Origin of the sequence: Saccharothrix sp. CCNWYY140, from assembly GCF_037401995.1 — a bacterium.
GTDB lineage: Bacteria > Actinomycetota > Actinomycetes > Mycobacteriales > Pseudonocardiaceae > Actinosynnema.
Map to the genome: position 1 here is coordinate 1 of NZ_JBBEGC010000040.1, position 55,565 is coordinate 55,565.

Annotated in this window: 55 protein-coding genes and 1 tRNA gene; 24 read left to right on the forward strand and 32 right to left on the reverse strand. The window is 71.5% G+C overall.

The window, feature by feature from the left end; all coding sequences use genetic code 11:
- Nucleotides 1–245: 245 nt before the first annotated feature.
- Together WBN91_RS19255 and WBN91_RS19260 are read right to left on the reverse strand one after the other, a co-directional pair.
- Nucleotides 246–1,736 (reverse strand): CoA-acylating methylmalonate-semialdehyde dehydrogenase, encoded by a 1,491-nt coding sequence (locus WBN91_RS19255; RefSeq protein WP_337725276.1) that lies wholly within the window; start codon nucleotides 1,734–1,736, stop codon nucleotides 246–248.
- Nucleotides 1,733–2,734, reverse strand: coding sequence for a LacI family DNA-binding transcriptional regulator (locus tag WBN91_RS19260; RefSeq protein WP_337725275.1), 1,002 nt, complete (start codon nucleotides 2,732–2,734; stop codon nucleotides 1,733–1,735). Before WBN91_RS19260 ends, WBN91_RS19255 begins: the two co-directional genes overlap by 4 nt.
- A 129-nt stretch (nucleotides 2,735–2,863) precedes the next feature.
- On the opposite strand from WBN91_RS19260, the gene WBN91_RS19265 reads away from it, so the two are divergent.
- The 9 genes from WBN91_RS19265 to iolD are packed head-to-tail and all read left to right on the forward strand — an operon-like array spanning nucleotide 2,864 to nucleotide 12,147.
- A complete protein-coding gene (locus tag WBN91_RS19265; RefSeq protein ID WP_337725274.1) occupies nucleotides 2,864–3,865 on the forward strand; it encodes a Gfo/Idh/MocA family protein in 1,002 nt (333 codons plus the stop codon).
- Nucleotides 3,862–4,722, forward strand: coding sequence for a TIM barrel protein (locus tag WBN91_RS19270; protein ID WP_337725273.1), 861 nt, complete (start codon nucleotides 3,862–3,864; stop codon nucleotides 4,720–4,722). The genes WBN91_RS19265 and WBN91_RS19270 overlap by 4 nt, the downstream gene beginning before the upstream one ends.
- A gap of 22 nt (nucleotides 4,723–4,744) precedes the next feature.
- Entirely contained in the window at nucleotides 4,745–5,755 is a 1,011-nt protein-coding gene (locus WBN91_RS19275; RefSeq protein ID WP_337725272.1) for a sugar ABC transporter substrate-binding protein, read from the forward strand.
- 13 nt (nucleotides 5,756–5,768) lie between these two features.
- Nucleotides 5,769–6,815 (forward strand): ABC transporter permease, encoded by a 1,047-nt coding sequence (locus WBN91_RS19280; protein WP_337725271.1) that lies wholly within the window; start codon nucleotides 5,769–5,771, stop codon nucleotides 6,813–6,815.
- Complete coding sequence (locus WBN91_RS19285) at nucleotides 6,812–7,591, forward strand: ATP-binding cassette domain-containing protein (protein WP_337725270.1); 780 nt, start codon at nucleotides 6,812–6,814, stop codon at nucleotides 7,589–7,591. The genes WBN91_RS19280 and WBN91_RS19285 overlap by 4 nt, the downstream gene beginning before the upstream one ends.
- Entirely contained in the window at nucleotides 7,588–8,517 is a 930-nt protein-coding gene (iolC, locus tag WBN91_RS19290; RefSeq protein WP_337725269.1) for a 5-dehydro-2-deoxygluconokinase, read from the forward strand. The genes WBN91_RS19285 and iolC overlap by 4 nt, the downstream gene beginning before the upstream one ends.
- On the forward strand, nucleotides 8,514–9,416 hold the full coding sequence (locus WBN91_RS19295) for a Cgl0159 family (beta/alpha)8-fold protein (protein WP_337725268.1): 903 nt from the start codon (nucleotides 8,514–8,516) through the stop codon (nucleotides 9,414–9,416). Before iolC ends, WBN91_RS19295 begins: the two co-directional genes overlap by 4 nt.
- The gene (gene iolB, locus WBN91_RS19300; protein WP_337725267.1) at nucleotides 9,413–10,294 is read left to right on the forward strand and encodes a 5-deoxy-glucuronate isomerase; all 882 of its coding nucleotides are present in this window, start codon (nucleotides 9,413–9,415) and stop codon (nucleotides 10,292–10,294) included. The genes WBN91_RS19295 and iolB overlap by 4 nt, the downstream gene beginning before the upstream one ends.
- Nucleotides 10,291–12,147 (forward strand): 3D-(3,5/4)-trihydroxycyclohexane-1,2-dione acylhydrolase (decyclizing), encoded by a 1,857-nt coding sequence (gene iolD / locus WBN91_RS19305; protein WP_337725266.1) that lies wholly within the window; start codon nucleotides 10,291–10,293, stop codon nucleotides 12,145–12,147. Before iolB ends, iolD begins: the two co-directional genes overlap by 4 nt.
- 4 nt (nucleotides 12,148–12,151) lie before the next feature.
- Here iolD and WBN91_RS19310 read toward each other — a convergent pair whose 3' ends face one another.
- The gene (locus tag WBN91_RS19310; RefSeq protein WP_337725265.1) at nucleotides 12,152–12,976 is read right to left on the reverse strand and encodes a hypothetical protein; all 825 of its coding nucleotides are present in this window, start codon (nucleotides 12,974–12,976) and stop codon (nucleotides 12,152–12,154) included.
- A 102-nt stretch (nucleotides 12,977–13,078) separates the two neighbouring features.
- Entirely contained in the window at nucleotides 13,079–13,765 is a 687-nt protein-coding gene (locus tag WBN91_RS19315; protein WP_337725264.1) for a Crp/Fnr family transcriptional regulator, read from the reverse strand.
- 350 nt (nucleotides 13,766–14,115) lie between these two features.
- Between WBN91_RS19315 and WBN91_RS19320 the strand changes: the two genes are divergently transcribed.
- Nucleotides 14,116–15,180, forward strand: a complete 1,065-nt coding sequence (locus WBN91_RS19320; RefSeq protein WP_337725263.1) for an NADH:flavin oxidoreductase/NADH oxidase — start codon at nucleotides 14,116–14,118, stop codon at nucleotides 15,178–15,180.
- Between the two features lie 66 nt (nucleotides 15,181–15,246).
- On the opposite strand, the gene WBN91_RS19325 is transcribed toward WBN91_RS19320, so the two are convergent.
- A complete protein-coding gene (locus WBN91_RS19325) occupies nucleotides 15,247–15,438 on the reverse strand; it encodes a DUF3073 domain-containing protein (RefSeq protein WP_309109738.1) in 192 nt (63 codons plus the stop codon).
- A 162-nt stretch (nucleotides 15,439–15,600) separates the two neighbouring features.
- On the opposite strand from WBN91_RS19325, the gene WBN91_RS19330 reads away from it, so the two are divergent.
- Complete coding sequence (locus WBN91_RS19330; protein WP_337725262.1) at nucleotides 15,601–16,482, forward strand: hypothetical protein; 882 nt, start codon at nucleotides 15,601–15,603, stop codon at nucleotides 16,480–16,482.
- On the opposite strand, the gene WBN91_RS19335 is transcribed toward WBN91_RS19330, so the two are convergent.
- The 5 genes from WBN91_RS19335 to WBN91_RS19355 are packed head-to-tail and all read right to left on the reverse strand — an operon-like array spanning nucleotide 16,425 to nucleotide 20,722.
- The gene (locus WBN91_RS19335; protein ID WP_337725261.1) at nucleotides 16,425–17,612 is read right to left on the reverse strand and encodes an MFS transporter; all 1,188 of its coding nucleotides are present in this window, start codon (nucleotides 17,610–17,612) and stop codon (nucleotides 16,425–16,427) included. The two genes, WBN91_RS19330 and WBN91_RS19335, sit on opposite strands and share 58 nt — an antisense overlap.
- Nucleotides 17,613–17,669: 57 nt before the next feature.
- Entirely contained in the window at nucleotides 17,670–18,251 is a 582-nt protein-coding gene (locus tag WBN91_RS19340; protein WP_337725260.1) for an RsiG family protein, read from the reverse strand.
- 60 nt (nucleotides 18,252–18,311) lie between these two features.
- Nucleotides 18,312–19,157 carry a 3-keto-5-aminohexanoate cleavage protein gene (locus WBN91_RS19345; protein ID WP_337725259.1) on the reverse strand — a complete coding sequence of 282 codons (846 nt, stop codon included), beginning with the start codon at nucleotides 19,155–19,157 and terminating at the stop codon, nucleotides 18,312–18,314.
- Nucleotides 19,158–19,196: 39 nt separating this feature from the next.
- Nucleotides 19,197–20,288 (reverse strand): CAF17-like 4Fe-4S cluster assembly/insertion protein YgfZ, encoded by a 1,092-nt coding sequence (ygfZ, locus tag WBN91_RS19350; protein WP_337725258.1) that lies wholly within the window; start codon nucleotides 20,286–20,288, stop codon nucleotides 19,197–19,199.
- A complete protein-coding gene (locus tag WBN91_RS19355; RefSeq protein ID WP_443217752.1) occupies nucleotides 20,285–20,722 on the reverse strand; it encodes a Fur family transcriptional regulator in 438 nt (145 codons plus the stop codon). The genes ygfZ and WBN91_RS19355 overlap by 4 nt, the downstream gene beginning before the upstream one ends.
- 34 nt (nucleotides 20,723–20,756) lie before the next feature.
- Here WBN91_RS19355 and WBN91_RS19360 point away from each other — a divergent pair, with 34 nt between their 5' ends.
- Nucleotides 20,757–21,599 carry an aminodeoxychorismate lyase gene (locus WBN91_RS19360; protein WP_337725257.1) on the forward strand — a complete coding sequence of 281 codons (843 nt, stop codon included), beginning with the start codon at nucleotides 20,757–20,759 and terminating at the stop codon, nucleotides 21,597–21,599.
- Here the strand turns inward: WBN91_RS19360 and WBN91_RS19365 are convergent.
- A complete protein-coding gene (locus WBN91_RS19365) occupies nucleotides 21,596–22,762 on the reverse strand; it encodes an MFS transporter (protein ID WP_337725256.1) in 1,167 nt (388 codons plus the stop codon). The genes WBN91_RS19360 and WBN91_RS19365 overlap by 4 nt on opposite strands.
- A gap of 70 nt (nucleotides 22,763–22,832) precedes the next feature.
- Between WBN91_RS19365 and WBN91_RS19370 the strand changes: the two genes are divergently transcribed.
- Nucleotides 22,833–23,795 carry an ArsR/SmtB family transcription factor gene (locus WBN91_RS19370; protein ID WP_337725255.1) on the forward strand — a complete coding sequence of 321 codons (963 nt, stop codon included), beginning with the start codon at nucleotides 22,833–22,835 and terminating at the stop codon, nucleotides 23,793–23,795.
- A 41-nt stretch (nucleotides 23,796–23,836) separates the two neighbouring features.
- On the opposite strand, the gene WBN91_RS19375 is transcribed toward WBN91_RS19370, so the two are convergent.
- From WBN91_RS19375 to WBN91_RS19420, 11 genes are all read right to left on the reverse strand, one after another.
- Entirely contained in the window at nucleotides 23,837–26,392 is a 2,556-nt protein-coding gene (locus WBN91_RS19375; protein ID WP_337725254.1) for a glycosyl hydrolase family 18 protein, read from the reverse strand.
- 109 nt (nucleotides 26,393–26,501) lie between these two features.
- Nucleotides 26,502–27,464, reverse strand: coding sequence for a biotin-dependent carboxyltransferase family protein (locus WBN91_RS19380; RefSeq protein ID WP_337725253.1), 963 nt, complete (start codon nucleotides 27,462–27,464; stop codon nucleotides 26,502–26,504).
- Nucleotides 27,461–28,066 carry a 5-oxoprolinase subunit PxpB gene (gene pxpB, locus WBN91_RS19385; RefSeq protein ID WP_337725252.1) on the reverse strand — a complete coding sequence of 202 codons (606 nt, stop codon included), beginning with the start codon at nucleotides 28,064–28,066 and terminating at the stop codon, nucleotides 27,461–27,463. Before pxpB ends, WBN91_RS19380 begins: the two co-directional genes overlap by 4 nt.
- A gap of 48 nt (nucleotides 28,067–28,114) precedes the next feature.
- On the reverse strand, nucleotides 28,115–28,750 hold the full coding sequence (locus WBN91_RS19390) for an FABP family protein (RefSeq protein WP_443217753.1): 636 nt from the start codon (nucleotides 28,748–28,750) through the stop codon (nucleotides 28,115–28,117).
- 460 nt (nucleotides 28,751–29,210) lie between these two features.
- A complete protein-coding gene (locus tag WBN91_RS19395) occupies nucleotides 29,211–29,510 on the reverse strand; it encodes a DUF1416 domain-containing protein (protein ID WP_337725251.1) in 300 nt (99 codons plus the stop codon).
- A gap of 3 nt (nucleotides 29,511–29,513) precedes the next feature.
- Nucleotides 29,514–30,359, reverse strand: a complete 846-nt coding sequence (locus WBN91_RS19400) for a sulfurtransferase (RefSeq protein WP_337725250.1) — start codon at nucleotides 30,357–30,359, stop codon at nucleotides 29,514–29,516.
- A gap of 26 nt (nucleotides 30,360–30,385) precedes the next feature.
- Nucleotides 30,386–30,823, reverse strand: a complete 438-nt coding sequence (locus WBN91_RS19405) for a DUF4395 domain-containing protein (protein ID WP_337725249.1) — start codon at nucleotides 30,821–30,823, stop codon at nucleotides 30,386–30,388.
- A gap of 105 nt (nucleotides 30,824–30,928) precedes the next feature.
- Nucleotides 30,929–31,006 (reverse strand): putative leader peptide, encoded by a 78-nt coding sequence (locus tag WBN91_RS39190; protein ID WP_358256176.1) that lies wholly within the window; start codon nucleotides 31,004–31,006, stop codon nucleotides 30,929–30,931.
- Between the two features lie 66 nt (nucleotides 31,007–31,072).
- Nucleotides 31,073–31,501 (reverse strand): TlpA family protein disulfide reductase, encoded by a 429-nt coding sequence (locus WBN91_RS19410; protein ID WP_337725248.1) that lies wholly within the window; start codon nucleotides 31,499–31,501, stop codon nucleotides 31,073–31,075.
- A complete protein-coding gene (locus WBN91_RS19415) occupies nucleotides 31,498–32,304 on the reverse strand; it encodes an LmeA family phospholipid-binding protein (RefSeq protein WP_337725247.1) in 807 nt (268 codons plus the stop codon). The genes WBN91_RS19410 and WBN91_RS19415 overlap by 4 nt, the downstream gene beginning before the upstream one ends.
- Nucleotides 32,305–32,314: 10 nt before the next feature.
- Entirely contained in the window at nucleotides 32,315–33,007 is a 693-nt protein-coding gene (locus WBN91_RS19420; RefSeq protein WP_337725246.1) for an alpha/beta hydrolase family protein, read from the reverse strand.
- A 204-nt stretch (nucleotides 33,008–33,211) separates the two neighbouring features.
- Between WBN91_RS19420 and WBN91_RS19425 the strand changes: the two genes are divergently transcribed.
- The 10 genes from WBN91_RS19425 to WBN91_RS19470 all read left to right on the forward strand — a co-directional run bounded on the left by WBN91_RS19425 (nucleotide 33,212) and on the right by WBN91_RS19470 (nucleotide 42,622).
- Nucleotides 33,212–33,964, forward strand: a complete 753-nt coding sequence (locus WBN91_RS19425) for a response regulator transcription factor (protein WP_337725245.1) — start codon at nucleotides 33,212–33,214, stop codon at nucleotides 33,962–33,964.
- Between the two features lie 176 nt (nucleotides 33,965–34,140).
- Entirely contained in the window at nucleotides 34,141–35,022 is an 882-nt protein-coding gene (gene mshD, locus WBN91_RS19430) for a mycothiol synthase (RefSeq protein WP_337725244.1), read from the forward strand.
- 194 nt (nucleotides 35,023–35,216) lie between these two features.
- Entirely contained in the window at nucleotides 35,217–36,338 is a 1,122-nt protein-coding gene (pstS, locus tag WBN91_RS19435; RefSeq protein ID WP_337725243.1) for a phosphate ABC transporter substrate-binding protein PstS, read from the forward strand.
- A gap of 34 nt (nucleotides 36,339–36,372) precedes the next feature.
- A complete protein-coding gene (gene pstC, locus WBN91_RS19440) occupies nucleotides 36,373–37,431 on the forward strand; it encodes a phosphate ABC transporter permease subunit PstC (RefSeq protein ID WP_337725242.1) in 1,059 nt (352 codons plus the stop codon).
- Nucleotides 37,428–38,342: a phosphate ABC transporter permease PstA gene (gene pstA / locus WBN91_RS19445; RefSeq protein ID WP_337725241.1), complete on the forward strand. Its 915-nt coding sequence runs from the start codon at nucleotides 37,428–37,430 to the stop codon at nucleotides 38,340–38,342. Before pstC ends, pstA begins: the two co-directional genes overlap by 4 nt.
- 10 nt (nucleotides 38,343–38,352) lie before the next feature.
- Entirely contained in the window at nucleotides 38,353–39,129 is a 777-nt protein-coding gene (gene pstB / locus WBN91_RS19450) for a phosphate ABC transporter ATP-binding protein PstB (protein ID WP_121224466.1), read from the forward strand.
- A gap of 244 nt (nucleotides 39,130–39,373) precedes the next feature.
- Nucleotides 39,374–39,742 (forward strand): hypothetical protein, encoded by a 369-nt coding sequence (locus WBN91_RS19455; protein ID WP_337725240.1) that lies wholly within the window; start codon nucleotides 39,374–39,376, stop codon nucleotides 39,740–39,742.
- A 13-nt stretch (nucleotides 39,743–39,755) separates the two neighbouring features.
- Entirely contained in the window at nucleotides 39,756–40,307 is a 552-nt protein-coding gene (locus WBN91_RS19460) for a DUF3558 family protein (protein ID WP_337725239.1), read from the forward strand.
- A 15-nt stretch (nucleotides 40,308–40,322) separates the two neighbouring features.
- A complete protein-coding gene (locus tag WBN91_RS19465; protein WP_337725238.1) occupies nucleotides 40,323–41,828 on the forward strand; it encodes a hypothetical protein in 1,506 nt (501 codons plus the stop codon).
- Nucleotides 41,825–42,622 carry an ESX secretion-associated protein EspG gene (locus tag WBN91_RS19470; protein WP_337725237.1) on the forward strand — a complete coding sequence of 266 codons (798 nt, stop codon included), beginning with the start codon at nucleotides 41,825–41,827 and terminating at the stop codon, nucleotides 42,620–42,622. Before WBN91_RS19465 ends, WBN91_RS19470 begins: the two co-directional genes overlap by 4 nt.
- Nucleotides 42,623–42,683: 61 nt before the next feature.
- Here WBN91_RS19470 and phoU read toward each other — a convergent pair whose 3' ends face one another.
- The 8 genes from phoU to WBN91_RS19510 form a co-directional block, all read right to left on the reverse strand.
- On the reverse strand, nucleotides 42,684–43,349 hold the full coding sequence (gene phoU, locus WBN91_RS19475; protein ID WP_337725236.1) for a phosphate signaling complex protein PhoU: 666 nt from the start codon (nucleotides 43,347–43,349) through the stop codon (nucleotides 42,684–42,686).
- An 81-nt stretch (nucleotides 43,350–43,430) separates the two neighbouring features.
- On the reverse strand, nucleotides 43,431–45,170 hold the full coding sequence (locus tag WBN91_RS19480; RefSeq protein WP_337725235.1) for an LCP family protein: 1,740 nt from the start codon (nucleotides 45,168–45,170) through the stop codon (nucleotides 43,431–43,433).
- The gene (locus WBN91_RS19485; RefSeq protein ID WP_337725234.1) at nucleotides 45,167–45,595 is read right to left on the reverse strand and encodes a hypothetical protein; all 429 of its coding nucleotides are present in this window, start codon (nucleotides 45,593–45,595) and stop codon (nucleotides 45,167–45,169) included. The genes WBN91_RS19480 and WBN91_RS19485 overlap by 4 nt, the downstream gene beginning before the upstream one ends.
- 2,284 nt (nucleotides 45,596–47,879) lie before the next feature.
- On the reverse strand, nucleotides 47,880–48,737 hold the full coding sequence (locus WBN91_RS19490) for a GGDEF domain-containing protein (RefSeq protein WP_337725233.1): 858 nt from the start codon (nucleotides 48,735–48,737) through the stop codon (nucleotides 47,880–47,882).
- A gap of 160 nt (nucleotides 48,738–48,897) precedes the next feature.
- The gene (locus WBN91_RS19495; RefSeq protein ID WP_337725232.1) at nucleotides 48,898–49,356 is read right to left on the reverse strand and encodes a hypothetical protein; all 459 of its coding nucleotides are present in this window, start codon (nucleotides 49,354–49,356) and stop codon (nucleotides 48,898–48,900) included.
- Nucleotides 49,349–50,491 carry a tRNA dihydrouridine synthase DusB gene (dusB, locus tag WBN91_RS19500; protein WP_337725231.1) on the reverse strand — a complete coding sequence of 381 codons (1,143 nt, stop codon included), beginning with the start codon at nucleotides 50,489–50,491 and terminating at the stop codon, nucleotides 49,349–49,351. The genes WBN91_RS19495 and dusB overlap by 8 nt, the downstream gene beginning before the upstream one ends.
- A 556-nt stretch (nucleotides 50,492–51,047) precedes the next feature.
- Nucleotides 51,048–51,539: an O-acetyl-ADP-ribose deacetylase gene (locus WBN91_RS19505; RefSeq protein ID WP_337725230.1), complete on the reverse strand. Its 492-nt coding sequence runs from the start codon at nucleotides 51,537–51,539 to the stop codon at nucleotides 51,048–51,050.
- 57 nt (nucleotides 51,540–51,596) lie between these two features.
- Nucleotides 51,597–52,073 (reverse strand): GNAT family N-acetyltransferase, encoded by a 477-nt coding sequence (locus tag WBN91_RS19510; protein WP_337725229.1) that lies wholly within the window; start codon nucleotides 52,071–52,073, stop codon nucleotides 51,597–51,599.
- Between the two features lie 194 nt (nucleotides 52,074–52,267).
- Here WBN91_RS19510 and WBN91_RS19515 point away from each other — a divergent pair, with 194 nt between their 5' ends.
- Entirely contained in the window at nucleotides 52,268–53,767 is a 1,500-nt protein-coding gene (locus WBN91_RS19515) for an alkaline phosphatase family protein (protein ID WP_337725228.1), read from the forward strand.
- On the opposite strand, the gene lysA is transcribed toward WBN91_RS19515, so the two are convergent.
- Both lysA and WBN91_RS19525 read right to left on the reverse strand, forming a co-directional pair.
- Nucleotides 53,764–55,005 carry a diaminopimelate decarboxylase gene (gene lysA / locus WBN91_RS19520; protein WP_443217754.1) on the reverse strand — a complete coding sequence of 414 codons (1,242 nt, stop codon included), beginning with the start codon at nucleotides 55,003–55,005 and terminating at the stop codon, nucleotides 53,764–53,766. The genes WBN91_RS19515 and lysA overlap by 4 nt on opposite strands.
- 418 nt (nucleotides 55,006–55,423) lie before the next feature.
- Nucleotides 55,424–55,499 (reverse strand) — tRNA-Lys (locus tag WBN91_RS19525).
- Nucleotides 55,500–55,565: the final 66 nt, after the last annotated feature.

Sequence of the window (55,565 nt, forward strand, 5' to 3'; positions counted from 1 at the left end):
CCCAGGCCGGACGGGGAAAGAAACCGAGGCCCTTCCCGTGGTCGCTGCCGCTTGGCTTGCGCCTTCGGCGGAACCGCGCTTCGCGCGAAAGCACGCGGCCGGTTGGGGCGGGGGTTGAGTGGGCTTGCGGGCGGCGGTGGGAGGCGGACTGGAGGTTCGGGATGTCCGGCGGTGGGCTGGAGAAGGTTGGGGGATGTCCAGCGGCGGAGTGAGCTGTCGGTGGCGGGATCGTTGCCGGGTGAGGGTCAGCCGTGGGTGGGGAAGCCCAGGTCTACGCCGTGTTGGCGGGGCCACCGGGCGGTGATGGCTTTTGCCCGGGTGTAGAAGCGGATGCCCTCCGCCCCATGCACATGCGTGTCGCCGAACAGCGAGTCCTTCCACCCTCCGAACGAGAAGTACGCCATCGGCACCGGAATCGGCACGTTGATGCCGACCATCCCCACCTGCACTCGACGCTGGTACTCCCGCGCCGCCAGTCCATCCCCCGTGTAAATCGCAGTGCCGTTGCCGTACGGGTTGCTGTTGACCAACTCCACCGCATCCTCAAACGTCGGCACCCGCACCACCCCCAACACCGGACCAAAGATCTCGTCCCGATACACCGACATCTCCGGTGTCACGTGGTCGAACAACGTTGGTGCCAGCCAGAAGCCACCCTCATGCCCCTCCGGCGCGTAACCCCGGCCGTCCACCACCAGCGAAGCACTCTCCGCGACACCAGCGTCCACATAGGACTGAACTCGATCCCTGTGGGCCCCAGTCACCAAAGGACCCATCTGCGCACGAGGATCGGTACCAGGCAGAGTGACCAGGGAACGGGTGCGTTCGGCGATCTTCTCCACCAACTCGTCACCAACGTCACCCACCGCCACCACCACGGAGATCGCCATGCACCGCTCGCCGGCACTTCCATAACCCGCCGACACAGCAGCATCCGCCGCGACATCCAAGTCCGCGTCGGGCAGTACGACCATGTGGTTCTTGGCACCACCCAACGCCTGCACGCGCTTGCCGGCAGCAGTGCCCCGCGCGTAGACGTGCCGGGCGATGGGTGTGGACCCGACGAACGACACGGCTGACACATCAGGGTGGTCCAGCAGGGCGTTCACCGCGACCGCGTCGCCCTGCAACACGGTGAGCACCCCATCAGGCAGCCCGGCCTCCTGGAACAACTCAGCCAAACGGACGGACGCGGACGGGTCGCGTTCGGACGGCTTGAGCACGAAGGCGTTGCCGGCGGCGATGGCCACGGGGAACATCCACATTGGCACCATGACCGGGAAGTTGAACGGCGTGATCCCCGCGACCACGCCCAACGGCTGGCGCAGCGAGTACGCGTCCACCCCGCGTGACACCTGCTCGGCGTGTTCGCCCTTGAGCAGGTGGGGGATGCCGCACGCGAACTCGACGACCTCCAAACCGCGCTGCACCTCGCCGGCCGCGTCGGACAGGACCTTGCCGTGTTCGGCGGTGATCAGGGCGGCGAGTTCGTCGCGGTGGTCGTCCACCAACTGCCTGAACTTGAACAGCACCCGACTGCGCGTGGACAGCGAGGACTCGCCCCACGCCACCGACGCCTTGAGCGCCGATTCCACGGCGGTGTCCACGTCGGGCTGGTCTGCCAGCACGACCCGACGGGCTACCGAACCGGTGGCCGGGTCGAACACGTCCGAGGTGCGGGTGGCGGTGCCGGTGGTGCGGGTGCCGTCGATCCAGTGGGGGATGGTGGTGCTCAACGGGGTCCTCCCGGGGCAGCGGTGGTGTTGCGGACGACCAGGGACGGGTGCAGCAGGTGCCGGACGGGGTCGGTGCGCTCCCCGCGCACGCGTTGCAGCAGCGCCTCGGCGGCCAGGCGGCCGAACTCGTTGCGCGGCTGGTCGATCGTGGTCAGGGAGACGTGGCGGAGGGCGGCCAGCGAGGTGTTGTCGTAGCCCACTACCGACACGTCCTGAGGCACGCGGAACCCGGCTTCCTCCAGTGCCGAGATCGCGCCCACGGCGTTGAAGTCGTTGCAGCACACCAAAGCCGTGGGAACCTCGCCGTCGCGCAACAGCTCTTGCACGGCCTTCGCGCCGGCGGCGTCGGTGTACTCGCTGGCGACCACGCGCGGCGGTAGGCCGTGTGCCTCCATCGCGGCGAGGTAACCGCGACGGCGGGGTGCGGACTGGGTGCCCTCGCCGCCGTCGAGGTGGGCGATCCTGGTGTGCCCCAACGACACCAGGTGGTCGACGGCCAGTGCGATGCCGCGTTCGCCGTCGTCGTTGATGGTGTCCACGGTGGACAAACGCGAGGATCGGGCGACCAGGACCACGGCGGTCTGGTCGGCCGCCGACTTGATCGCCGCCGACGGCACCACCGGGGACAGCAGCGCGAGACCGGCGGGCCGGAAGGACAGCAGGCTGTGCACCGCGCGCCGCTCGCGGGCGGGACTGCGGCCACCGGTGTTGATGATCAGGTCGAAGCCCTGCTCGCTCGCCACCGCGTCGAGGCCGTCCACGACCTCGGCGAAGAACGCGTTGTGCAGGTCGGACACCATCACGCCGAGCACGTGGGACGTGCGGCTGGCCAGCGAGCGGGCCATCGCGTGCGGCGAGTACCCGAGTTCCTCGGCTGCCTTGAGGACCGCGTTGCGCCGCTGGTCGCTCACCTTGGGTGACCCCCGCATCACCAGTGAGACCAGCGCGCGGGACACCCCGGCGCGGGCGGCGACGTCCTCCATCGTGGGCCGGACCACGGGCACCTCCCTCGCGAGTTGCGAAACTCGCCCTTGACTTCGGTGTGACGGAGGCTACAGCATTGGAGCGCTCCAACCAATAGAGCGCTCTAACGCCAAGCCCCTCCTACCAGGACGGAGACCCTCCGGATGCGGATCGGAGTTGCCGGAGTCGGCCGGATCGGCACCATGCACGCCACCAACCTGGCCGGGCTCGAACAGGTGGACGAGGTGCTGCTGTACGACCCCGTGCCGGGCCGCGCGGCCCAGGCGTCGGCCGGCCTGCCGGGCACGAAGAGCGTGGACGACCTGACCGACCTGCTCACGGCGTGTGACGGCGTGCTGCTCGCGACGCCCACCACGACCCACCCGGCGCTGCTGCGCGAGGCGGTCGCGGCGGGCGTGCCGACGCTGTGCGAGAAGCCCATCGCCGCCGACCTGGACGAGATGACCGCGCTGGTCGCGGACGTGGAGAAGTCCGGTGTCGAGGTGCTCGTCGGCTTCCAGCGCCGGTTCGACCCGGCCGTGGCCGAGCTGCACCGCCGGCTGCGCGCGGGCGAGGTGGGCGACGTCTACCTGGTGCGGGCCATCGGCAACGACGCCGACCCGCCCGACTTCTCCTACCTGCCGCACTCCGGCGGAATCTTCCGCGACCTGCTGATCCACGACCTGGACGCGGTGCCGTGGCTGGTCGGGCAGCCCGTGGTGGAGGTGTACGCGTCCGGGTCGGTGCTGGTCCACCAGGCCTTCGCCGACGCCGACGACGTGGACAACGCCGTCGTGCTGCTGAAGTTCGCGGGCGGCGCGCACGCCACCCTGGCCGGCGGCCGGCACGACCCGCTGGGCTACGACCACCGCATCGAGGTGCTGGGCAGCAAGGACTCCCTGGCCGTCGGCCTCGACCCGCGCACGCCCCTGACCTCGCTGGAACCCGACGGCCCGCGCGCGCACGACGCCTACCCCGGCTTCCCGGAGCGCTTCCACCGCGCCTACCTCAACGAGATGGCGGTGTTCGTCGACGTGGTGGCGGGCAGGGTGGCGAACCCGTCGCCGGCGCGGGAGAGTCTGATCAGCCTCCAGCTCGCCGAGGCCTGCGAGCGGTCGCGGCGGTCTGGTGCCCCGGTCCGCATCGACGCGGAGGTGACGGCATGAAGATCGCCGGTGCGCCCATCTCGTGGGGCGTGTGCGAGGTACCGGGGTGGGGCCGCGTCCTGGACCCGACCCAGGTGTTGGGCGAGATGGCGTCCCTGGGGCTGAAGGCCACCGAACTCGGACCGCCGGACTACCTGCCGTCCGACCCGGAAGAGTTGAAGGGGCTCCTGGACCACCACGGACTCCAGCTCGTCGGCGGGTTCCTCGCCGTCACTCTGCACACCGACGTGCAGGCCACGGTGGGCGAAGCTGACCGGGTCGCCCGGCTGCTGGCCGCCGCCGGTGCGGACGTGCTGGTGCTGGCCGCCGCCACCGGCCTCGACGGCTACGACGAGCGCCCCGACCTGACCGACGACGAGTGGCGGACCCTGATCGACACCGCCGCCCGCATCCGCGACACCGCCGCCGGTCACGGTCTGCGCACCGTGCTGCACCCGCACGTGGGCACGCACGTCGAGCGCACCGCCGAGGTCGAGCGGTTCCTCGCGGACTCCGACCTGCCGCTCTGCCTGGACACCGGCCACCTGCTCATCGGTGGCACGGACCCGGTCGAGCTGGCCCGCCGCCACCCCGAGCGGATCGGGCACGTGCACCTGAAGGACGTGCGGGCCGACATCGCGGCGACCGTGCGCGACGGGGAGACCGGCTACATGGCCGCGGTCCAGCAGCGCATGTACGTGCCGCTGGGCGACGGCGACGTGGACGTGCGGGCGCTGGTGGGACTCCTGCGGGACAAGGGGTACACCGGCTGGCTCGTCCTGGAGCAGGACACCGCCTTGCGGGACGCCGACCCCGTCGACACCCCGGTGCACGACACCGCGCGCAGCCTCGCGCACCTCACCCAGTTCACCGGTTGACCAACCCCAGCGAGGAGAGACGATGACGTCCGTTCCCCGTTCCCCAAGGGCGAAGAAGGTCCTGCGCGCGGGCCTCGCGGCAGCAGGGATCGCGCTGCTGGCCGCGTGCAGCGGCCCCGCCGCGACCAACCAGGGCGAGAACAAGGAGAACACCGGCGCGGCGCAGCCGGGCGGTGACCTGCGGGTCGCGGTGATCTCGCACGGCACCGCGGGCGACGCGTTCTGGAACGTGGTGAAGAACGGCGCGACCGACGCGGGCAAGCAGCTCGGCGTGACCGTCGACTACAACTCCGACGGCGACCCCGGCCGCCAGGCCACCCTGATCGACAACGCGGTGTCGCAGAAGGTCGGCGGCATCGTGGTGTCGATGGCCAACCCGGACGCGTTGAAGAGCTCGATCGAGAGCGCCGTCAAGGCGGGCATCCCGGTCATCACGATCAACTCCGGCGGCGACAAGAGCGCGTCGTTCGGCGCGCTGGCGCACGTCGGCCAGGAGGAGAGCGTCGCGGGCGAGGAAGCCGGTCGCAAGCTCAAGGCCGCGGGCAAGACCAAGCTGCTGTGCGTGATCCACGAGGCCGGCAACGTGGGCCTCAACCAGCGCTGCGACGGCGCCCGCACGGGCTTCGGCGGCACCGTCACCAACCTCCAGGTCGACATCAACAACCCGACCGACGTGGAGTCCCGCATCAAGGGCGCGCTCCAGACCGACCCGTCGGTGGACGCGGTGCTGGCGCTGAACCCGCAGGTCGCGGTCAGCTCGGTGAGCGCGGCCAAGGGCGCGTCCTCCAAGGCGGCGGTGGCCACGTTCGACCTGAACGCGGACGTGACGGACGCGATCAAGTCCGGTGACGTGCTGTTCGCGGTCGACCAGCAGCAGTACGAGCAGGGCTACCTGCCGATCGTGATGCTGAAGCTGTTCCGGGACAACGCCAACACCGTCGGCGGCGGCAAGCCGGTGCTCACCGGGCCGGGCTTCGTCGACAAGTCCAACGTGGACAAGGTCGCCGAGTACGCCAAGCGCGGCACCAGGTAAGGGGACGACGAGGATGGCTGTGGCCGCGGAAGCACCACTGACGGACGAACGGCTCGGGTCGCCGAGGTTGCTGGACCGGCTCGTGGTCCGACCGGAGATCGGCGCACTGCTGGGCGCGCTGCTGGTGTTCGTGTTCTTCTCGGTGGTCACCGAGCAGTTCCTGAGCCCCGGCGGCGTGGCGACCTGGCTGGACGACGCGTCCACGCTGGGCATCATGGCGGTGGCGGTGGCCCTGCTCATGATCGGCGGCGAGTTCGACCTGTCCGCCGGCGTGATGACCGCGTCCACCGCGCTGGTCACGGCCATCCTCGCCACGCGCCTGGGCTGGAACGTCTGGCTCGCGCTGCTCGCGTCGCTGGTGTTCGCGCTGGCCGTGGGCGCGTTCAACGGGTGGCTGGTGATGCGGACCGGCCTGCCCAGCTTCATCGTCACGCTCGGCACGTTCCTGGGCCTCCAGGGCATCAACCTGGGTGTGACGCGCCTGGTCACCGGCACGGTGCAGGTGTCGGGCATGCGGACCACGGAGGGCTACGAGTCGGCGGGCTACCTGTTCGCCTCGACCTTCGACATCGGCGGCACGTCGTTCCGGGTGTCGATCCTGTGGTGGGTCCTGGTGACCGTGCTGGCGTCGCTGGTGCTGGTGCGGACCCGGTTCGGCAACTGGATCTTCGCGGTCGGCGGGGCTTCCCAGGCCTCCCGCGCGGTCGGGGTGCCGGTGGTGCGCACGAAGGTCCTGCTGTTCATGACCACGGCGGGCGCGGCGTGGCTGGTGGGGTCGATCAACATCCTGCGGTTCACCAGCGTGCAGGCCAACCAGGGCATCACGCTGGAGTTCCAGTTCATCATCGCGGCCGTCATCGGCGGCTGCCTGCTGACCGGCGGGTTCGGGTCGGCGGTGGGCGCGGCGATCGGCGCGCTGATCTTCGGCATGGCCCGGCAGGGCATCGTCTACGCCAACTGGAACAGCGACTGGTTCCAGCTGTTCCTCGGCGTGATGCTGCTGGCGGCCGTGCTGGTCAACAACGCCCTGCGGCGGCGGGCGGAGAGGGTGCGGCGATGACCCGGCTCATCGAGGTGAAGGACATCGGCAAGACCTACGGCAGCGTGATCGCGCTGCGGGACGTCTCCACCGTGGTGAACGCGGGCGAGGTCACCTGCGTGCTCGGCGACAACGGCGCGGGCAAGTCCACGCTGATCAAGATCCTCGCCGGGGTGCACAAGCACGACCGGGGGACGTTCCTGGTGGAGGGCGAGGAGATCGCTTTCTCGTCACCCCGGGAAGCACTCGACCGGGGCATCGCGACGGTGTACCAGGACCTGGCCGTGGTGCCGCTGATGTCGGTGTGGCGCAACTTCTTCCTCGGCTCGGAGCCGACGGTCGGGTTCGGGCCGTTCAAGTTCCTCGACCGCAGGAAGGGCCGCGAGATCACCAGGACGGCCCTGGCCGAGATGGGCATCGACCTGCGGGACGTCGAGCAGCCGGTGGGCACCCTGTCCGGCGGCGAGCGGCAGTGCGTGGCGATCGCGCGGGCCGTGCACTTCGGGGCCAAGGTGCTGATCCTGGACGAGCCGACCGCCGCGCTGGGCGTGAAGCAGGCCGGGGTGGTGCTGAAGTACGTGGCGCAGGCCCGGGACCGCGGGCTCGGGGTCGTGCTGATCACCCACAACCCGCACCACGCCTACCCGGTGGGCGACCGGTTCCTGCTGCTCAAGCGGGGTCGCGCCCTGGGCTGCTACGAGAAGTCCGAGATCAGCCTCGAGGAGCTGACCCGGCAGATGGCGGGCGGCGCGGAGCTGGAGGCGCTGGCGCACGAGCTGCGGGGCGTCGCCGGATGACCGTCGAGGTGCTGACCGTCGGCCGGGTCGGGGTGGACCTGTACCCGGAGCAGAGCGGCGTGCCGCTGGCCGGCGTGCGGACGTTCGCGAAGTCCCTGGGCGGTACGGCGACCAACGTGGCGGTCGCCGCCGCCCGGCTCGGCCGGTCGTCGGCGGTGCTGACCAAGGTGGGGCCGGACGGGTTCGGGCCGTACGTGCGGGAGGCGCTGGAGGGGTTCGGGGTGTCGTCGGCGCACGTCGGCACGGCCGAAGGGCTCCAGACGCCGGTCGTGTTCTGCGCGCTGGACCCGCCCGAGGACCCGCCGCTGCTGTTCTACCGGTCGCCCCTCGCGCCCGACCTCGCCCTGGAGGAGGCGGACGTGCCGTGGGACCTGGTCGCGGACGTCCCGCTGCTGTGGGTGACCGGGACGGGCGTGTGCGCCGAACCGGCCCGCACGACCCAGCTCAAGCTGCTCGACCACCGGGGCCGGCGCGCGCACACCGTGTTGGACCTGGACTACCGGCCGATGTTCTGGCCGGACGTGGACACCGCCCGCCGCGAGATCGGCCGGCTGCTGGACCACGTGACGGTCGCCGTGGGCAACCGGGCTGAGGTCGAGGTGGCCGTGGGCACCGCCGACCCGGACGAGGCCGCCGACCGCCTGCTGTCCCGCGGCCTGGACCTGGCCGTGGTCAAGAAGGGCGCGGAGGGCGTGCTGGTCGCCACCCCCGAGGGCCGCTGGACCGTCCCGCCCCACCCGGTGGACGTGGTGTGCGGCCTGGGCGCGGGCGACGCGTTCGGCGGGGCGCTGGTCCACGGCCTGCTGGCCGGCTGGGACCCGGTCCGCACCGCCCGCTACGCCAACGTGGCCGGCGCGCTGGTCGCCTCCCGCCTGGCCTGCGCCGACGCCATGCCCACCCCGGACGAGATCGAGGCACACCTGTGATCACCGACGAGCAGTGGCGGCGCCTGCTGGACACCCGGGCCACCGACCCGGGGGCCGTGCGCCGGGCCTACCTCGCCCGCCGCCGGCGGGACCGGCTGCTGTCCGACCGGGGCACGCTGTTCCTGGTCGCGGCCGACCACCCGGCGCGCGGCGCGCTGGGCGTCGGCGCGGACCCGCTCGCGATGGCCGACCGCCGGTCCCTGCTGGACCGCCTGCTCACCGCGCTGGCCAACCCGGCGGTGGACGGCGTCCTGGGCACCCCGGACGTCATCGAGGAGCTGCTGCTGCTGGACGGCCTGAACGACAAGGTCGTCATCGGCTCGATGAACCGGGGCGGCCTGGCCGGCGCGGACTGGGAGATCGACGACCGGTTCACCGCCTACGACCCGACCGCCATCGCCGCGTGCGGCCTGGACGGCGGCAAGATGCTGCTGCGCCTGGTCGACTCCGACCCCGGCACGGTGCCGACCCTGGAGAGCTGTGCCGCCGCCGTGTCCGCGCTGGCCGAGCGCGGCCTGATGGCGATGGTCGAGCCGCTGCCCTACGAGCGGGACGCCGAAGGCCGCCTGGTGCTGCGCAAGGACGCCGCCGCCCTGGCCCGCGCGGGCAGCGTGGCGGCCGGTCTGGGCGTGACCTCGGCGCACACCTGGCTCAAGCTGCCCGCCTCGCCGGACGAGGTGCTGGACGCCACCACACTGCCCGCGCTGGTGCTGGGCGGGGTGCCCTCGGCCCGGCCGGAGGACGACCTGGCGTCGTGGGGCCGGTCCCTGCGCCACCCGACCGTGCGCGGCCTGGTCGTCGGGCGTGCCCTGCTCTACCCGCCGGACGGCGACGTGGCCGGCGCGGTGGAAGCCGCCGCCGAGGTCCTCCGCACCGCGCGCACCGGGGTGAGCGCATGAGCCTGCACCGGCCCCTGGGCACCCTCTCCGACGGCGAGAACGCGGTCGACCTGCATCCCGAGGACGCCGGTTGGGCGTACACCGGCCTGCGGGTGCTGCTCCTGCACCCCGGCCAGTCCCGGACCATCGACACCGGGGAGTTCGAGGCGTTCGTGCTGCCCCTGTCCGGCGGCTGCGTTGTCGAGGTCGACGGCGAGCGCTTCGAGCTGGCCGGCCGCGACTCGGTCTTCACCCGGGTCACCGACTTCGCGTACGTGCCCCGGGACGCCGTGGTCACCCTGTCGACCCGCGAGGGCGTGGAGGTCGCCCTGCCGATGGCCCGCGCCGAGCGCAGGCTCACGCCGAGGTACGGACCGGCGGAGGACGTGCCGGTCGAGGTGCGGGGCGCGGGCAGCGCCACCCGGCAGGTCACCAACTTCGGCGTGCCGGGCGTGTGGGACCACGCCGACAAGCTGATCGCGTGCGAGCTGATCACCCCCGACGGCAACTGGTCGTCCTACCCGCCGCACAAGCACGACGACACGTGCGAGGTGGTCAACGAGGAGATCTACTACTTCCGGGTCGCCGGCCGCGACGGGGTGACGCCGTCCCGCGAGGGCTTCGGCTTCCACCGCACCTACACCGACGACGGCACGATCGACGAGGACGTGACCGTCCGCGACGGCGACGTCTTCCTGATCCCGCGCGGCTACCACGGCCCGTGCGTCGCCGCGCCCGGCTACCCGCTGTACTACCTGAACGTCCTGGCCGGCCCCGGCGCCGACCGCTCGATGGCGTTCTGCGACGACCCCGCCCACACGTGGGTCCGCGACAGCTGGCGCACCCAGCCGCTGGACCCGCGCTGCCCGGTCACCACCGCCGAAGGACGGACGGCATGAACCTCACCACGGCCCAGGCCCTGGTCCGCTGGCTGCTCGCCCAGCACACCGAACTCCTCGACGGCTCCACCGCGCCGCTGTTCCCGGGCGTGTTCGCGATCTTCGGCCACGGCAACGTCCTGGGCCTGGGCAACGCCCTGGAGGAGCACCGGGACGACCTGCCGGTCTGGCGCGGCCACAACGAGCAGGGCATGGCGCTGGCCGCCGTCGGCATCGGCAAGGCCACCCACCGCCGTCAGGTCGGGGTGGCGACCTCGTCGATCGGTCCGGGCGCGCTGAACATGGTCACCGCCGCCGGCGTCGCCCACGCCAACCGGCTGCCGCTGCTCCTGCTGCCCGGCGACACCTTCACCAGCCGCGCCCCCGACCCGGTGCTCCAGCAGGTCGAGCACTTCGGCGACCCCACCACCACGGTCAACGACGCCTTCCGCGCGGTCAGCCGGTACTTCGACCGGATCACCCGCCCCGAGCAGCTCCTGGCCACGCTGCCCCAGGTCGCCCGCGTGCTGACCGACCCGGCCGACTGCGGCCCGGTGGTGCTCGCGCTGCCCCAGGACGTGCAGGCGGAGTCCTACGACTTCCCGGACGCCCTGTTCGCCCCCGTCGTGCACCGCCCGCAGCGCCAGCGCCCCGACCTGCGCGCCCTGACCGCCGCGGCCGACGTGGTCCGCACCTCCCGCCGGCCGCTGCTGGTGCTGGGCGGCGGCGTGCGGTACTCGGGCGCGGCCGGGCGGGCGCTGCGGTTCGCCGAGCAGCACGGCGTGCCCGTCGTGGAGACCACCGCCGGGCGCACCCTCGTCCCGCACGACCACCCCCTGCACGCCGGCCCCCTCGGCATCACGGGCTCGACCAGCGCGAACGTCCTGGCCGCCGAAGCGGACGTGGTGCTCTCGGTCGGGACCCGGTTGCAGGACTTCACCACCGCGTCCTGGACGGTCTTCGCGCCGGACGCCCGCCTGGTGTCGCTCAACGCGGCCCGGTTCGACGCGGTCAAGCACGGCGGCCTGGCCGTGGTCGCCGACGCCGACGAGGCGCTGCGTGAGCTGACCGACCTGCTGGGCACGTGGCGCGCCGACCCGACGTGGTCCGACCGGGCGGCGGTCGAGCGTGGCCGCTGGGACGCCCACATCGACGGTCTGCGCGCGCCCTCGGATGGTCTGCCGACGTACGCGCAGGTCGTCGGCGTGGTGAACGCGGCGAGCGGTCCCGAGGACTACGTCGTGACGGCGTCCGGTGGCCTGCCCGGCGAGCTGATCGGCGGGTGGCGGGCGGTCGGCGAGGCGACGATGGACGTCGAGTACGGGTTCTCCTGCATGGGCTACGAGCTGGCGGGCGCCTGGGGCGCGGCCATCGCCCGGGAGGACGGCGTGGTCACCACACTGGTGGGTGACGGCTCGTACCTGATGCTCAACTCGGAGCTGTTCTCCGCCGCGTTCGCCGGGCACGGGTTCGTGGCCGTGGTGTGCGACAACGACGGCTACGCGGTGATCCACCGCCTCCAGACCGGCCACGGCGGTGCGGGCTTCAACAACCTCTACGACGACTGCCGCACCGAGCACGCCAAGCCGCCGCGCACCGACTTCGCGGCCCACGCGGCGGCGATGGGCTGCGCGGTCTTCCCGGTCGACGGCCTGGCCGACCTGCCCGAGGCCTACCGCGCCGCCCGCGAGGTGGCCGGGACCGAGCGGCGGCCGGCCGTGGTCGTCGTGCGCACCCACCCGTCGTCGTGGACGGAGGCGGGCGCGTGGTGGGAGGTCGGCGTGCCCGAGGTCTCCCACCGCCCGCAGATCGCCGCCGCCCACGCCGAGGTGAGCGCCGGCAAGGAACGCCAGGTGCGCTACCTGGGTGGTTGAGCGGTCAGCTGGTGCCGAAGTGGGAGCCGCGCTGGTCGTTGTTGTGGAAGTTCTGGATCACGTCGGCGCGCTGCCAGGTCGGCACGTGCGCGTCCCGGCCCGCCTGGACCACCGTCGACCCGCCGGTGGCCACGGCGTTCTGGTTGACCGAGCCCGGGTGCACCGGCTCGGCGGGCAGCGCGTCGGCGGGCTGCGGGCCGGCGTCGGTGGCCTCGGCGGCCTCGGCGGGGCCGAGGTCGAGGGCGTGGACGTCGGCGTTGGGGATCCACATCCACCCGTGTCCGACGTAGGTCTTCTCCCGCACCTCGACCCGCCGGAAGTCCGCCGCGCGCAGGGTCGTGTGGCCGGGCAGGATCAACGTGGAATACACGATCTCCGACAACACGACGACCAAGTCGGCGTCGGGGAATTGGTCGAGCGCGAGGTGCGCGGCCTTGCTGTTCAACAAACGCGAAACAAGTACGGAATCCTGTCCCGGGAATCCGTTCGCGCCGTCCACGATGGCGCCGTGGTGGATGGCGAGGCGCAATCGGGCGCGCGCTTCCGGGACGCGGTAGCGGTTGGCGGCGGCCAGTTCCGCGTTCAGCGCGCGGACGTACTGGTCGACGACGACGTGTTCGGGCGCGTCGGAGGGCAGGACGGCCCACTCCTCGTCGCCCTTGGGCTGGCGGGTCCAGGTCGAGCGGTCCAGGCCGGCGGCGCTGCCCGCCCGGTCCAGGGAGCGGACCAGCAGGTCCTGGAGGTCGCGCTGCAACTGGTCGTCGGCCGCGCCGTAGCGCCGCAGGTCACAGCAGACCAGCAGGCTGCGCCGGAAGGTGGCAGGACTCATGGGGGCTTCGGCCTTTCGACGTCGGTGCGGTTTCACGGGCTCGCGAAGAGTCACTGTGGACGAACGCACCGCAGTCAATGCCGCATTTCTGCGGACTCGCCCTCAGATCCCCGCGAATTTCCGCAAGTTCTCCAGGTCGGGCACCAGCACGTCGCGCCGCAGGTGGCTCACCACCACGCCCGCCTTGCGCAGGTCGCTGAACGCCTTCTCCGCCGTTCGGGGCTTCATCCCGGCGATGGAGGCCAACTCGACCTTGGTCAGCGGAATTCCGAGGGTCCAGCCGTGGGCCTCTTCCCGGCCGTAGGTCTGCACCAATTCGACGAGCACCCGCGCCACCCGTTCGGCGGCCGGGTGGGACAGGAAATCGCGGCGGCGCTGGTTGGCCCAGCGCAACCGGTCGTTGATCATCCCGATCAATTCCACGAACACGTCGTTGCGGCGGTGCAGGAAGCTCATCAGCTCCCCGCTGGTGATCAGCTTGGCCACCACGTCGCCGCACGTCACGACCGTGGCCGAGCGCGGTTTCTGGTCCAGCGCGGCCATCTCGCCCACCAGGTCGCCCGCGACGCGGATGGCCAGCAGGGCGGTGTCGCCGGTCTCGTCGGTGGTCTGCACCTTCACCACGCCTTCGAGCAGCAGAAGGACGTGAGTGTCGTTCGCGTCCTGCTCGATGACGTCCCGGTCGGCCGTGTACCGCACGACCGTGCCGATGTTCAGCAGCTCTTGTCGGGTGTTGTCGCGGAGGCGACCCAGCAGGCTGTTGCTGGGCCACACGGGATCCGATGGCATCGAGGTCGGCATGGGCAGCATGTGGATCCTGTTACTGTCGTGACCGGCGGGAACTGGAATTCACCTACCGACCGGTGTGGGGCGGCAAGTGATGGTCTCCCCGAACGTGCTGCGGACAGTACACCCGAATGGGCGTAACTGACCCTGTCTTCCCGAGCGTTTTGCGCGCCGACCCCCCATTCAAGATCACGTGCTAATGCACGCGCAATACCGAATCGAATGGAATGTGGCTGCTCCCGCGCGGTGGGAGGTCGTTCACCGGGGGAACAACGCGTCCGATCCGGGACCTTGGACCCGTCGTGGGGCCCGAAGGACCCGTCGTCACGCCGGAACCACCCGAGGAGACGCAGGTGAGTGCGCTGTTCAGCCGATTGACCCTCCGCTCGGTCACCCTCCCGAACCGGATCGCCGTCAGCCCGATGTGCCAGTACTCCGCTCGGGGCGGCCTGCCCGACGAGTGGCACCTGGTACACCTCGGCTCGCGTGCGGTCGGTGGCGCGGGACTGGTGTTGACCGAGGCTACCGCTGTGTCGCCGGTCGGCCGGATCTCACCCGCGGACACCGGGCTGTGGAGCGACGCGCACGCGGAGGCGTGGCGGCCCGTCGCGGCGTTCATCCGCGCGCAGGGGGCGGTGCCGGGGGCGCAACTCGGGCACGCCGGACGCAAGGGGTCGACCCACCCGCCGTTCGACCCGCGCCACGGCGGCGTGTCGGACGAGGAGGGCGGCTGGACGCCCGTCGCCCCCAGTGCCGTCCCATTCAGTGGGACGTACCGGGTGCCGCGGGAGCTGACCGAGGCGGAGATCGCCGGGATCGTCGAGGACTTCGCCGCGGCGGCCCGGCGGGCGGTCGCGGCCGGGTTCGAGGTCGTGGAGGTGCACGCGGCGCACGGCTACCTGCTGCACCAGTTCCTGTCGCCGCTGAGCAACCACCGCACCGACGGGTACGGGGGCAGCCTGGAGAACCGCGTGCGGCTACCCCGAGAGGTGACGGCGGCGGTCCGCGCGGCGGTCGGCGACGACGTGCCGGTGCTCGTCCGCATCTCCGCCACCGACTGGGTCGAGGGCGGCTGGGCGGTCGAGGACAGCGTCGTGCTGGCCCGGAGCCTCGCCGAAGCGGGCGCGGACCTGGTCGACGTGTCCAGCGGCGGCAGCGTCCCCCACCCCGACATCCCGCTGCGGCCCGGCTACCAGGTGCCGTTCGCCGAAGCGGTGCGGAGCAAGGCCGAGGTGCCCGTCGGGGCCGTCGGCTTGATCACCGACGCCCGGCAGGCGGAGGCCGTGCTCGCCGAAGGGGCGGCCGACCTGGTGCTGCTCGGGCGGGAGCTGCTGCGCGACCCGTACTGGCCGCTGCGCGCGGCCGTCGAACTGGGGGTGCAGGTCACTCCGCCGAAGCAGTACGCCAGGGCGTTCTAGGGCCGCGTCAAAGGTCGGGCTGCCGGCGGTAACCGGCAGCCCAACCTCCGAGCGGGTGTGGATGCGTCAGCGACGGTAGTCGTCGTACTCGTCGTCCGACGGGTCGTCGAATGGCTCATCGCTCCGACGGTGCCCGTTGTCGGCATTGCTGCCGCCGGAAAGCTCGCGTTGCAAGGCCTCGAAGTCGGTGTTGTGAGAGCTGTACTTCAGCTCCCGCGCCACCTTCGTCTGCTTGGCCTTCGCTCGGCCGCGCCCCATGGCTCGACCCCCTCGCACAGGGACGGGGGCGGCCGGGGGAACGGCGGCCCCACTCGTCTCGACAACTAGTTCCTGGTAACTACCGTACCGTGTCGAAGGGGTTCCTCGCGACGCGGTAGGCGTGACACGTGCCGCCAATCTTCCGCGTGGGAGGATGCGCGGGTGCCACGACCGTTCGTCGCCTACCTCAGGGTGTACGAACCGCTGTCGGCTCTTGACGCACCGTTGGCCGACCAGGTGCGGAAAGCCCTGGAAGCGGGGCCTTTGAGCCGAGCGGACGCCGGACACCGCGAACGCGAGCTGTGGCTCCGGTCACAACTGGCCCGACCGCCCCGGCTGCTGCCCGGGGAGCGCTCGGACGGCAGCGTCTCGCCCGACGCGCCCTTCGACGTGATGACCATCAGCCCCGCCGAGGTCCCGGGCGAGGTGGGACCCGGTCCGCTGGTGTGCCCGCTGGACCTGAGGCCCCGGTCGGCGGCGGCCCTGGTGGGCTTCCTGGCCACCTCCACACCGGTCCTCCAGGAGGCGGCGCTGTCCGTGCCGCCGGAGGCCATCAGGTCGCGGGCGTCGGCGGTGATGGCGGAGCTGACCCGCGGCGCGGTCCACGTGATCTCCACGACGTGGACCGTCCCCCTGCCGTGGTTCACCCTGGTCGACCCGGACGCCCGCCGGGTGGTGCTCGCCCCGCGCGACGACTCGGAGCGCCAGGTGTCCTGGCGGGCCTCGATGACGGACGCCCGCCGCCGCGTGGCGCGGGCGCACAAGGTCGTGTCGAGTTCCCTGGGCGAAGGCGGCCCGGCGAAGGTGCTGGCCGACACGGCCCGCTGGCTCGACCACTTCGCCCCGGACTCGGCGGTCGAGCTGGACTACGGCGGCTTGGTGCAGCTCATGGACGACAAGGAGCTGTTGGAGGACAGCTCGGCCCAGGACGTCAACGCGATCGTGGACGCCCTGGAAACCGGTGACGCCGAAGAGGTGGCCCTGCGCTACGAGGAGCTCCGCGACTTCTGGGGCGAGCTGTCCCGCCGGGAACGCCACGGCTGATCCGCGAGGAGCACGCGGGCGGCCACGGCGGCCGTGGCGGCCACGAGCAGGGCCACCGGCCAGCCGAGGGTGGCGGCCAGCCAGCTCGCCAGCGGCGGGGTGAGGGTGGCGCTGAGGTAGTTCGCCGAGTTCTGCATCCCCAGGGCCGTGCCGCTGCTGCCCTCCGGGGCCATCTCGGCCGCCGCCGTCACCGCCAGGCCGTTCCAGCACAGCGCCAGGGCCGCCGTGGGCAGGAGCGCCGCCACCAGCAGCCACACCGGCGCCCGGTCCAGCACCGCGCACAGCGCGAACCCGACCGCGACCAGCACGCTGACCACCTTCAGCGGACCCACCCGGCTGCGCACCCGGTCCGACCACACGCCCACCGCCAGCCGCCCGAACCCGCCGACGACCTGGGCCACGGCGAACAGCCCCGCCGCCACCCCGACCGCCAGGCCCCGGTGGTCGTGCAGGAGTTCGACCATCAGCGCGGCGGCGGTGAACTGCGGGACCACCAGCAGGCCGCTCGCCGTGCTCAGCCGCAGCAAGCCACGGTCGCGCAGCACCACCCCGTGACCGTGGGACGCCCGCACCGCGCCCGGCGGCTCGCGCACCAGGAGCGCGACCAGGACCGCCACGAAACCGGTGAACCCGGCCAACGCCAGGAACGCCGCCGGCACGCCGGCCCGGACGGCCACAACCGGCAGCACGGCCGCGGTCAGGGCGGCGCCGAGGGGAGTGGCGGTCTGCCGGATGCCCATCGCGAGCCCGCGTGAGCCGGAAGGGAACCACGTCATCACGGCCCGGCCGCTCGCCGCGTTCACGCTCGCCCCGAACAACCCCACGCCGACCAGTGCGAGCCCGGCCACCACCGGCCCGTCCACCGCCGCCAGCGCCAGGCACAGGGCCGCGCCGACGCCGCCAATGGTCATCACCGCGCGTTCGCCGTGCCGGTCCGCCGCCGCGCCCCACGCGACGAGGGTCAGCATCGTGCCGAGGTTGACCGCGCCGAGCAGCAGCCCCACCTGGGGCAGGCTCAGGTCGAAGTGGGCGCGCAGGGCGGGGCTGATCGCCGGGAGGCCGAGGAACACCGCCGCGTTCGTGCCCTGCGCCAGTGCGCCCACAGCCAGAACCACCCAGCGGTACCCCATGAGGGCACGCTAGGCGGCAGTGCTCACGATCCGGGAGTGTGTTCCCGGATGGTGAGATCAGTCCTTGGTGCGCCCGGGGTTCGTCGGCCACCCGCGCTCGGCGGCCAGCAGCTCGTCCACCGACGCGCTCCCGCTCTGGTACCGGTCCGCGATCTCGGCGTTGAGCCGGTCCACCACGACCTGCACCTCGCGGCGGCGCGTGGAGACCGACGCCTCCTCGTTGACGAACGTGCGCAGCGCGAGGTCCAGCTTGTCGTCCGAGAGCGCCGAGACGTCCGACAGGTCCACGTCCGAGACCAGCGCCTCGACGTGCCGCCGGTGCGCCTCCGCCCGGGACGGCTCCTGCGTCTGGTAGCGGCCCAGCCCGGTCGCCGGTCCCACCGCGTTGGACGCGAGGATCGTCGCCAGCTGGTCCACCACCGCCGAGCCGCCGGAGGTCCGCCGCGCCTGCTCGGCCCGCACGATGTCGATCCGCGCGTGCAGCAGCCGCCGCAGGTACGACAGATCGGTCTCCTCCTGAGCCGCCTCGTCGCGCAGGGCGCGCACGTCGGCGAGCGGGAGCCGCTCGATCCCCTCGGTGTAGCCGGGGGCGAGCACCCGGTCGATCCGCCGGCGCCCGCCAGGACGCACCTCGATCACGTACTCATCCTGAGGTAGTTCCTGCCCACCCGCCAACACAAACCTGCTTCCAAAGTTGTCTCAAACCTGTACCGGACTGCGCACGCCGAGTAGCTCCCGCGCCTGCGCCGGTGCCAGCGGTGGCCGCTGCGCGATCTTCGCCAGACCCGCGGCACGGGCCACGAGCTGCGCGTTGTCCCGCACCGGCTGCCCCTTGGCGTAGGAAATGGTGTCTTCCATGCCTACGCGCAGGTGACCGCCCGCGCTCAACGCGGCCAGCATCACCGGCAGTGACGTGCGCCCGATCCCGGTCGCCGAGAACGACGCGCCCTCGGGCAGCAGGCGCAGCGCGGCGACCATCGTCTCCACGTCGCCCGGCATACCGCCGGGCACGCCCATGACCAGGTCGACGTGCACCTTGCCCCCCGCGGGGAGGCCGTGCTTGTCCAGCAGCCGGTTCAGGGACGCGAGCTGGCCGAGGTCGAAGATCTCGTACTCGGGCACGATCCCGCGCTCCTGCATGGTCTTGTGCAGCGCGACGACGAACTCCCACCGGTTCAGGAAGACGTCCTCGCCGAAGTTCACCGTCCCCATCGTGCAGGACGCCGAGTCCGGCAGCGCGTCCAGCACCCGCAGCCGGTCCGACTCGGGGTCGGTCACCGCGCCGCCGGTGGACAGCTGGACGATCAACGAGGTCCGCTCGCGCAGGGCGGCCACGGTGTCCTTGAGCAGCCCGAGGTCCAGCGTCGGCCGCGTGTCCGCGCCCCGGATGTGGACGTGGATCATCGCCGCGCCGACCTGCTCGCAGGCCTCCGCGGTGGCGACGAGCTCGTCCAGGGTGACGGGCAGCTGGGGGACGTCGGCCTTAGCGTGCTCGGCCCCTGTGGGGGCGACGGTGAGCAGCGTGCCGTGAGAACCGGGTCGCATGCCGTGATCCTGGCACACAACACCCCGGTCGAACCCCTTCTAACGTCCCAGGTTTCGGGCGGCCTCGCGGCCCAGGCCGGGGGTGTCCGGCGGGACCGAGTCGGGGTCCACGTTCGCCTGCACGATCCGGTCCTCGGTGCCCACCAGCAGCTCCGTCTCGACCGGTACCGAGCGTTTGACCAGCGCCAACGCGATCGGGCCCAGCTCGTGGTGCAGCGCGACCGAGCCGACCCGGCCCACGACCCGGTCGCCGACGAGCACCGGGTCACCGGTCTCCGGCTGGACCTCGCGGGACCCGTCCAGGTGCAGCAGCAGCATCCGCCGGGGCGGCCGGCCCACGTTGTGCACCTTCGAGACCGTCTCCTGGCCCCGGTAGCAGCCCTTGTTCAGGTGCACCGCCGCGCCGATCCAGTTCACCTCGTGCGGGATGGTCTTCTCGTCGGTGTCCACGCCCAGCCGGGCCCGCAGGGACTCCACCCGCAGCGCCTCGAACGCCCAGCTCCCGCCCGGCCGCGCGCCCGCGTCGGTCAGCTTCTGCCACCAGTCCACCAGGGAACCGCGCGGCACCACGAGGTCCACGGCGTCCTGACCCGGCCACGGCATCCGCCGCGCGAACCCGCCGTCCGGCAGCGCGGCGACGCCCAGCTGGTCGGGCAGCGGCAGGCCGAGCTTCTCGAACAGCGGCTTGATCTCCGGCCCGACGACGGTCAGCACCGCCAGCTCCGCCGTCGCGTCCCGCGGCTCGACCTTGGACCAGAAAACCATCTTGGTCAGGTAGGCCAGCAAGGGGCCGGCGGTGGCGGCCTCGGTGTCCAGGTAGACCGTGCCGCCGGTGTTCGCGGCCACGGCGTGGTGCTCGACCCGGCCCTGCACGTCCAGGATGAGCATCTCGGTCGCCCGGTCCTCGCCCAGCTCCTCGAAGTGCTGGCTGGTCAGCGAGTGCAGCCACTTGAGCCGGTCCTCGCCCGGGACCGCGAGCACGGCCCGGTGCGACCGGTCGAACACGGCCACGGACCGCGCCGCCGACCGCTGTTCGGCGAACGGGTCGCCGAAGTGCCACGGCACGCCCGGGTCGGCGGACCCCTCGAACGGGGCGACGGCGCCGGGTGCGGTCAGCAGCGGTGAGTTCACTGGTCGTTCTCCTTCAGGCAGTCACGGCAGGTGCCCGACAGCGCGAGGTGGCTCGCATCCAGTTCGAACCCGAACCGCTGCCGCAGTGTTCCGGCCGCCGGTGTGAGGAGGTCGCACGGGGCCTCGTCCACCCGGCCGCACTTGTGGCAGACCAGGTGCACGTGCTCGTGCTCGTCCACCGAGTACGTGGGCGCGCCGTGGCCCAGGTGGGTGTGCCGGACCATGCCCAGCCGGTCGAGCAGGTCCAGCGTCCGGTACACGGTGGTGATGTTGACCGTGGGCGCGGTGGCCTGCACGCGGTGGCAGATCTGCTCCGGCGTGGCGTGGCCGAGGTCGCGCACCGCGTCCAGCACGAGCTGGCGCTGGGGCGTCATCCGCATCCCGCGGTCGTGCAGCGTCTTGCGCAGGGCTTTCGGGCTGCTCGCGGTGTCCACGAAATCGATGGTAGAGCGTGAGTAGTCTCACGGTATGCGCGTGCTCGCCCTCTTGGACGGAACCCGGGCCGACCCCGACTCACCCCTCATCCGCGTGGACGACCTCGGTCTCATGCGCGGCGACGGCGTCTTCGAGACGATCCTCGTCGTCGACGGCAAGCCCCGGGAGCTGGCCCCGCACCTGGACCGCCTGGCCCGCTCGGCCGCGATGCTGGACCTGCCCGACCCCGACCGCGCCGGCTTCGAGCGGGCGGTGGAGGTGGTCCTGGGCAACTGGACCGGCGGCCGGGAGATCGCCCTCAAGCTGGTGATGACCCGGGGTGTCGAGGGCGGCGACGGCACACCCACCGCGTTCGCGCTGGGCATGGACATCTCGCCGAAGGTCCTGGCGCAGCGCGCTGAGGGCCTGGCGGCGGTGACCCTGGACCGGGGCATCGAGCCGGGCCTGATGGACCGGGCGCCGTGGTTGCTGCTCAGCGCCAAGTCGCTGTCCTACGCGGTCAACATGGCCGCCCTGCGGGAAGCCGAACGCCGGGGCGCGGCGGAGGTCGTGTTCACCACGTCGTCCGGCTCGGTGCTGGAGGGGCCGACGTCCACGGTGGTCGTCGCCCGGGGCCGCACCCTGACCACGCCGCCGTCGGACCTGGGCATCCTGCCGGGCACGACCCAGGCCGCGCTGTTCCGGGCGGCCTCGCGCGCGGGCTGGCAGGTCGAGGTGGCGCCGATCGAGGTCGACGAGCTGTACGGGGCGGACGCCGTGGTGCTGGCGTCCAGCGTGCGCAAGCTCACCCGCGTGCACACGCTGGACGGCAAGTCGCTGCCCGACTCGACGGCGGTGCACGCCGAGCTGGCCGACCTGTACGAGTCGGAGTACTAGAGCCGGGCGGGCACCCGGCGGCCCAGCGCGGCGAGGGTCAGGGTCACGGCGACCGAGGCGGCGGCCATCAGCGTGATGGCCGTGCCCGGCGTGGTGAGCTGGGCGAGCGTGCCCGCGAGCAGCACGCCGACGCCCTGGAAGGCGACCATTCCGGTGCCGTGCAGGCCCAGGGCCTGGCCGGCGAGGTCGTCGGGCGTCAAGGACATCAGCCGTTCCTGGAGGACCAGGCTGGCCGCGAAGCCGACCGACGCGACCGTGACCGCCACCGCCGACAGCACGACCCCAGGTTGCAGGACGAAGAACAGGTAGGGCGCGGCCAGCAGCAGCCGCAGCGGTGTCGCGAGCCTGGGGCGGAGGGCGGGCGGCACCAGGCGGCCCACCGCCAGGTCGCCGGCGAACATGCCGAGCGCGCCGCAGGCGTACAAGGTGCCTGCGGCGTGCGGGGCGTAGGAGACGTAGAGGGAGTCGCCGCCGACCACCAGGCCGTTCGGGACCCACAGGCCCAGGTAGGTGAGCACGCGGGGGCGGGACGACAGCAGCAGGGTGTTGGTGCGCCAGGTCGCAGAGACGGACGGTCGGCCTTTGGCCCGCGGCGGGCGTGCCGTCAGACCCAGGCGGGTGACCAGGGCCGACAGCGCGTACAGCGCCGCCGCGAGCAGCAGACAGGTCCGCGGGGACAGCACGGTCAGCAGCACGCCGCCGGTCGCGAACCCGGTGACCTGCACCAGGCCCCAGAGCATGTTGTAGACCGACCGGCCCAGCACGTACCCGTCCTTGGACAGGATCTCGGTCAGCAGCCCGCCGCGCACCCCACCGCCCAGCGACGCGATCAAGCCCTGGAGCAGCAGCACCGCGAACACCGCCCACAACGGCAGGGGCAGCGCCAGCACCGCCGTGACGGCCGCGAAGGCGAGGCCCAGACCGGTCAGGATCGCCCGCGGCGGCACGCGGTCGGCCGCCGACAGCAGGACCATGCCGCCCACGAGCTGCGCCAACTGCGGGCCGAACATGCTCATCGCCGACAGGAACGGGGACCCGGTGGCCCGGAACACCAGGGTGCCCAGGGCGAGGCCGCCGATCGTCTGGGCCGCGGCGAACCCCGCGAAGGACAGCAGGAACGGGGTGAACTCCGGCGCGCGGAACAGGGAGCGGTAGCTGCGCATGAGCCGGAATTCTCGGAGCGGCTCACGTCCGTGGTTATTGTTTCGCCGACACGCGAAAGGTCATCTCCGCATGGGCTTGTGGCAGATCGACGCCGACACCCTCGCCCGCAGCCGGTTCGTGCTCTCGCCGTTCGCCGAGACCTTCGCGAGCCTCCGGCTGCTGCACACGGGCACGGGCGCCCACCCCGGCGAGGACGCCTGGCTCCGGGACCACCTGCCCGGCTACCGCGCCCACCTCGCGGCCGACCCGGTGGCGGGGCCGCTGGTGGAGGCCGCGCTGGGGAAGTCCTGGATCGCCGACTTCTTCTGCCCCACCTCCGTCGTCGGCGAGAGCTTCGAGGGGACCGTGGCCCGGGTGCGGGCGACCGGGGCCGAGCAGGCGCGGGACAACCTGCGGGTGTCGCTGAAAGGGCCGCTCCCGGCGGTGTTGAACCGCGACGACCTCCCCGAACGGGCGACCGTGCTGCTGACCCACGTGTGGGAGCGGGCCGTGCGGCCGTACTGGGAGCGCCGGCGGCGGGTCATGGAGGCCGACATGGTCGCGCGGACCGCGCTGGTCAGCCGGGGCGGCTGGGCGGCCGTGCTGGACTCCCTGAAACCCGGCACGCGGTGGCTCGGCGAGAGCCGGTTCCAGGTCAACCACAACGCGTACCCGCCGCGTGAGATCGCCGCCGGGGCGGACCTGCTGTTCATGCCCGTGACGCCTCGGACGAGTTGGGTGTCGTGGGAGGGGCGGGAACGGTACGCCGTCGTCTACCCGTGCCTCGGGGTGCTCGCCGAGGACCGACGACCCGTGCCGGCCGCGTTGGAGGCGCTGGTCGGACCGGCGCGCGCAGGCCTGCTGACCCTGCTCGCGACACCCTTGAGCACCACCCAACTGGTCGCGGTGACCGGGCAGGCGCTGGGCTCGGTGGGCCGGCACCTGCGAGTGCTGCGCGACGCCGGGCTGGTGGAGCGGCGGCGGGCCGGGCGTTCGGTGCTCTACGTCCGCACGACGGCCGGAGAGGTGCTGGTGGAAGCGTCCGGGGCCTGAGCCGCTCCGGGGGCCTCCTCCGCCCCCGGAGCGGCCACCGCCTACTTCAGGCCCGCGTCGACGGCGCTCATCAGGGTGCCGGTGTCACCGGACATCTCCCAGATCATCGCGCCCAGCAGCCCGCGCTGCTTGAACCACGCGGTCTTCTTCTGGATCGACCAGACGTCGTCGAAGGTCCACCACTGCCCGCCGTTGCCGGTGAAGCAGGAGGTCGCCACCGCGGCCTCGTCGTGGACCACCGTGCAGTTCGGCACGCTCGCGATCAGGTTGGAGTACCCGCGCGTCCCGGCCTCCTCCGCGAACTGCCCCGGCGCCGCGCCGGTCGCCGACTGCCACTCGCCCTTCTTCCCGCCGTCCTGCACGCCCTGCCACCCGCGGCCGTAGAAGGCCAGGCCCACGGTGATCTTGCGCGGGTGCACGCCGGCTTCGAGGTAGGCGTTGACCGAGTCCTCGACGCTGAAGTGGAACGGGTACGGGTCGTCCGCGTCCGGGTACAGGTTGCCCTGGTGGCCGGTGCGGTTGGGCTCCCACGAGTTGTCGCTGCCCGAGCCGTGGAAGTCGTAGCCCTGGACGTTGAAGACGTCCATCGACTGCGCGACCCGGCCCAGCTCCCAGCCCGCCTCGATCTTGCCGCGGTCGGCCGGGGTGAACGCGGTCAGCTGGTAGCGCTTGCCGGTGGTCGTGCTCAGCTCGTCCATCTGCCGCCGGAACTCCTCGATCAGGAGCGTGTTGTTGCGCTTGTCGTCGGGGCTCACGTGGTTGCCCGGGTGGCCTTCCGCGCCCGGCCACTCCCAGTCGAGGTCCACGCCGTCGAAGATGCCCGCGGCCGTGCCCGGACCGCCCGCCGCGTTGTAGGTCGGGAGGTTGCCCTTGAGGTAGATGTCCAGGCAGGACGCCACGAACTTCTTGCGGGACGCGTCGGTCCTGGCCACGTCCGAGAAGTACTTCGAGTACGTCCACCCGCCCAGCGAGATCAGGATCTTCAGGTGCGGGTGCTTGGCCTTGAGCTTCTTGAGCTGGTTGAAGTTGCCGCGCAACGGCTCCCAGCCGGTGTCGGCCACGCCGTCCACGGACTGCGCGGCGCTGAACGGCCTGCTGTAGTCGGCTTCCGCGTCACCCGCGCCGTCGCCCTGGTTGGGGTCCTGCGGGTTGGGCGAGGTGCCCTTGGTGACGCCTTGCAGGCAGGTCAGGTTGACCGGGTCGATGTTGCCGAACGCGTAGTTGATGTGGGTCAGCTTCGCGGCGGAACCGTTGGTGTCGAGGTTCTTCACGAAGAACTGGCGGCCGTAGATGCCCCATTGGACGAAGTAGCCGATCCTGGCGTACCCGCCGACGATGTCCGCAGTGGACACCTTGATGGTGTTGCTGGGGGCCGAGATGTTGTCGTAGAGGTCGCGGGCCTTGACCGAGAACGCGTACTCCGTGGACGGGGACAGGCCGTCCACCTTGGCCGTGGTGCCGATGACCGTGGCCTTCACCGTCGTGCCGACGTAGACGTCGTAATTCGCGACGCCCTTGTTGTCGGTGGAGGCGTCCCAGGCCAGCGTCACGCTGCCCGAGTCCTTGGCCGTGCTGCGCAGGGTGCCCGGCGCGGACGGCGGGGTCGTGTCGTCGGCCGGATTATTGGTGGTGACGGCCAGCTGGTTGCTCGCCGGCGAGGTGGTGCCCTTGGCGTCCTTGGCCTTCACCGTGAACGTGTAGGCGGTGTTCGGGGTGAGGCCGGTGACGGTCGCGGTGGTGCCGGTGACCGTGGTGGCCAGGGTGGTGCCGTTGTAGACCTCGTAGCCCGCGATCGGCAGGGAGCCGGGGGTGGACGGGTTCCAGGTCAGGGACACCGTCTTGGTGGTCTTGACCGGGGACGTGAGGTTCGTGGGGGTGGTGGGCGGGACGTCCGGCGACCCGTCGCAGTTGGCGTTGTTGATCCGGCAGGTCACCGGTTCGACCGCGCGGCTGAGGGTGAACGTCGGGCTGTAGGGCTCGGTGGACCTGCGTGCGCCGACGGACTTGTTGTAGTGCACCGGGGCCAGGGTCACGGTCGTGCCGGACTGGCTGATCGTGCCGTTCTGGGCGTTGCCCGCCGTGACACCGCTGGGCAGGGTGAACGTGATCGCCCAGTCCGCCAGTGTGGTGTCGGTGTTGTTGTTGACGACGAACTTGCCCGTGCTGCCGCTGAGGCTGAAGTCGGCGGTGACCGGGGCCGGCGGCGGGGGCGGGTCGCCGCTGCCGTCGCAGTTGTAGCCGTTGATCGTGCAGCTGGTGGGGTCGACGGCCGCGCTGAGCGTGAAGCTCGGGCTGAACGGCTCGGTGGTGCGGCCCGCCTGGACGGTGGTGATGTAGTAGGCGGGGGTGAGCGTGACCTTGGTGCCGTTCTGGGTGGTCGTCGCGTTCTGCACGCCGCTGACCGTCACGCCGGCCGGCAGGTCGAACTTGATCGACCAGCCGGAGATGGCGGCTGTCGTCGGGTTGGCGACCACGAACTTGCCCGTGGTGCCGGTTCTGCTGAAGGTGGCGGTGAGTCCGGTGGCGGCGGACGCCGCGCCGGGGACGGCTAGGGCTGCGGTGGCGAGTGCCACCAGCGCGATGGCTAGTCGGCGCATGGTTGTGCCTCTCGATTGACAGGGAATCGTTCGAGAACCACGGCGGCCAGGTACCGAAAGTAGGTCGTGCGACCGCGAATGACAATGGGTCTAGACCAATTGCGTCCGTTCAGCCCTGTGGGCGGAAGCGGACCGCGGTCCCCGGTCGGGCCTGGCCCAGCAGGGGGAGCGCGCGGGGCGGGACGACGCCGATCACCGGGTAGCCGCCGGTGGTCGGGTGGTCGGCCAGGAAGATCACCGGCAGACCGTCCTTGGGGACCTGGACCGCACCGGTGACCAGGCCTTCGCTGGGGAGTTCCTGGTTTTTGGTTCGAGTGAGCGGGGTGCCTTGGAGGCGCAGGCCGACCCGGTTGCTGCGGTCGGAGACCGTCCAGCGGCCGTGGCGGAGTTGTCCGGTGGGGTCGTCGAACCAGTCGTCGCGGGGGCCGAGCAGGAGCGGGAGGTCGAGCTCGGCGGGGACCTGGACGGGGACGAGGACGTCCGCGCCGGTCGGGATGCCGGTGGGCGTGCCCAGGGGGAGGACGTCGTGCGGCTGGAGGGGTGCGGGGCCGATGCCGGAGAGCAGGTCGGTGGCGCGGCTGCCGAGTTCGGGGGCGGTCGCGATGCCGCCGGAGAGGGCCACGTAGGTGCGCAGGCCGCCGGTCGGGGTGCCGAGGGCGAGTTCGTCGCCGGGGCGGAGATGGACCGGGGAGTCGCGGTGGACGCCGTTGACCAGGGTGGGCGTGCACGGCCCGGTGACGGCGACCGTGCAGGCGGTGTCCGCGCGCAGGTGGAGGCCGCCGAGGAGGACTTCGAGGCCGGCGGCGTGCTCGGGGTTGCCGACCAGGCGGTTGGCCAGGCGCAGCGAGGGCTGGTCGAGGGCGCCGGAGGGCGGGACGCCGAGGTGCGCGTGACCGGGGCGGCCCAGGTCCTGGACCAAGGTCTGCGGTCCGGTGCGCAGGACCGTGACGGTCCTGGCGGCGCGGTCGGTGGCGGCGCGGTCGGCGGGGGTGTTCGCGGACCTGTCGATGGCGGTGCCGTCGGTGGCGGCGGGGGTGCGGTCGGCGGGGGTCGCTGCGGTGTTCGCGGTCATGCGGTGGCCTCGAAGCGGACCCGGTCGCCGGGCTGGAGGAGGGCGGCGGGGTCGCGGCGCGGGTCGAACAGCGGGGCGTCGGTCCGGCCGATCAGCCGCCAGCCGCCCGGGGTGGCCCTGGGGTAGGCGGCGGTGTACTCGCCCGCGACCCCGACCGAGCCCGCCGGGACCTTCGTGCGCGGCGAGTCGAGCCGGGCCTGCCGGAGGGGTTCGGGCAGCCCGACCAGGTAGGCGAACCCGGGCGCGAACCCGCAGAACGCCACCGAGTAGCTCGCAGACGTGTGCAGCCGGACCACCTCGTCGGGCTCGACCCCGGCGGTCTCGGCGACCAGACCGAGGTCCGGCCCGTCGTACACGACCGGGATGACCACCTCGCGCGGCTGCGACTCGACGCGGTGATCGAGGTCGACGGTCTCCAGCACCCGCCGCACCGCCGCCAACCCACCCGGCCGGGCACCGATCAGGACGGTCCGAGCGGCGGGCACCAACTCCACCACCTCGGGCAACGCGGCGGCGTGGACAGCGGCCCGCACCGCCTCGACCTCACCGAGCGAGTCCACCTCGACCAACACCGCGTCGGTCCCGCAACGCCGCAGTCGCATGGGTACAGCGTACGGCCTACAAGAGGATTGTTGAACAATCCTTCTCGGCTAGCCGACGACTCGCTTCAGGTGGGCCGAGGTGTGCGGCTGGAGCGGCTGGCCGACCATCGCGCGCTCCTCGACGTAGGCCAGGTCGCCGTTGTTGACGATGCCGTACAGCCGCTGCGCACCGGTGACCTCCTTGGCGGTGGCCGTGCGGATGACCGCGTCGGTGCCCAGCTCCCAGGAGGTCTGGGTGCGCGGCTTGCCGTAGTACAACTCCACGATCCCCGTGTTGTGGGTGAGGAGGACCTCGATCGTGTCGTCGGCCTGGGGGCGCCAGAAGCCGGTCTCCCGGGCGGCGGGCCGGACGACGTTGCCGTCGGCGTCCAGCAGCCACGAGCGGGCTTCGTAGTACAGGAACGGGCGACCGTCGTGCGCGAACGTGATCTGCTGCCCGAACCGGTACGGCCCGTCGATCGTCGGGTAGACCACTTCCCCTTCGCCACGCCACACGCCGACCAGCGGCAGCAGCGCCAGGCAGGCGTCGTGCAGCGAAGGACCTTCACGCAGGTTCGCGGTGTCCGCCGGGATCGGCAGGTCGTCGAACTGCGGGAGGTTGCGACTACGGGTCACCTCGGCACGCGCGGCAGCCGCCTGCACCGCCGCGTCACCACTGCCCGGCACGGGTGCGTTGTCGGTCATCAGCGCTGGTCGGAGTACAGCCGGTAGACGACGTACCCGGCGAACCACACGACGAGCAACGACACGAAGACCAAGAGGCCTGTGAAGAAGTGTTCCACCCACCGAGTTTATCGCCCGCCCGCTCCTTGCCACCGACCACGGTGGTCAACGCCACGACCCCACGGCCGCTGCCCGCCCTGCCGTCTTGTCGCTCGCGTCGGCCGCAGCAGCGGCCCGCCACCACCGACGGCTTCGCCGCCGCAGCCAAGCTTCCCGCAGCCCAGTCCGTAGCCAGCACAGGCCGCCCGCCGGAGCCCGGGTTGCCCAGCGCAGCCCATGCCCGTCCACCGCTCAGCCCTGCTCGCAGCCCAGGCCCGGCCCACCAAGCCCGTGCAAGGCGAAGGCCCCGGCAGCGGGTGCCACCGGGGCCTTCTGCGGTAGCGCCGGGCGGACCCGTGCGCTCCGAACAACTCAGGACAACTCAAGCCACCGCGACCTCGACCGGGTGCACGCCCGGCCCCTCCGCCGACACCGACGCCTGGCCGTTGCCCGACCGGTGCAGGGCGCGGATGGTCCACGTGCCCGGGGCCGCGTAGAAGCGGAAGTCGCCCTGCGGGGAGGACACCACCTCGGCGGTGAACTCGCCGGACGAGTCCAGCAGTCGCACGAAAGCGCCGCCCACCGGGCCCGACGCGTCGCTGACCTTGCCGGTCAGCACGACCTCGCCGGAACCGACCTCGACCTCGACACCCTGCACGGGCGCGCCGCAACCGTCGCTCATACCTCAGGCCTCCTTGCCACTGCCGAGCTCGACCGGCACGCCGACCAGCGAGCCGTATTCGGTCCACGAACCGTCGTAGTTCTTCACGTCCTGGTGGCCCAGCAGCTCGTGCAGCGCGAACCAGGTGTGGGACGAGCGCTCGCCGATGCGGCAGTAGGCGATCGTCTTGCGGGAGCCGTCGAAGCCGGCCTCGCCGTAGATCTCGGCCAGTTCCTCGTCGGACTTGAACGTGCCGTCCTCGTTGGCCGCCTTGCTCCACGGCACGTTGATCGCGCCGGGGATGTGGCCCGCGCGCTGCGCCTGCTCCTGCGGCAGGTGGGCGGGCGCGAGGAGCTTGCCGGAGAACTCGTCGGGCGAGCGCACGTCGACCAGGTTGCGGTTGCCGATGGACTCCACGACCTCGTCGCGGAACGCCCGGATCGACAGGTCCTGCTCCTGCGCCTGGTACTCCGTCGCCGGGCGCTCGACCGGCTCCTTGTCCAGCGGGCGGCCGTCGAGCTCCCACTTCTTGCGGCCACCGTCGAGCAGCTTGACCGCGGTGTGGCCGTACAGCTTGAAGTACCAGTACGCGTAGGCCGCGAACCAGTTGTTGTTGCCGCCGTACAGGACCACGGTGTCGTCGTTGGAGATGCCCTTGGCCGACAGGAGCTTCTCGAAGCCCGCGCGGTCGACGAAGTCGCGGCGGACCGGGTCCTGGAGCTCGTTCTTCCAGTCGACCTTCACCGCGCCGGGGATGTGGCCCCCGTCGTAGGCAGTGGTGTCCTCGTCGACCTCCACGAACACCACACCGGGCGTGTCGAGGTTCTCCTCCGACCAAGCGGCCGAGACCAGGACGTCTTCACGGCTCATCGAGCGGCTCCTGTTTCTTTCGTTTCTTACTGCGGGCGTGCGAGGGCTGGGGCGTAGCGGCGCAGGAGCAGGAACATCTCGCAGCCCAGGCACAGGCCGAGCGCGGCGTTGAGCAGCGCGGCGACCAGCGCGGCGGACGTGGCGACCACTCCGAGCGCGGTGAGACCGGAGGCGTACCCGATCGTGCCGACCAGGGCGAAGGCGAACCCGACGCCCTGCGCGAACCGCAGCGGGGCGGCTTCCTCCCGCTCGGACGTGGGCGTGAGCCTCGGCTGGACGGCGAACCGGTAGACGTGGCCCCACGGGTTGAGCTTGAGCGAGATGAACGCGCACAGGCCGAACAGGACGGTCTGCGCCGCGAGGAGCCGCCACGACCCGGTCAGCAGCACGACCACGAGGATGGCGGTGGTGATCCAGGCGCTGAAGCGGGGACCTCGTGGGTCCACGGGGGCATCTTTCGACACGGCGACCTCCTGACGGTGACATGACTGGGCAGTCCGTCTTCAGGCGGTGTTAGGGGCTCGCGGACCCACCCGTCAAGGGTGTCCGGCAGCCCGTGATCCGCCCGGTCAGCTCGCCGCGCGACACAGGCTGCTGCGGACGCGGCACAGGTCCACCGCGAGTCGCTTGGTCAGCAGGCTGTTCATGGCGACGAGACTAGCCGCTCGTCCCCCATGCCGGGAGTGGTGTCCAAAGGGTGGGAGTACCCAGGTTCACCCGATCGGTCGAGGCAGGTGGGGCCGCAAAGCCGCAAGGAGCGTGTCCCGTTTCGGAACGCCTCCGACCCGGAGCAGCTCGGCACCCGACGCATCCAGCGCGAGCGTCGTCGGGGTGCGCAGGACACCCAGCCCGGCGGCCACGTCCGGCAGGTTGGTGACGTCGAGTTCGACATGCCGAAGTCCGTGCGTCCGGTCGGCGAGGTCGGACAGCAGCACGCGGGTGTGCCGGCAGGGCGCGCAGAACGTCGTGGAGATCTGGAGCAGGGTCACCGGGGTCGCCGGGTCGAGCAGGTCGCGCACCGGGCCGGGCAGGTCGTCACGCGGCTTCGCGGTCACCCGCACCCTCCCACCGTGGACGCGCAGCAGCACCCCGACGACCGCCACCACGGCGACCGCCCCGAGCACCGCCCACGCCCCGGTCATCGCACTCCATCAAGGGGGATGTCGTTGATCGTGCCCTCGACGGTGAAGGCCCCGCTCTCCACTTTGACAGCCGTCGGCGTCACCGTGAAGGGCAGCCGGCCCGGGTCGATGGTCACGCTCAGCGCGGACCGCACCGCGCCCAGCACCTCCGCCAGGCCCGCCAGCGACGTGTCGTCCAGCTCGACGTCCTGCACGGCCACCGCCACCTGCTCGTTGACCAGCGTCACCGACCCGTACGCGGTGATCCGCAGCTTGCGCCCGGCGACCGTGGTGTTGCCGCTGAGCTTCACCGCCGCGCGCGTCGGGTCCGGCTTCTCCGGCGCCGGGGTGGGGGTGGCCTCGGGCCGGGTGTCCGGCTCGATCGCCATGTCGGTGAACGGCGTGACGTTGTTGACCAGTCGGTTCAGGTCCGCGGCCTTGATCTTCACGCTGCCCCGGACCTGGTCGATGGTGGCGCGGGAGGTGTCGCCCGCGAGCAGGTCGGACAGGCCGATGCGGGTGTGGTAGAGGTTCGCCCGCACCTCCAGGTCGCGCAGGTCGTCGCGCACCGGCACGCCGGTGGCGGTGATCTCGATGTCCCGGTAGTCGCCGGAGACCGCCTGGAACAGGAACGGGAAGCCGTTGATCCGCACCGACGGGTCCTCGCTGAGGTTCAGCTTGTCCCGCATGCGCTGCGCGATCTGGTACTCGCCCGCCGCCGCCAGGCCGAAGTCGGCGGCCACCAGCAGGCCGACCACCACCAGGCCCGCGATGATCAGCTTGCGGCCCCGGGTGGGGCGGCGCTTGGTCTGCGTGACGGTCATCGACTTCCTTCTACGAAGACTCTCGGTCCAGCCAGGTCGCGATCCGGTCTACCAGAGCGGGCGTCATCGCCGACTCCGCGTGGCGGATCCGTGGTTCCAGCCACAGGACGGCGTCGCCGCCCGCCGCCCGGTGCAACGCCCGCGCGTGCGCGGGGCCGAAGTAGTGGTCGTCCTCACCGTGCACGAGCAGCAGTGGGGTCGGCGTGATGCGGTGCACGACCTCCAGCGGGCTCTCCGGCGCGGTGCGCCACGGCGGGCCCAGCCGGACGCCCAGCGCCCGCGCGGCCAGCCTGCCGTGCGGCTGCTCCAGCAGCCAGTGGACGCGCCGCATGGCCGGCGTCTCGCGCACCCACCAGCGGGACGGGCTGCTCACGGCGGCGACGGCGTCGGGGCGCTCGTCGGCCAGGGCGGCGTGGCGCAGCGCGATCGACGCGCCCATCGAGAAGCCCACGGTCACCACGCGTCGGTACCCGAGTTCGCGGGCCAGCGAAACCCCGGCGGCCAGGTCGTGCACCTCGTCGTCGCCGACCGTGCTCAACCCTTGGGACAGGCCGTGCCCGCGGAAGTCGAGCGCGACGACCCCGCCGCGCAGGGCGAAGCGGCGCAGGACGCGGGCCACGAACGGCTTGCGGACGTGGTTGGTGAACCCGTGGCCGACGACGAACGCCAGGTCGGAGCCGGGTCGGGCGGGTTTGATGTGCACTCCCCGGAGGAGGAGAGCGTTGTGTGACATGCGTGTAACACGCGTGACGCTTGTGGAAACAACTGTGACCCTGTCCTGCTGACCTGGGCCTTTTGGGGTGAGCACCGGTATCGTCTCCGTCATCCGCAGGCAACGGGGCCCGGTCACCGTACTTCGCGCTGCCTGGTCCGGTGACCAGACACCGGCCGAACGAGAGGGCCCGCGATGAGCATCGACGTGCTGCTGCTGACCACCGATCCCGACCCAGAGGCGGTCCTGCCCGCGCTGTCCCTGCTGCCGCACGACGTGCGCCCGCTGCGCCCGGAGGTCTCGGCGCTGCTGGAGGCAGGACCCCACGACATCGTCCTGGTGGACGCGCGGACCGACCTGGTCGGCGCGCGCAGCCTGTGCCGCCTGCTGGACTCCAGCGGCGTGGACGTGCCCGTGGTGGCGGTCGTCACCGAGGGCGGTCTGGTGGCGGTGAACTCCGACTGGAGCGTGGACGAGATCCTGCTGCCGACCTCCGGCCCGGCCGAGGTGGACGCCCGCCTGCGCCTGGTCCGGTCCCGGCGCGGCACGACGCAGCCCGGCGGCGACGGCTCGTTGCAGCTCGGCGAGCTGGTCATCGACGAGGCCACCTACACCGCCCGCCTGCGCGGCCGTCCGCTCGACCTCACCTACAAGGAGTTCGAGCTGCTGAAGTACCTGGCCCAGCACGCCGGCCGCGTCTTCACCCGCGCGCAGCTGCTCCAGGAGGTGTGGGGCTACGACTTCTTCGGCGGCACCCGCACGGTCGACGTCCACGTCCGACGCCTGCGCGCCAAGCTCGGCCCCGAGCACGAGTCCCTGATCGGCACCGTCCGCAACGTGGGCTACAAGTTCGTCCGTCCGCCGCGGCCGGGTGCGACCCGCCGGACCGAGCACGTCATCGACGTGGACTCGCCGATGGACGAGGCTGAGCTGATCTTCAGGGCCTGATGGCGCGCCTCCGGCGCGCGGCTCGGCCGCCCGAAAGTCGGCTCATCGCGCCGCGTTTCCCGCCGATCGAAAAAGCTGATCGTCGGGAAAGGCGGCGCGACAAGCCGACGGCGGCCTCGCGTGGTCGGGCGACGTGTCGCCTGACGGTTCGATGATCACCGAGTAGGTTCGGCGGTGTGGAATCGACGTGGTTCGAGGAGCTGAGCGACGACCAGGTCCGTGAGGTCATGGACCTGGTCGAAGCGGCCCAGTACGCCGACAACGGGGTGGCCCCCGTGGGTGAGGCCGTCGTCCTGAGGCTCCGGCCGGGTGCGCGCGGCAGCAATCACCTGCTCGTGCGCGAAGATCACACCTTGGTGGGTTACCTCCACCTCGACCTCTTCGGTGACGCCGACGGCAACAAGGTCGCCGAGCTCGCCGTCCACCCCGAGCACCGCCGCAAAGGCGTCGGCACACTCCTGGCCACGGCAGTGGCCGAGCGGGCTGCGCCCTTGCGGATCTGGTCGCACGGTGGCCACCCCGGCGCGCAAGCGCTCGCCGCCAAGCTCGGCTACCGCAAGGTCCGCGAGCTGCTGCGCCTGCGCCGCCCCCTCGACGACACCCTGCCCGAGCCGAAGCTCCCCGAGGGCGTCCGGCTGCGCACGTTCGAGCCGGGCCGGGACGAGGCCGCCGTCGTCTACGTCAACCACCGCGCGTTCTCCTGGCACCCCGAGCAGGGGTCCATGAGCATCGAGGACGTCCGCGACAAGGAGCACGAGCACTGGTTCGACCCCAAGGGCTTCCTGCTCGCCGTGGACGCCGAGGAGCGCCTGCTGGGCTTCCACTGGACCAAGACGCACACCGGTGACCTGGGCGAGGTGTACGTGGTGGGCGTCGACCCCGACGCGCAGGGCGGCGGCCTGGGCAAGGCGCTGACGCTCGCCGGGCTGGAGCACCTGCGCGGCACCGGGCGCAGCGAGGTCATGCTCTACGTCGAGTCCGACAACGCTGCGGCACTGGCCGTGTACGGCCGGTTGGGATTCGACGAGTGGGACTCGGACGTCCAGTACGCCAAGTAGTGACAGACCGGTCACGTCACGCAAACGTGCAGGTCACGGGTTCACCCGAAGGGCGGTGTGCCTAGTCACCTCCCGTGTGGAGTTCACCTCTCGTTCATCTTCTACTGGGCGCTTGTCCACCCTCGCTGCCTACCGTCCGTGTCGTGCGGCGAGCTTCGTCGCCCGATCCCGCATCCGTTAGGTGGAGGACCCAGGTGAAGACCAAGCGGCACGGCGCCGTTGTCGGCCTTTTCGCGGCCGGTGCGCTTTTGCTCACCGCGTGTGGTAGCGACGACAACCCCGGCGCGGCCGGCGGCACGTCGAACGCGAACGCGCCCGCCGTCGCGGTCGAGTGCGGCGGCAAGGCGAAGCTCAACGCTGAGGGCTCCTCGGCCCAGAAGAACGCGATCGACACGTTCATCCAGTCCTACAAGCAGAAGTGCGCCGGCTCCGACCTGGCGTACAACCCGTCGGGCTCCGGCGCGGGCGTGAAGAACTTCCTCGCCGCGCAGGTCGACTTCGGTGGCTCCGACTCCCCGCTGTCCAAGGACAAGGGCGAGGTCGACAAGGCCGCCGAGCGCTGCAAGGGCAACCCGGCGTGGAACCTGCCGCTGGTGTTCGGCCCGGTCGCGCTAGGCTACAAGCTCGAGGGCGTCAAGGACCTGGTGCTGACCGCCGAGGTCGCCGCCAAGATCTTCAACGGCACCGTCAAGAAGTGGAACGACCCGGCCATCAAGGCCCTCAACGGCAGCGCTTCCCTGCCGGACAAGGACATCAAGGTCGTCTACCGCTCGGACGAGTCCGGCACCACGGACAACTTCCAGCTGTACCTCCAGGCCGCCTCGAAGGGCGCGTGGACCCAGGGCGCCGGCAAGGCGTTCAAGGGCGGCGTCGGCGAGGGCAAGGAGAAGTCCGCCGGTGTCGCGCAGGCCGCGGGCTCGGTCGACGGCGCCATCACCTACGTCGAGCTGTCCTTCGCGCAGGACAACAAGCTGTCCCTGGCCAAGATCGACACCGGCTCCGGCCCGGTCGAGCTGACCAACGAGACCGTCGGCAAGGCCATCGACGGCGCGAAGATCAAGGGCGAGGGCAACGACCTGGTCCTCGACCTGAACTCGATCTACGGCACCACCACCTCGGGCGCCTACCCGCTGCTGCTGGCCACCTACGAGATCGTGTGCTCGAAGGGCTACGACGCCGACACCGCCAAGGCCGTGAAGGCGTTCCTCACCGTGGCCGCCACCGACGGTCAGGCGGGCCTGGCGGACGCGGGTTACGCTCCGCTCCCCAAGGCCTTCCAGGACAAGCTGCTGACGGCCATCAAGGCCATCGCCTGACCCGGCCGGCACACTTCCAGCCAGCGCCATCGCGATGAACGAACGCATCGTGGCCAAGCGCCCCGCGGGCACCGGTACTGCCGGTGCCCGCCGGGGCGTTCCGGCTGCTCGACCCGACTCGGAGGCTCCGATTCCCCCGACCACGGAAGCCGACCAGAAAGCACCCCACGTCCGGCCGGGTGACCGGATCTTCCGCGGTCTCGCCACCGGCTCGGGCATCTTCATCGTGGTCCTCATCGGGGCCATCGGCCTGTTCCTGCTGCTCCAGGCGATCCCCTCCCTCGCGCTGGACCAGGTCAACTTCCTCACCAGCCGCGAGTGGTCCACCGGCGACGTGGCCAACCTGCGGTTCGGCATCCTCGACCTGCTCCTGGTCACCGTGGTGTCGTCCGCGCTCGCGCTGCTGATCGCGATGCCGATCGCCCTGGGCATCGCGCTGTTCCTCACCCAGTACGCGCCCCGCCGCCTCGCGCGGCCGTTCGCGTACGTCATCGACCTGCTCTCCGCCGTGCCGTCGATCATCTTCGGCCTGTGGGGCCTGTTCGTCCTCGGCCCGGTGCTCACGCCGTTCGCCGAGTGGCTGATGGGCACCCTGGGCTGGATCCCGCTGTTCGCCGAGGGCAACGTGAGCATCGAGCTGGGCGGCACCATCTTCACCGCCGGCATCGTGCTCGCCGTGATGATCCTCCCGATCATCACCGCCGTGAGCCGCGAGGTGTTCGACCGCACGCCGGTCACGCACGTGGAGGGCGCGATCGCGCTCGGCGCCACCAAGTGGGAGGTCGTGCGCACCACCGTCCTGCCGTTCGGCAAGGCCGGTTACGTCAGCGCCTCGATGCTCGGCCTGGGCCGCGCGCTCGGCGAGACCATCGCGTTGATGATCATCCTCAGCGGCACCAGCGAGGCGTTCGGCTGGAGCCTGTTCGACGGCGGCGCCACGTTCGCCTCCAAGATCGCGCTCGCCGCGCCGGAGTTCAACGACCCGAAGTCGGCCGGCGCCTACATCGCCGCGGGCCTGGTGCTGTTCGTGCTGACCTTCGTCGTCAACGCGATGGCGCGGTCCATCGTCGCCGGTCACAAGGAGTACGAATGACGACCGAGACGGCGGACCTGAACCGCCTCGCGACGCCGCCGACGTTCCAGAGCGTCAGCGGCGCCCGCAAGTTCAAGAACGGTGTGGCGACGGCGCTGGTGTACCTGGCGTTCGGCATCGCCATCATCCCGCTGGTCTGGGTGCTGTACACGGTCATCCAGCGCGGCCTGCCGGTCGTGCTGGACATGGACTGGTGGCAGAAGTCGCTGTCCGGCCTGCTGTCGCGGCAGCAGGGCGGCGGCGCGTACCACGCCATCTACGGCACGCTGGTGCAGGCGCTGGTGTGCGGCCTGATCTCGGTGCCGATCGGCCTGTTCGTCGCGATCTACCTGGTGGAGTACGGCGGCCGGTCCAAGCTGGCCCGCGCCACGACGTTCATGGTCGACATCCTCACCGGTGTCCCGTCGATCGTGGCCGCGCTGTTCGTCTACACGCTGTGGATCACGACTGTCGGCTTCAGCCGCAGCGGTTTCGCGGTGTCCCTGGCGCTGGTGCTGCTCATGGTGCCGGTGATCGTGCGGACCACCGAGGAGATGCTCAAGATCGTCCCGGACGAGCTGCGCGAGGCGTCCTACGCGCTGGGCATCCCGAAGTGGAAGACCATCGTCAAGATCGTCATCCCGACGGCCCTGTCGGGCATCCTGACCGGCGTCATGCTCGCCCTGGCCCGCGTCATGGGCGAGACCGCGCCGGTGCTGGTGCTCGCCGCCTACGCGCCGTTCATCAACTACAACCTGTTCGACGGCCCGATGGCGTCGTTGCCGCTGTTGATGACCACGGAGCGGAACAACCCCACTCAGGCGGGCTTCGAGCGCATCTGGGGTGCGGCGATCACCCTGGTCCTCATCATCACGCTGTTCAACCTGCTGGCGACCGTGATCTCGCGGTGGCTGGCCCCGAAGACCAAGTGAGCGGGCGGTTATGGCCAAGCGCATCGACGTGAAAGACCTCAACCTGTTCTACGGCAAGTTCCACGCCGTCGACGGTGTCTCGCTCGCCGTGCCGCCGAAGAACGTGACCGCGTTCATCGGACCGTCCGGCTGCGGCAAGTCCACCGTGCTGCGCTCCCTGAACCGCATGCACGAGGTGGCCCCGGGCGCCCGCGTCGAGGGCAAGGTCCTGCTCGACGGCGAGGACATCTACGCCCCGGCGGTCGACCCGGTGCAGGTCCGACGCACCATCGGCATGGTGTTCCAGCGCCCGAACCCGTTCCCGACGATGTCGATCAGGGACAACGTCGTGGCCGGGCTCAAGCTGGCGGGCGAGCGCAACAAGAAGAAGCTCGACGAGGTGGCCGAGCGCTCCCTGCGCGGCGCCAACCTGTGGAACGAGGTCAAGGACCGCCTGGACCGCCCGGGCGGCGGCCTGTCCGGCGGCCAGCAGCAGCGCCTCTGCATCGCCCGCGCCATCGCGGTGCAGCCGGACGTCCTCCTGATGGACGAGCCGTGCTCCGCCCTGGACCCGATCTCCACCCTGGCGATCGAGGACCTGATCACGGAGCTGAAGAAGGAGTACACGATCGTCATCGTGACCCACAACATGCAGCAGGCGGCACGCGTCTCCGACCAGACGGCGTTCTTCAACCTGCTGGGTGTCGGTCAGCCGGGCAGGCTGATCGAGGTGGACGACACGGAGAAGATCTTCTCCAACCCCAGCCAGAAGGCCACGGAGGACTACATCTCCGGCCGCTTCGGCTGACCGTCTTCGCCTCGGGGACGCAGGGGACCCTTCCGCTTCGCCGCGGAAGGGTCCCTTCGCTTTGTGGTGTCTGTCACCCGATCGGGTGGCTGGACACGCGCTGACGTGCGGTCCTGGAACCGCGTCAGTTTCGATCACGTCATAGCTGGGACATGGTCTGACGTGCGCGGTAACGTGCTCAGCAGGGATTGAGTGATCGCAGGGGGTAGTGGTGGCGCCACAGGGTGCGTGGAGCGCGCAGTCGATGAGCGCGATGACCGCCAGCATGCAGGGACTGAAGCAGGCAGCGGAGTCCGGCTCGTTCGCCATCAGCCAGGCCGGCGCCGAGGCCTACCTCAAGGCCATCGAGGACGCCGAGTTCGAACTGAACGCCTTGAGCCGGCAGCTGAACACCGTCAGTCAGGAAACCAAGCTCGGGACGAGCCCGGACGCCCAGGCGATGAGCCGTTACAACCTGGAGAGCGCGAACGGCGGCGGCGGCACCACTGGCATCATTCCTGCCATCAAGCAACTGCGCGAGGCGCTGGTCGATGCCAAGGCCGCGGTGCAGAAGGCCATTGAGAACTACCGCCAAGTCGACGATGCGGCCTCAAGCGGCCTCAAGCGCTACTGAGATGGGGATTCAGTTGACCGGGAAGCTGGCGATCCGCTCGATCCTGTCGATCGCTGTGGTCGGAGTCGCGTTGGCGGGCTGCACCACGAAAGAACCGGGGGACCCGTCGGCGGGAGCCACCGCCACGACCACGACGACAGCAGGTAAGCCGACCACGACCTCGCAGTCGTCCAGCGGTGACGCCTTGGCTGATTTCGACCCATGTGCCGAGATGAACGCCGTCGCGGCCCAGCTCTCCCTCACTCGCGTCGAGAAGGAGAGTGGGCAGGGCTGTGGTGCGCGTTGGGGGCAGACGACGACTTCTGTCGGCGTCAAGGTCCAGCCCGAACTGAGCATCGCCGAGGCCGTCGGAGCGTCAGGCGCCCGGTTCGTCGACACCACCATCGGCTCCCGGAAGGCGAAGAAGGTGGAGGCCGGCTTCACCGACACGTCGTGCCTGATCGCGGTAGAGGTCGGGCCGAAGTCTCGGGTCGACTTCGTCGCCGAAGCCACCGCGTCCGTCCAGGAATCCTGTGACGCGGCGCAGAAGCTGGCCACGGCCATCGAGCCCAAGCTGCCGAAGTAGGACAGGAGGACAGTCGTGACACCGCCGAACACGCAGCAGCAGAACCCCAACGCGACCAAGGTCACCTACGCCGGTCAGACGGACGCCGAGCTGCGTGCCGAGTACGAGAAGGCCCAGCGGGACAACCCGGGCTTCTTCGGCCAGTTCACGACCATCGACGACTACCTGCGCTGGAAGGTCAAGTCCGCCCAGAACCAGCAGCAGCAGCAAGAGGACCTGGAAAAGGTCGTCGAGAACTACCGGCCGCCCATGTCCACGGCCGGCTCCTTCTACATGGGCTACTCGCACGACCAGCTCAAGTCGATGGTCACCGAGAACATGACCCCCTCCACCGCCAACGAGCAGGGCGAGGCCTGGACCAAGATCGGCAACACGCTGGTCGACCTCCAGAACAACCTCACCAAGGCCACCGAGGCGAGCAAGGGCGAGTGGCAGGGCAAGGCCGCCGAGGCCGCCCAGGGGTACTTCACCAACATGGCCTCCTGGTCCGGCAACGCCGCCCAGGGTGCGCAGCTCACCGGCAACAAGCTCTACGAGCAGAGCCAGGCCGCGGACACCGCGAAGTCGGCCATGCCGGAGCCGGTGGACTTCAGCACGGCCGACGCCTACAAGATGTTCTTCTCCGAGCCCAACCCGTTCAAGTGGGCCGAGACGATCGACAAGATCGAGCAGAAGTTCGAGGAGAAGCAGGAGGCGCACGAGCGCGCCGCCGAGGTCATGACGACCATGTCCTCCAGCTTCCAGCAGTCCGGCTCGACCATGCCCGCCTTCGTGCCGCCGCCCCCGATGGAGGGCACGGGCGGCTCGGGCGACCCCGGTGGCAACCCGCCCGGTGGCATCGGCGGGCGGCCCACGGTCCCGGACGGTCCCGGCGGTATCGGCGGCTCGGGCATGCCCGGTGGCTCGGGCGTCCCCGGTGGTGGCGGCAACCTCAACCAGTCCGGTCTCATCCCGGGCACCCCCGGCAACCCGGGCCTCCCGCCCAACGGGCCGGGTCTCCCCGGTGGTCCCGGCTACCCGGGCAACCCTGGTTACCCGGGCTACCCGGGAGGTCCCGGCTACCCGCCCGGCAGCGGCCCCGGCCTCCCGCCCGGCGGACGCCCCGGCATCCCCGGCGGACGTCCGGGCATGCCCGGCGGCGGTCCCGGCGGACGCCCCGGTGGTGGCCCCGGCGGCCTGCCCGGTGGTGGCCGTGGCGGCGGTCCCGGTGGTTCGGCGGCGGCGGGTCGGGGTGGCTTCGGGCCTGGCGGGTTCGGGCCCGGCGGGTCCGCGGGCATGCTCGGCGAGTCCGGCAAGGCGGGCGCGGGTGGCTTCGGGCCCGGCGGTTCCGGCGGGCTGGGTGGCGCCGGTGGGCGTGGTGGCGCGGGTGCGGGCATGGGTGCGATGGGTGGCATGGGCGCCGGTGCCGGCAAGGGCCAGGGGGACGAGGACAAGGAGCACAAGTCCGCCTCGTACCTGGTCGAGACCGAGGACGTCTTCGGTGACGGCACGATGGTCGCGCCGCCGGTCATCGGCGGGTGAGCGTGTTCTCGTTCGCCCTGTCCCACGCGGCGGCCGACATCCTGTGGGAGGACCTCAAGCTCGGCAGCCGTCCCTACCCGTTCGACTTCCCCTACCTCGGCCAGACGTTCGACGAGCGGCGCGGCATCCGCAACGCCGTCTACGGTGACCTGGAGTCCCGCGGCCTCGCGTCGCGGGGCCGGGTCTCGGCCGAGGTGGAGGAAGCGCTCACCCTGCTCGTCCGGTTCGACTACTCGCTCAACGCGATCGCGTCCCTCGACCCGCGCAACGTGGAGCGCCAGCTCCTCGCCCGCAGCGGCGCCCAGGGCGAACTCGCGGTCGTCGCCGTCCTGGACGAGCGACAGCTGAAGGTCGAGACCATGCGCTCGTCGTCACTGCTGCGCGCGGTCGTGGACCTGGTCCCGCCGGGACGCCCCGGCCCGGGCCAGTCGATCACGGTCGCGATGCCGTCGTCGGCGCCGCCGCCCCGCCCGCGCCAGGACGAGGACTTCGGCAACGCCACCTTCACCCAGGCGATGGCCCCCCGCTCGACCAGCGGGTCCCAGGTCCGTGCGCTGGAGGCGGTGTTCGAACGCCCGCGCCTGCGCGCCGGCCAGTTCGGCGTCACCGTGCGCGGTCGGCACGGCCGTGAGCAGCGCGCACCGCAGATCGCCTGGTTCGACAACGACCAGGGCCGGTACATGTCGCAGACCAGGCAGGGCCAGGACGGCCAGAAGTGGCTCACCCACGCCCCCGCCGACAACGCGCGCATCGCGGGCCAGCTCGCGCAGGAGCTCAACGCCCTGCTGAACTAGCCGGAAGTTGAACTAGCCGGAGGTGCTCCGCGCCGGACAGCGCGGAGCACACCGAGCGTGCTCAGTCGTCGATGTCGCCGCCGTAGCCGGGCATCCGGCCCGTCACGACGAAGACCGTGCGCTTGGCCACCGACACCGCGTGGTCGGCGAAGCGCTCGTAGAACCGCCCCAGGAGGGTGGTGTCGACGGCGGACGGGACGCCGTGCGGCCACTCCTTGTCCATGATCACCGTGAACAGGTGGCGGTGCAGGTCGTCCATCGCGTCGTCCGCGTCCTCCATCGAACGCGCGCGCTCGACGTCCTGCGTGCGGATGACCTCGGTGGCCTCGCGGGCCAGGTTCACCGCGATGCGGCCCATCTCGGCGAAGTACGGCTCCACCGTGTCGGCCAGCACGCGGTTCGGGTGCCGGCGGCGCGCGGCCTTGGCCACGTGCAGCGCCAGGTCGCCCATGCGCTCGACGCTCTCCGCCGCGTGGATCACGGCCAGCACGATGCGCAGGTCGGTCGCCACCGGGGCCTGCAACGCCAGCAGGGCGTAGGCCTGCTCCTCGATGCTCGAGCGGACGTCGTCGATCTTGGCGTCGTCCCCGATCACCTGCTCCGCGACCGCGAGGTCCGCTTGGAGCAGCGACGCGGTGGCGCGCTCCATAGCGTCACCGGCCATCGCGCACATGTCGGCGAGCCGGTCGGCGAGTTGTCCGAGCTGGTCGTGGTAGGCCTCACGCATGGGCGTCAGCCTACGTCCAGGTGGTCGCGGCGGCGACATTCCCCAGTGAACCGGAGGTGAACCCGAAACGACCAGATGGGCTCACGCGCAGGGGTCGACACCCGCGTTGACCACCTCGACCGGCGGCGGCGTCGCCTTGCCCGGCTGCGCGGCCGTGCCGCCCGGCTGCGGCGCCACGACCTTCTCGTCCCAGTCGGGCCCGATCAGCAGCATCACCGAGCCGCCCATCTCCGGCCGGAACTCCAGCGTCGCGCCCGGGACCGCCGCCGCGAGCGTGGCGGCCGTGTCCTCGCCGCCGATGCCGAACCGGATGACCGTCTTGCTCGCCGGTTCACCGCCGCCCCAGTTGACGATGCTGAACCCGAGCTCCTCCAGGTTGTCCTTGGCCCGCTTCGCCGCACCGCCGTTGTCCTCGTCCCCGTTGAAGACCTGGATCTTCAGGCCCTTGGGGTCGATCACCTTGCCCTGCTTGGGCTGCGCGGGCGCGTTGGACGACGGCGCCGCCTGGGTGGGCGTGGCGTCCGGGGTCTCGCCCGGTAGCGGCGTGCCGTCGATGATGGCCTGGAACAGCGCCCTGGTCTGGTCCTCCAACAACACCTCGATGTTGTCGTGGTTGGACTTCGTGGGGCCTTCTTGCGTCTCGTGTGGAACGGTGAGGAAGCTGACCCGCCCGGCCTCGATGCCCTGCAACGACTGCGCGAGCGTCAGCATGTCCTTCACGCCGATGTTCTGGCCCACTGTGGACGCGGCGAACGCGTTGAGGAAGTTGTTGAGCTTCCCGGGGTTCAGCAGCATCTCCGACGACAAAGCCGTGCGCAGCAACGAGGACAGGAACTTCTGCTGCCGCTTCACGCGGTCGTAGTCGCCCAGCGGCTCGTTGGTGACCTTGCGCGCCCGCACGTAGTCCAGCGCCTTGGCGCCGTCGATCTCGTACTCGCCGGGCTTGTCGAAGATCATGCCGAGCTCTTCGTCCTCCATGACCTTCGGCACGCAGACCTTGATCTTGCCGACGGCGTCGACCATGCCCTTGAAGCCGTTGAAGTCCACGGAGATGAAGTGGTTGATGGTCAGGCCGGTCAGCTCGGTCATGAACGAGCTGACGCAGCGCGGGCCACCGTCGGCGTAGGCCTGGTTGGCCTTGACGCCCTTGGCCGGCTTCAGCATCTCACCGGTGTACTCGCCGGTCTCCCAGTTCCACTTCTCGCACTCGGGCCGGGTGATCTCGAGGTCGCGCGGCACGCTCACCACGACGACCCGCTTCCGGTCGGCCGGGACGTGGGCCAGCATCAGCACGTCCGAGCGGGCACCCGGCTCGGCGTCCGCGTCACCCACGCCGTCCTCGGGCCGCGCGCCCGCGCGGGTGTCCGAGCCGACGATGAGGAAGTTCTCGTCGCCCAACTGCTTCTCGGCCTCGTGCACGGCGGCGGAGTTGGTGTTCAGGGCGTCGATCTCGGTGATCTTGCTGTCGATGTACTGCATCGCGCCCCACCCGAGCCCGGTCGCGACGAACACCAGCACGGCGCCGGTCAACGACAGCACCTTCACGACCCGCACGATCTTGCTGTGCTTGACCGTGCGCGCCTTCCGGCGTCGGGGGAGGTCTTCGAGGTCCTCGTCGTCGGCGAGCGGCTCGGCGAAGACGGTGGCGTCCTCGTCGTGGTCCTGCTTCCACGGCAACAACTTCTGCCGCCGCTCCTTCTTCTGCCGCTCCTGCTCGGCGAGCTCGTCGTGCACGGCGGAGAAGCGGGCGAGCGTGTGGTCGACCTCGCGACGCTTCTTGACGTCGTCGCTGATGGCCTCCATCTCGGTGGTGAGGCTCATCGGGTCGATCTGGTCACGCGGCGAAGGAGCCGGGACGGGCGCCGGCGCGGGTGCCGGTGTGCCCCCGAGACGTCCGGCGATGTCCCCGGCAGCCTCGTCACCGCTCCCGGCGGAGAGATCCGGAACGGGACGCGCTCCGGTGTCGCCACCACGCCGAACGGGCGCACCTTCAGCCGCAACCTCGGGCTGACCACCCGCGAGCCGCCGAGGCCCAGCCGGCCCACCGTCAACAGGCCGAGGACCACTGCCGTCCGGCCCGCCCGGGGCAAGACGACGGGGGCCATCAGGGCCGTTTTCGGCGAGCTGCCGAGGACCGCTGCCATCAGGCCCACCGGCCAGTCGGCGCGGGCCGTCGGGACCGTTTTCGCCGAGTTGGCGAGGGCCGCTGCCATCGGGTCCGCCGGGGGCGAGTCGGCGCGGGCCATCGGGGCCGGCTTCGGCGAACTTGCGAGGTCCGCTGCCGTCGGGCCCACCAGGGGCAAGACGACGAGGGCCGTCAGGGCCGTTCTCCGCGAGTTGGCGAGGTCCGCTGCCGTCCGGTCCGCCAGGGGCTAGGCGACGGGGGCCGTCGGGGCCGTTCTCCGCGAGTTGGCGGGGGCCGCTGCCGTCCGGTCCGCCTGGGGCTAGGCGACGGGGGCCGTCGGGGCCGTTGTCGGCGAGCTGCCGGGGGCCGCTGCCGTCAGGCCCGCCCGGGGCGAGTCGGCGCGGCGCGTCGGGGGTGCCCGGGAGGGGGCGGCGTCCGGTGCCGGGGCCGTTGTCGGCCGCGGGGTGCGGGGCGTCGGGCGAGGTGCCGGCGAGGCGTCGGGGTCCGCTGCCGTCGGGGCCGCCCTCGGGCAGGGGTGCGGCTCCGGCGAGGCGTCGGGGGTCGGCGTCCAGGCCGTTGGGCGGTACGCGTCGTCCGGTGTCCGGGCCGGCACCGCCCAGGCGGCGCGGGTCGGCGGGGATGCGGCGACTCGACTCCGGGCCGTTCTCGGCCAGGCGGCGCGGGTCGACGCCGTGCGAACCGGTGTCGTGGTCGGCGGGTCGACGCGCCGTGTCAGGGCCGGGAACACCGTTGACCGGCCTACCCGAACCATCGGGCAGGCGACGCGGACCCTCCGGGGCGAACTGCCGAGGCCCGCTGCCGTCCGGCCCACCGGGACGTCCCGGCGCACCACCCGCGAACCCACGCGGGTCGACTCCGGCTCCACCGGCGGCCCGACGCGGATCGACCGGCCGACGACCGGTGTCCGACGGCCCCGCCTCGGCGAGCCGCCGAGGACCGCTCCCGTCCGGGAGGTCGCGCGGATTCGAGGGCCGGAAGTCATGCGGTGCCCCAGGGCCGGCCTCGCGGGGAGCACCGGGAGCGACATCGCGGGAAGCACCAGGGGCAGCCTCACGAGAACCGCCGAGTCCGCCATCGCGGGAACCACCGGGGGCGGCCTCGCGAGAGCCACCAAGTCCGCTGTCGCGAGAGCCACCAAGTCCGCTGTCGCGGGAACCACCGAGGGCGGCATCGCGGGAACTGCCGGACGTGAAGTCGCGCGGCACGCCAGAGGCGGCCTCGCGGGAGCTGCCGGGGGCGAAGTCGCGCGGCGCGCCGGCGGCGGCATCGCGGGAACCACCGGGGGCGGCATCGCGGGAAGTGCCGAGGGTGTCGCGTGGGGCGATGCCTGGTGCGTCGCGGCGGACACCCGAAGTCGGGTCGCGTCGCGCCGGGTCGCGGGGCGGTGCCGAAAGGTGGTCCGGGGAGGCCGGTGCCGCGGGGCGGCGGGGCGGCTCCGGTTCGGCGGTGCGGCGGCCGTGGAGCTGCTCGGACGGCAGGTCCGGGCGGGCGCGGCGGCCCGTCGACTCCGCTGCCGGCGTGAAGTAGCTCGGCGCGTCCTCGGGGGTGGGGCGACGACGGCGGCCGGTGTCCTGGCCGCGTGACGGGTCGGGGGTGAGGTCGTCCGGCTGAGCCCTGCGGCCCGGCGCTTCCGGCGCCGCCCGGCGGCCGGTGGTGCCGGGAGCCCCGCGGCGGCCGGCGGACTCGGGGTCGAGCGCCGCGCGCCTGGCACCGGGCTCCGCCTCGGGTACCGCGCGCCTGCCGTTCGCCTCGGCCTCGGGTACTGCGCGCCTGCTGTTCAGGTCGGCCTCGGGTACTGCGCGCCTGCCGTTCGCCTCGACGTCGGGTACCGCGCGCCTGCCGTTCAGGTCGGCCTCGGATGCCGCGCGCCGGCCGTTCTGCTCGGCCTCGGGTACTGCGCGCCTGGCGCCGGGCTCGGGTTCGAGCGCCGCGCGCCTGGCGGTGTCCTGCGGTTCGGGTGCCGCGCGCCTGCCGGTCGACTCCGGTCTGCGGCCGTCGGTGGGTGGCACGGGGCGCGGGATGTTCGTGCGGCTGTGCTGTTCGAGCAGCTCGGAGACGCTCAGCCCGCCGCCGCCCTCCATCGACCGCCGTCGGCGGCCGGTGGGCTGGTCGTCGGGAACGGGCTGGTCACCACGAGGTCCGGGGCCGCCACGGCGGGGCTCGTCGGGCACCCGGTCTCCCTTCAGCAACAGCGGTCAATACGGGGTCGTCATCACGAGTTGACGACATCAAGGACACATTGGTTGCACCAACGGCGTGTCACTTGCCTTGGCGATACTACGGATGACCGCCAGTCCTGACGACCACTCCCGGTGATACAGGGGTGGCGTGTAGTCGGTTGCGCTCAGCGGGCTACGGCCGAACGGGTGAGCTGCCGCAAAAACTCAGTAACCGGCAACCCGCGGTTCGGCGATCCCGCGCCGACCGGCGGCGGCGCCGGCCAGGCGCACCCGACCACCCTCCCGGTAGGCGACCGCGTTCCGTCCTGACTGCTTGGCGGTGTAGAGCAGGCTGTCCGCCCGCAGCAGCTGTTGCTCCGGAGCGACCGGCGGACGGGTCGGCGAGTCCCCCGCGGGAGGCTCATAAGCCAACCCGATGCTGACGGTCACTCGCAAACCGGGCGCCAGCGAAGCCCAGGCGTGACGCTCGACACGCATGCGGGCCGACTCGGCGATCTCCACCCCCGAGGACGCGTCCACGCCCGGTAGCACGAGGACGAACTCCTCGCCCCCGTACCGGGCGCAGAAACCGTCCTCCGGCAGCTCCTCCTGCAACAGCTCGACCACGCGCTGCAACACCCGATCACCCAGGAGGTGGCCGAACGTGTCATTCACCTGCTTGAACCAGTCGAGGTCGATCAACGCGATCGCGAGCCCGTCGGCGGTGGCGCCGGTGTCGGTGACCATGTCGAGCAGCCGCTCGTCCAGGTACCGGCGGTTGTAACTGTCGGTGAGGCTGTCTCTCAGGCTCTGCTCGCGCGCCTCGGCGTGCTCGCGACGCAGCCGGTCCACCTCGCGGCGCAGTTGCTCGGGGACGTGCGGCTGTTCGTCCTGGTCCGCGTAGACCAGGTCGAACGCCGACCGCAGGTGCTGGTACGCCTGCCGCCACTGGCCGCGGGAGGCGAGCAGCGCGGCGATCGACTCGTGCAGCTGCACCAGCCCGGTACCCTCCGAGGCGGCTCGGTCCTCGTCGGACCTGCCGTCGCTGTCGAAGTCGGCGACTTCGGGTCGCAGTGCGGTCATCGCGCTCACCTCCCTACTTGCCAAGGTGTCGTCTGTTGCAACGCGGTGCTTGAGCCGGCGGGACGCGTCACAGGGGGATTTCCCTCTACCGGTTGACCGTGCACTGCTCCGAACCGGTGACGTTCGGTGATCAACTACCCGGAACGTGTGCCCTGCGTGGTCAGTTGGCGCAGGGCGCGAAGCCGTACGCCTTGCCGTTGAGCAGCACGACGTGCTGGGACCCGATCTGGCTGCCGATCTCGGTGCCCTCCTGGAACGCGGTGAGCGTCACCGCGACCACCAGCACGACCCCGCGCGGGTGCTCGTCCTCGCCGGGCGGCGTCCAGTCCGGGTCGAGGCGGAGGGTGGACATGGTCGGCTGCACCTTGATGGTGCCCTCGGGCAGCTCGCAGTCGTCGTCGCGGAAGTCGGGGTGCTGGGTGTCGGCGAGCAGTTCGTGCTGCTCGGACACGCCCGCGCCGGCGGCCTCGTTGAGCGCGGCGAAGTAGCTGGAGACCAGTTCCCGCTCGACGTCGGTGACCCGCAGCGGCCGGGGCGTCCCGGTGACCGCCGAGCCGCACGCGGCCAGCAGCAGCGCGCCGGCGGCGAACGCGGCTGCGCGCGTCGCCAGGTCACCCACCGGAGTGCATGTCTTCCGCTGCGGGGACCATGCCGTCCTCTGGGTCGTTCAGCCAACCCTCCGGGAGGACGACCTTCGCGGGCGACCCCTGCCGGCCGCGCGGTGCTTCGGCTTCGAGCGTCTCGGCGGTCGGGTCGAGCCGGCCGAGCAGGTCGTCCAGTTCGGCGGTGGTGGACACCATCGCGAGGCTGCGCCGCAGGTCCGCGCCGACCGGGAAGCCCTTGAGGTACCAGGCCATGTGTTTGCGCAGGTCGCGAATGCCCTTGTCCTCGCCCAGGTGCGCGGCGAGCAGCCGGCCGTGCCGGGCGATGATCTCGGCGACCTTGCCCAGCGCCGGCGGCGGCGCGACCGGTTGGCCGTTGAGCGCCGCTTGGAGTTCGCCGAACAGCCACGGGCGACCGAGGCAGCCGCGCCCGACGACGACGCCGTCGCAGCCGGTCTTGGCGATCATGTCGAGGGCGTCCTGGGCGCTGAAGATGTCACCGTTGCCCAGGACGGGGATGCTCGTTACGGCCTCCTTGAGACGCGCGATGGCGTCCCAGTCGGCCTGCCCGGAGTACCGCTGGGCGGCGGTCCGGGCGTGCAACGCGACCGCCTGCGCCCCTTCGTCCTCGGCGATGCGGCCCGCGTCCAGGAACGTGTGGTGGTCGTCGTCGATGCCGATGCGGAACTTCACGGTGACCGGCACCCCGGCGGGCTCGGCGGCCTTGACCGCGGCCCGCACGATGTCCCGGAACAACCGCCGCTTGTACGGCAGCGCCGCACCGCCGCCCTTGCGCGTCACCTTCGGGACGGGGCAGCCGAAGTTCATGTCGATGTGGTCCGCGCGGTCCTCGCCGACGATCATCTTGGCGGCCTCGCTCATCGAGGCGGGCTCGACGCCGTAGAGCTGGAGCGACCTCGGGTGCTCGTCGGCCCCGAAGGTGATCATCTCCATCGTCTTGGAGTCGCGCTCGACGATGGCGCGTGCGGTGATCATCTCGCAGACGTACAGCGACGTGGAGCTGCCGAACTCCCGGCACAGCTGCCGGAAGGCCACGTTGGTGATGCCGGCCATCGGCGCGAGCACCACGGCCGGGTCGACCGCGTAGGGGCCGATCCGGAGGTTCGTCGAGGTCTGGAGTGCGGTGGACATCCAGGCCATTGTCACCCAGCGACGGAAGTGGCGGACGCCGTACGCCCCGATTCACACCCGCGCTCGGTCACACCGAACACCCCCGCTGGCCGCGCGACTGACCACGACGACCGCCCGCCGCGCCGCTCCACGACGGCCCGAGCGACCGACACGACGGCGGCCGACCGGGCCGGCTCGACGCCTGCACGCCACCGACATGGCGGCTGCGCGCGTGGCCGGCTCGACACCGGAGCGCGCGACCAGCCGCAGCGGCTTCCGCCGAACGCGGGCGGCTGTGAGCGTGGCTGGCTCGACACTGGCGCGTGCGACCAACCGCAGTGGCTTCCGCCGAACGCGGACGGCTGCGCGCGTGGCCAGCTCGACACTGGCGCGCGCGTCCAACCGCAGTGGCTTCCGCCGAACGCGGGCGGCACCGCGCATGGCCGGCTCGACGCCTGCACGGCGGCTGCGCGCGTGGCCGGTTCGACACTGGCGCGTGCGACCAACCGCAGTGGCTTCCGCCGAACGCGGGCGGCTGCGGGCCGCGCCGGGTCGGCGGGCGTGCGAGGAACCGCCCTCAGGCCAAGGCCTGCCGCAGGTGCGCGGCGGTCTCCTCGTCGAACGCCACCAGCTCGATGCGCTCCACCGACGTCGTCGCCGAGCGCAGCGTCGTCACCGCCACCCGTGCCGCCTCGGCATGCGGGTAGCCGTAGACGCCGGTCGCGATCGCCGGGAACGCGATGCTCCGCACGCCCAACCCGTCCGCGACCTCCAGGCTGCGCCGGTAGCAGGACGCCAGCACCGCCTCCTCGCCGTAGCCGCCGCCCTCCCACACCGGTCCGACCGTGTGGATCACGTACCGCACCGGGGAGAGGTCGAACGCGGGCGTGGCCACCGCGTCGCCGGGCGCGCAGGGACCGACCTCCGCGCCGGCGCGAGCCAGCCGTGGGCCGGCCGCGCGGTGGATCGCACCATCCACCCCGCCGCCGCCCATCAGGGACTCGTTCGCCGCCGTCACGATGGCGTCGACCCGTGCACGTGTGATGTCACCCACGACCACCTCGATCACCGGTCGAGCGTGGCAGTGAGACCGCTGGATGCGGCTGCCGTTTCCCTCAAGGTGTAATCAGAGCTCCACCCCCCAGTCGTTGCACCGCATGAAGGACCCCGGCGGGTACTCGAAGGACACCTCGCCGAGCAGCGTGAACCCCGCCTTGCGGCACACCGCGTTGGACGCGGCGTTCCCCACCGACGGGAACGCGTGCACCCACCGAAGCCCACCGGCCGCCCGTGCCCGCTCCAGCACCGCCACGGCGGCAGCCGCGGCCACCCCGCGCCCCTGGCACTCCGGCAGGACGCTCCACCCCACCTCGTAGACCGCCGAGCCCCGCCACTGCTTCTCCCAGAACCCGGCGCTGCCCGCCACCACCCCGTCGAGCACGACCCGGAACATGCCCGAACCCGGCACCAGGTAGCGCCGGTGCCGGTCGGCCACGCGCGCGTCGGACTCCGGCCCGCCGAGGTGGGCCGTCATCTCCGGCGCGTTGAGCCGGTGCAGCAGGCCGAGGTCCTCCGCGGACCACGGCTCCAGGTGGACGGTCATGTGTCGAGGATGCCGGCGGGGTACGACAATTTCGCGATCACCACAGGTCAGGCCCCATTTCACAGAGGTTGGCCAGGCACCGGCCGGACGATCGCTGTCCACGCTTCCGCGCACGTTCCCGCCACGTTCACCGCCCGCCCCTAGCGTCGTCGCTCGGACCGAAACCGGTCTATACCTGTTACCAAGGAGGCAGGGTGCGAGGGAAACTCGCGTTGGCACCGGCAACATTGGCCTTGGCGCTCGCGACCGCGGCCGTGGTGGTCACCCCCACCGCCGACGCCGTGGTCAAGACGCCGAAGGTGCTGGTCATCGGCCTGGACGGGGCCCGGTACGACAAGCTGCTCGCCGCCGACACCCCGAACGTGCACGCGCTCGCCCAGCGGGGCTACTCGTCCCGCAGCTCCCTGTACGGCTCGGGCATGGCGCCCACCGTCAGCGGTCCGGGCTGGTCGACCATCCTGACCGGCGTCTGGCCGGACCGGCACAAGGTCAAGGACAACTCGTTCAGCGGCAACGCCCTGAGCAGCTTCCCCAGCTGGCTCGCCCGCGCCAACACCGCCAAGCCCGCGCTCGACACGTACGCCGCCGTCGACTGGAAGCCCATCTCCGACCACATCCTGCGCACCGGCCAGGACCGCAAGTTCGTCCTCGACGGCGACAGCCTCGGCTACGAGGGCAGCGACGAGAAGGTCGCCGCCGACGCGGAGAAGCACCTCGCGCAGAACGCCGCCGACGCGTCCTTCGTCTACTTCGGCAAGACCGACATCGCCGGCCACAACCACGGCGCCGATTCCACCCAGTACCAGGCGTCCCTGCGCGCCGACGACGCCCACATCGGCCGCCTGCTGCGCGCCGTCGAGAGCCGACCGAACTACGCGAACGAGGACTGGCTGATCCTCCTCACCACCGACCACGGCCACACCCCGACCGGCGGCCACGGCGGCGACACCCCCGAGGAGCGCATGACGTTCGTGATCGGGACGGGCGGCGGTGTCCCGCTGGGCACCCCGGCCGTGCAGCCCAAGATCGTCGACATCGCGGCCACCGCCCTGCGGCACCTGGGCGTCAGCGCGTCACTCGACGGCTACCCCTTGGGTGCCGCGCCCACCGACCCGTTCGACTCCGTGACCCTCAAGCCGCGCCAGGACGAGACCGGCGTGCCCACGTCGGTCCTGGGCTGGACGCACGAGGCCCCGGCGGGCTGGAGCATCCGCACCACCGCGCCGCAGGGCGTGACGGAGTGGCAGGGCTGGTCGTTCACCACCGACGACTTCTGGACCCGCACCGCACCCGGCCAGTACCGCGAGGCGAACGTGCGGGCGCGCGGCGTGTTCGCCGTGGCCGACCCGGACGAGTGGGACGACAAGGGCTCGCCGTCCACGCTGGGCCGGTTCGACTCGACGCTGTCCTCGCCCGGCTACGACGTGGCCGGTGCCTCCTCGGTGACCCTCAAGTTCGGCTCCCACTACCGGCAGGAGGACCCGCAGCGCGCTGCGGTGACCGTGGCGTTCGACGGTGGCGCGGAGCGCACGGTGCTGTCTTACGGCTCCGGGACCGGTGATCTGCTTGCGAGGACCGTGTCGCTCAACGTGTCCGTACCGAGCGGTGCGCAGCGCATGGTCGTCTCGTGGCGCCTTTATGACGCCGGGAACAACTGGTACTGGGCCGTGGACGCGCCCAGCGTGACCCGCTAGCCCACGTCCCGGCGGAGCAGGTCCTCCTCGGTCTCCGCCCGGACCAGAACGCGCGTCGTGCCGTCCCGCACACCGACCAGTGCGGGGCGGCATACCTGGTTGTAGTTCGAGGCGAGGGAGTGGTGGTAGGCACCGGTGACCGGAACCGCCACCACGTCACCCGGGTGGACGTCCCTCGGCAGGTCTACTTCGGCGATCACGTCCCCGGCTTCGCAGTGCCTGCCGACCACCGTCATCCGGGCGCAAGAACCGTTCCTGAGCAGCCGGGGTTGGTAGCGGGCACCGTAGAGGGCAGGTCGGGCGTTGTCGCTCATCCCACCGTCCGCCGCCACGAACGGGTGTTTCACGCTGGTCACCCGGTAGAGGGTCACCCCAGCCTTGGCCACGATCGCCCGCCCCGGCTCCACGACAAGCTCCGGCACCCGAACCCGCTGCCGCGCACACTCATACCGAACCGCGCGCGTGATCCGGTCGGCATACCCGACAAGATCAAAGTCGTCCTCCCCGCTCGTGTACGGCACCGCGAACCCACCGCCCAAGTCCAGTTCGCGAATGGGCCGACCGAGCCGTGCGATGAGCGCAACCATCCGGCGGGCGGCCTGCTCGTAGGTGGCGACATGCCGGATCTGCGACCCGATGTGGCAGTGCAACCCGACCAACTCCAGGTCCGGCCGCGCGTCCACGATCTCCAACGTCCGTTCCAGGTCTGCCTCTCCGAGCCCGAACTTCTGCCCCGTGTCCCCGGTAGCGAGCGCAGGGTGGGTATCGGCGGCGACCCGGGGCAACACACGCAGCAACACACGGGCATCCGTGATCCGCTCCAACTCGTCCACGGAGTCCACCACGACCCGCCCCACACCGTGCGCGGCCTTGAGGTCTTCAGGCGTCTTCGCGTTGCCGTGGAACAGGATCCGGTCATCCGGAAACCCCGCCGCCCGCGCCACCGCAAGCTCCCCGGCGGAACAGACGTCCAACCACAACCCTTCTTCGCCAACCCACCGCACCACCGCCTTGCACGACAACGCTTTGCTCGCGAAGGCCACCCGAAACCCGCTCAACACCTCCCTGAACCGCCGACACTGCCGCCGCACCTCGTTCTCGTCCAGGACATAGGTGGGCGTGCCGAAGATGGCAGCAATCCACCGCAACTGCCGATCGTCGACTCCAGGCCACAAGCGCGGATCAGGCGCGGGGCACAGGGAATGGGCCAGGGTGGGCAAGATGTCAGAAAGCGTCACACCTCCACGACACCGCGCCCAACCACCTCCACCCCACCCCAACAACACATCCTTGACACCACTCACGACGATCCTGCCGCCTCTCTGACGGCCCACGTTGCGTGACGAACTGCTGGAGGCGGTGGTCTACGGGCGCAGCCAAGACGTAGCCCTCCGTGTGGTTTTCGGGGCGACAGGAACCCGGGAACCACGTTGGAAGGTGAACCTGCCGCCGGTCTTGGTCAGCCTGCTGCGCGGCGAGCGCTGCTCTTGGCCCTTGCAGGACGGCTGCATAGCGAGCCGTTCACCCGGTCGTGCGGGGCCGATGTGCGCGGCGCGGTGATCTCGAACGGGCGAAAAGAGCCCACGGAATAAGTGGGGAGTGAGTGGGGGATCGAGCTGGGCGGGGAACCCGGGCACAGGGGCTTACCTGGGCTTTTGGTGGGCCGCCAGGGACTCGAACCCTGAACCCGAAGATTAAAAGTCTCCTGCTCTGCCAATTGAGCTAGCGGCCCGTCGGACAGCTTACCGACGGACGTGCGTGTCGTGGGTCGGGGTGGGTGTGGGGTGTGGGTGGCGTC

What these genes read in the sequence shown, in the direction of transcription:
- iolC (WP_337725269.1), top strand. Translation starts at nt 7,588, where the DNA reads ATGACCGTCGAGGTGCTGACCGTCGGCCGGGTCGGGGTGGACCTGTAC.
- WBN91_RS19395 (WP_337725251.1), bottom strand. Translation starts at nt 29,510, where the DNA reads ATGAGCGACGGTTGCGGCGCGCCCGTGCAGGGTGTCGAGGTCGAGGTC.
- WBN91_RS19390 (WP_443217753.1), bottom strand. Translation starts at nt 28,750, where the DNA reads ATGACCGACAACGCACCCGTGCCGGGCAGTGGTGACGCGGCGGTGCAG.
- phoU (WP_337725236.1), bottom strand. Translation starts at nt 43,349, where the DNA reads ATGCGTGAGGCCTACCACGACCAGCTCGGACAACTCGCCGACCGGCTC.
- WBN91_RS19280 (WP_337725271.1), top strand. Translation starts at nt 5,769, where the DNA reads ATGGCTGTGGCCGCGGAAGCACCACTGACGGACGAACGGCTCGGGTCG.
- iolD (WP_337725266.1), top strand. Translation starts at nt 10,291, where the DNA reads ATGAACCTCACCACGGCCCAGGCCCTGGTCCGCTGGCTGCTCGCCCAG.
- WBN91_RS19275 (WP_337725272.1), top strand. Translation starts at nt 4,745, where the DNA reads ATGACGTCCGTTCCCCGTTCCCCAAGGGCGAAGAAGGTCCTGCGCGCG.
- iolB (WP_337725267.1), top strand. Translation starts at nt 9,413, where the DNA reads ATGAGCCTGCACCGGCCCCTGGGCACCCTCTCCGACGGCGAGAACGCG.
- WBN91_RS19345 (WP_337725259.1), bottom strand. Translation starts at nt 19,157, where the DNA reads ATGCGACCCGGTTCTCACGGCACGCTGCTCACCGTCGCCCCCACAGGG.
- pstB (WP_121224466.1), top strand. Translation starts at nt 38,353, where the DNA reads ATGGCCAAGCGCATCGACGTGAAAGACCTCAACCTGTTCTACGGCAAG.
- pstA (WP_337725241.1), top strand. Translation starts at nt 37,428, where the DNA reads ATGACGACCGAGACGGCGGACCTGAACCGCCTCGCGACGCCGCCGACG.
- WBN91_RS19400 (WP_337725250.1), bottom strand. Translation starts at nt 30,359, where the DNA reads ATGAGCCGTGAAGACGTCCTGGTCTCGGCCGCTTGGTCGGAGGAGAAC.
- WBN91_RS19480 (WP_337725235.1), bottom strand. Translation starts at nt 45,170, where the DNA reads ATGAGCCTCACCACCGAGATGGAGGCCATCAGCGACGACGTCAAGAAG.
- WBN91_RS19265 (WP_337725274.1), top strand. Translation starts at nt 2,864, where the DNA reads ATGCGGATCGGAGTTGCCGGAGTCGGCCGGATCGGCACCATGCACGCC.
- WBN91_RS19510 (WP_337725229.1), bottom strand. Translation starts at nt 52,073, where the DNA reads ATGACCGTCCACCTGGAGCCGTGGTCCGCGGAGGACCTCGGCCTGCTG.
- WBN91_RS39190 (WP_358256176.1), bottom strand. Translation starts at nt 31,006, where the DNA reads ATGAACAGCCTGCTGACCAAGCGACTCGCGGTGGACCTGTGCCGCGTC.
- dusB (WP_337725231.1), bottom strand. Translation starts at nt 50,491, where the DNA reads ATGTCCACCGCACTCCAGACCTCGACGAACCTCCGGATCGGCCCCTAC.
- WBN91_RS19375 (WP_337725254.1), bottom strand. Translation starts at nt 26,392, where the DNA reads ATGCGCCGACTAGCCATCGCGCTGGTGGCACTCGCCACCGCAGCCCTA.
- WBN91_RS19490 (WP_337725233.1), bottom strand. Translation starts at nt 48,737, where the DNA reads ATGACCGCACTGCGACCCGAAGTCGCCGACTTCGACAGCGACGGCAGG.
- WBN91_RS19310 (WP_337725265.1), bottom strand. Translation starts at nt 12,976, where the DNA reads ATGAGTCCTGCCACCTTCCGGCGCAGCCTGCTGGTCTGCTGTGACCTG.
- WBN91_RS19425 (WP_337725245.1), top strand. Translation starts at nt 33,212, where the DNA reads ATGAGCATCGACGTGCTGCTGCTGACCACCGATCCCGACCCAGAGGCG.
- WBN91_RS19285 (WP_337725270.1), top strand. Translation starts at nt 6,812, where the DNA reads ATGACCCGGCTCATCGAGGTGAAGGACATCGGCAAGACCTACGGCAGC.
- WBN91_RS19335 (WP_337725261.1), bottom strand. Translation starts at nt 17,612, where the DNA reads ATGGGGTACCGCTGGGTGGTTCTGGCTGTGGGCGCACTGGCGCAGGGC.
- WBN91_RS19325 (WP_309109738.1), bottom strand. Translation starts at nt 15,438, where the DNA reads ATGGGGCGCGGCCGAGCGAAGGCCAAGCAGACGAAGGTGGCGCGGGAG.
- WBN91_RS19415 (WP_337725247.1), bottom strand. Translation starts at nt 32,304, where the DNA reads ATGACCGTCACGCAGACCAAGCGCCGCCCCACCCGGGGCCGCAAGCTG.
- pxpB (WP_337725252.1), bottom strand. Translation starts at nt 28,066, where the DNA reads ATGCGACTGCGGCGTTGCGGGACCGACGCGGTGTTGGTCGAGGTGGAC.
- pstC (WP_337725242.1), top strand. Translation starts at nt 36,373, where the DNA reads ATGAACGAACGCATCGTGGCCAAGCGCCCCGCGGGCACCGGTACTGCC.
- WBN91_RS19485 (WP_337725234.1), bottom strand. Translation starts at nt 45,595, where the DNA reads ATGGCCCGCGCCGACTCGCCCCCGGCGGACCCGATGGCAGCGGCCCTC.
- WBN91_RS19455 (WP_337725240.1), top strand. Translation starts at nt 39,374, where the DNA reads ATGAGCGCGATGACCGCCAGCATGCAGGGACTGAAGCAGGCAGCGGAG.
- WBN91_RS19410 (WP_337725248.1), bottom strand. Translation starts at nt 31,501, where the DNA reads ATGACCGGGGCGTGGGCGGTGCTCGGGGCGGTCGCCGTGGTGGCGGTC.
- WBN91_RS19370 (WP_337725255.1), top strand. Translation starts at nt 22,833, where the DNA reads ATGGGCTTGTGGCAGATCGACGCCGACACCCTCGCCCGCAGCCGGTTC.
- WBN91_RS19270 (WP_337725273.1), top strand. Translation starts at nt 3,862, where the DNA reads ATGAAGATCGCCGGTGCGCCCATCTCGTGGGGCGTGTGCGAGGTACCG.
- WBN91_RS19365 (WP_337725256.1), bottom strand. Translation starts at nt 22,762, where the DNA reads ATGCGCAGCTACCGCTCCCTGTTCCGCGCGCCGGAGTTCACCCCGTTC.
- WBN91_RS19380 (WP_337725253.1), bottom strand. Translation starts at nt 27,464, where the DNA reads ATGACCGCGAACACCGCAGCGACCCCCGCCGACCGCACCCCCGCCGCC.
- WBN91_RS19315 (WP_337725264.1), bottom strand. Translation starts at nt 13,765, where the DNA reads ATGCCATCGGATCCCGTGTGGCCCAGCAACAGCCTGCTGGGTCGCCTC.
- WBN91_RS19360 (WP_337725257.1), top strand. Translation starts at nt 20,757, where the DNA reads ATGCGCGTGCTCGCCCTCTTGGACGGAACCCGGGCCGACCCCGACTCA.